This window comes from Streptomyces sp. NPDC001700 (assembly GCF_053596435.1).
The window spans coordinates 56,984-114,654 of sequence record NZ_JBSFGE010000018.1 but is presented as its reverse complement, the minus strand read 5'-3'; the positions used below and the strand labels follow the sequence as shown (position 1 = coordinate 114,654).

Genomic DNA, 57,671 nt, shown 5'->3' with positions numbered 1-57,671 from the left:
CATCGCCCAGCGGTCGGTGAGCGCGCCGAACACCGGCTGCGCCACCGAGGACAGCAGTGACGCGGCAAGCACGATCCCCGACACCGCGGCGTAGCCGTACGCGCGTTCGGCGACGAAGAACGGGACGAGCGACGCCACGGCTCCTTGGTAGATGTCCACGCAGCCATGGCCGATCGACAGCAGGATGATTGCTCTGTTCCTGGGCACATCGCCATGGTCGTCACCGCACACCCTGTCGTGCTTCCGATAAACTGCCAGGTGATGCCGGAAATCCGCCATGAGCCGGTGGCGCCGACCCGCACCCAGTGGCTGGCGCCCGGCGGCGCCATCGACGCCCACCGCCACGACGACCACCAGATCGTCTACGCGGGGCGGGGAGTGCTGGCCGTGACGACCGGCACCGGCACCTGGATCGCACCGGCCACGCGCGCCATCTGGGTACCGGCCGGTACCGTGCACGCCCACCAGGCCCACGGCGAACTCGCACTGCACCTGGTCGGGCTGGACGCGAGCGACAATCCGCTCGGCCTGGACGAGCCGACCGTCCTCGCGGTCGGCCCCCTCCTCCGCGAGCTGATCCTCGCCTACACCCGCACCCCGGACGACGGCAGCCCCGAACGGGGGCGGCTGCGGGCCGTATTGCTCGACCAGCTGCGGGCCTCACCCCAGCAGCCGCTGCACCTGCCGACCCCCACCGCCCCGCAGCTGAGGGCGGTGTGCGAGATCCTGCGCGCCGATCCGGCCGACCACCGCACCCTGGCCGCGCTGGGCAGGGAGGTCGGCGCCAGCGACCGCACCCTCTCCCGCCACTTCAAGGCCGACCTCGGCATGACCTTCCCGCAGTGGCGTACCCAACTGCGCCTGTACCACGCGTTGGTGCTGCTCGCCGAGCACATCCCGGTGACCACTGTGGCCCACCGCTGCGGCTGGTCGTCCGCCAGCGCGTTCATCGATGTGTTCCGCCGTACGTTCGGACACACTCCGGGCACCCATCGGCCGCCGCCTAACTCATGAGGATGCGGTTAGCTGGTGAGGATGACCAGTTGGCGTGTCGCCCGGGTCATCGCCACGTAGCGGTCGACCGCTCCCTCGATGCCCTCGCCGAACCGCTCCGGGTCCACGAGCACGACCAGATCGAATTCGAGCCCCTTCGACAGTTCCGGGGCCAGCGACCGGACCCGGGACGTGGCGCGGAAGGAGGGGTCACCGATGACGCAGGCGGTGCCGTCGGCGTGTGCGGCGAGCCAGGTGTCGAGGATCGCGCTCAGATCGGCCACTGAACCGTGGACGACGGGGACGCCACTGCCACGGATGGACGTCGGCACGTTGGCGTCCGGGAGCGCGGCCCGGATCACCGGCTCGGCCTCCGCCATGATCTCCTCCGGCGTGCGGTAGTTGACGCTCAGGGAGGCCAGGGTGACCCGGTCGAGCCCGGCCCGCTCCAGCCGTTCCCGCCACGACTCCGTGAACCCGTGCCGGGCCTGGGCCCGGTCCCCGACGATGGTGAAGCTCCGCGACGGGCAGCGCAGCAGCAGCATCTGCCACTCCGCGTCGGTCAACTCCTGCGCCTCGTCCACGACGATGTGCGCGAACGGACCGGCGAGCACGTCCGGGTCGGCGGTGGGCAGCGCGCTCTCGTCGATCAGGCGCTCCCGCAGATCCTGCCCGCGCAGCATCGTCACCGCGCCTTCGCCGTCGTCGTCGGCCGCGAGCACGTTGTCGATGACGTCGGCCATGCGCTGGCGTTCGGCGGCGACGGCGGCCTTGTGCCGACGCTGCCGCCGGGCCGCCTCCGGGTCGCCGAGCCGCTGCCGCGCCGCGTCCAGCAGCGGCAGGTCGGACACGGTCCAGGCCTGGGGGGCCTCCTTGCGCCGCAGCTTCCGTACGTCCTCGGGGCCGAGCCGGGGAGCACACATCCGCAGATAGGCGGGCACCGACCACAGGTCCCCGACGAGGTCGGCCGCTTCGATCAGCGGCCACGCCCGGTTGAGGGCCCCGACCAGTTCCTCGTCGTGGAGCAGCGACCTGCGGAAGAGGTCGGGCGAGACGTCTCCGTCGAGCTTGTCCAGCAGGATCGTGACCAGCTCCTCCCAGATCTGCTCGCGCGCCTCGTTGTGCGGTGTGCCCGGCTCCGGCGCGTCGAACGCCTCGGCCCAGTCGTCGGCGCTCAGCCAGATGTCGGCCCAGTCGGTCGAGACCGTCATGCCTTCGGCGGGCGGCTCCTCGTAGAACCGGACGGCCTTCTCGATCGCCGCCACCATGTCCGCCGACGACTTCAGACGGGCCACCTCCGGGTCGGCCTCGACCGCCGCCCCGGCCCCCTCGGCGACGAGATCCCGCAGCGTGCAGATCCGCACGCCCTCCTCCCCGAGGCTGGGCAGGACATCGGACACGTAGGCCAGGTAGGGCTGGTGCGGGCCGACGAACAGCACACCGCCCCGGCGGTGGCCGAGCCGGGGGTCGGAGTAGAGGAGGTAGGCGGCGCGGTGCAGGGCGACGACGGTCTTCCCCGTACCCGGGCCGCCGTCCACGACGAGGGCGCCGCGCGATCCCGCGCGGATGATGGCGTCCTGGTCGGCCTGGATGGTGCCGAGCACGTCGCGCATCCGCGGCGACCGGGTGTCGCCCAGGCTGGCGATGAACGCGGACTGGTCGTCGAGCGCGGCGTGCCCGGCGAACCCGTCCGCGGTGAACACCTCGTCCCAGTAGTCGCTGATCCGGCCGAGGGTCCATCGGTACCTGCGGCGGCTGGCCAGACCCATCGGGTGGGCGTGGGTGGCCCCGAAGAACGGCTCGGCCGCGGGGGAACGCCAGTCGAGCAGCAGTCGGCGGCCCGCGCTGTCCTTGAGGCCGAGCCGTCCGACGTACACGGGCTCGCCGCCGTCCGCGCCGACCATGTGTCCGAGGCACAGGTCCAGGCCGAAGCGGCGCAGTGCGCGCAGCCGGGCGGTCAGCCGGTAGATCTCCGCGTCCCGGTCCATCGCCTGCCTGCCGACGCCACCGGGTGCCTTGCGCGCGGCGTCGAGGTGGTCGGACAGCTCGGCGATCGACTGCTCCAGGCACTCCGCGATGGCCGCGAAGTGCCGCTCATCACCGGCGATCAGCGCCGGGTCGGCCTTGGGGGAAAGGCGGTCGGGAAGACCGAACGCGCTGGTGGGTCCGCTCGACCCCGTCTCCGACAACAACATACGCACGTCACGACTCCGTTTTCGCAGGTCCGTCCTGGCTCAGGCCGGAGATTCTGCGGCACGGTGGGGGCCTTGCCGCAAGGCCCCTGGTGCGCTATAGCTTAAGAGTGGCGGGGAGTGCGTGCGGTTGATCAGACGGTCCCGCAGCCCCCATGCCGCCCGATCGCTCATCCTTCCTCGCATTGGTCCTGCGCAGACACCCCCGAGTACGACAGAATTGAGCAGAGTGTCGTCACAAGGGGGGCTTGGTGCGGATCGACGTAGCGGTGAGTGGCGGCGAGGAGGAGCTGCGATCGCTCCACGACTGGCTGGGCCGGGACCCCGGGATACGCCGCACCGCCCGAGTGGAGCTGGTGCAAGCCCCGCCGTCGCCGGGCCAGATGGGCGTGCTCACCGATGTGCTGCAGCTGGTCACCGACAACGCCTGGAGCGCCGCGTCCTTCGTACTGGCGCTGTCCACCTGGCGGCAGACGCGACCGCAGGCCCATCGGATCACCGTGCGCCGCGGTGACCTCACGGTTTCCCTCGACGGTGGCGACGGGGAGGAGCTGCGGCGGCTGATGGACGTACTGCAGGGCCCGCCCGATCCCGGACCGGAGGGGGACGGGGAGGACGCGGAAGGGGAACGGGACCGGGATACGGACGCGGGGGACGGGCGATAGCCGTGGCCGTCCTGCCCGACCCGGCCACCACCCGCGCGGTACTCATCGGCACCAGCCGGTATGCCCAGCTGGAACAGATCCCGGCGGTGGCCGACAACCTGAGCGCGCTGGCCACGGCCTTATGCGCCCCGCATTCATGGGGGCTGGCACCCGAGCACTGCACGGTGGTCGCCGACCCCGCCACAGCGGTGGAAGTCCTGGACGCCGTGCGGACGGCGGCCGAGGAAGCCACGGACACACTGCTGGTGTACTTCGCCGGACACGGCCTCGTGGAGCCGCGCCGAGGCGAGCTGTTCCTCGGGCTGACCGGGTCGGTGCCGCACCGCTCCTACACCGGACTCCCCTACGGCACGCTGCGCGATGTCGTGCTCGACGGGCGGTCCGGCCGCCAAGTGATGCTGCTCGACTGCTGCTTCAGCGGGCGCGTGCTCGGCTTCATGAGCGCGCCGGGCACCGACGCGGTGATCGACCAGGTGGAAGTCGAGGGCACGTATCTGCTGGCCTCCGTCCCCGACACCAGCTTCGCCCTCGCCCCACCGGGTGAGCCGCATACGGCCTTCACCGGTGAGCTGCTGCGGCTGCTGCGCGACGGGGCGCCGGGCGGGCCGGAGCTGCTGGACCTGGACACGGTCTACGCACAGGTCTACACGGCGCTGCGGGCGAAGGGGCGCCCCCTGCCGCAGAAGCGCGACCGCAATACGGCGGGCGGGCTGGCCCTGGCCCGCAACGTGGCCTGGACACCGCCCGGTTACGGACCGCCACCGCCCCCGTACGACCACAAGCCGGAGCCCGCGCCCCAGCCGCCACCCGCCTGGTCGCCGACGCCTCCGCCGTCACCCGGCGGTGTCTCCCGCCCAGGCCTCCGCCGGACGGTCCGTTTCGGAGTGGCGGGGGCGCTCGCCGTTGCCCTGATCGCTGCGGGCATCCCGCTGGTGATGTCCTGGATGAAGGACTCCGACGCCTCAACGGACAAGTCCGGGCAGCCCACGTCCGGCTACAACTCCGCGCTGAAGGACAGGGTCAACGCGTCGAAGAAGCGTGGCGGCACGCTGAAATTCATCAGCGCCAACGACGCGGACTCCTGGGACCCGCAGAGCAGCTATTACGGCCCCGTCTGGAACTTCTCCCGCTACTACGCCCGCCAACTGGTCACCTACGCACCCGAATCCGGAAAGAAGGGGACCGAACTGGTCGGGGATCTCGCCGAGAAGCGGGCCGAGGTGACCGAAGGCGGCAAGACGTACACCTACACCCTGCGCGACGGCATTACCTGGGAGGACGGCACGGCGATCACCTCCGAGGACGTCAAATACGGCATCGAGCGGGTCTGGGCCCCGGACGTGATTGTCGGCGGCCCGATCTATCTACAGCAGGTGCTGGATCCCGAGCACACCTACAAGGGACCGTACAAGGACAAGGTGGGCCTGAAGGCCATTGAGACCCCGGACAGAAAGACCATCGTCTTCAAACTGCCCAAGCCCAATGGCGACTTCGAGCGGATGCTCGCGACGCCGACCGCCTCGCCCGTCAAGAGGGATAAGGACACCAAAGACAAGTATCGGAACCGTCCGTTTTCCTCCGGTCCCTACAAGTTCAAGTCCTACACACCGAACAAGTCGCTGGAACTGGAACGCAATACGCGGTGGAAGCAGTCGTCCGACCCGATCCGTACCGCCCTCCCCGACCGGATCACGGTGCAGATCAATAAGAATGAGCAGGCGAACGCGCAGGCCCTGCTCTCGGGAACATACCATCTCGACCTGGAATCCCACGGACTCACCGACGCTGCCCTCTCCAAAGCCCGGAGCAGATCCGAGCAGCTGGACAACCCGTCCACCGGAGTAGTCCTGTTCGCGGCCCTTCCGCGCTCCGTCAAGCCCCTGAACAACGTCCACTGCCGTAGGGCCGTCCTCTACGCGGCGGACAGGGCGAACATGCGCACCGCGGCGGGCGGCCCGCAGAGCGGCGATATCGCGCCCCATATGCTTCCGCCGACCATCGCGGGCTCTTCCCCCTCCTACGACCCGTACGAGACCCAGGAGGACAAGGGCAAGCCGAATACCACTGCGGCGAATCAGGAGTTGGCTGCGTGCGGACTGTGGGAGGGGTTCACCACCACGATCGCGGTGCGTGACCAACCCGTCGACGTGGATGTCGCCACAGCCCTCTCGGAATCGCTGAAGACGGTCGGTATCCGTACCCAGATCGAGCGGATGCCTCGCACCGACTTCTACGAGGCGACAGGCTCGCCCGCGACCGTGAAGAAGAAGGGCTACGGCATCGTCATCCGGAGATGGTCCGCCGACTTCCCGACCGGTCAGAGCGCTCTGCAGCCGCTCGCCGACAGCCGTCTCATCCAGCCTTCCCAAAATGTCAATGTCGCGGAGCTGGACGATCCCACGGTCGACGACCTCTTCGACTCGGCGATCGCGGAACAGGACCCGAAGAAGGCCGCGAGCGACTACGCACGGATCAACGAAAAGATCTCCGATGCCGCCGCGTATCTGCCCATCCTGTTCCAGCGGAGCGCGATCTGGCGCGACCCCCGGCTGACCAACGTCTACACCAGCGAGCCATGGGAAGGCCGCTACGACTACGCCTCGCTGGGTGTCGCCAAATAAGCCCCCCGCGCGGGCGGCCGGAACTCCTTATGCTGGCCGCATGATCAACCTACCGCTCTCCGCGCTGGAAGTCGCCATGGTCCAGACTGGTACGCGGGCCGTGGACACGTTACGTGACACCACCGCCTTCGCCCAGCGTCTCGACGCCCTCGGCTACCGGCGGCTCTGGTACGCCGAACACCACCACTCCCCCGCCATCGGCGCGTTCCCGCCGGTCGTCCTGACCGCGCACGCCGCCGCGTCGACGTCGGCCATCCGGCTGGGCTCCGGGGGTGTGCTCGCCCCCAACCACTCGCCCCTCATACTGGCCGAACAGTTCGGCACCCTGGCCGCGCTGCACCCCGACCGGATCGATCTGGGCATCGGCCGCGGTCCCGGTACGTTCGACGAGGCCACCGCCCGGGCGCTGCGGCACGGTGCCGGGCCGACGACGGACGACGCGTACCGGGACGACGTGGCGGCGACGCTGCGGTTCCTGGTGGACGAGGTGGCGCTCGGCACGCTGCCGGAACCGTGGCTGCTGGCCTCCAGCACCGCTGGTGCCGCGCTCGCCGCGGAACTCGGCCTGCCGCTCGCCTTCGCCCACCACATCCGCCCCGACAACACCCTTGCCGCGCTGGGCCATTACCGTGCCCACTTCGCCCCCTCCCAGTGGTGTGCGCGGCCCCGTGTGCTGGTGTGCGTGGAGACGGTCTGCGCCGAGACGCAGGAGGAGGCGGAACGGCTCGGCGGCCCGATGAACGTCGTCAAGGCCGGGCTCCTCAAGGGCCACAGCGAGGTCCCGTTCCCCTCCCCCACGGAGGCGGCCGCGCACCCCTTCACGGCGGACGAACGCCAGGCGCTGGCGGCCTTTCTCGCCCATCAGGCGCACGGCTCCCCGAGACCGTGATACGCCGCCTGACGGAGGTGGCGGAGGTGACCGGAGCGGACGAACTGATGCTGGTCACCCCCGTCTACGCCCTGACGGCCCGCCTGCGCTCGTACGAACTCGTCATGGGGCACGCCACCGCGCCGGGCTACTCCGCCCCGGGCTCGAAGTCCTCCACGAAGTAGCTGTCGTGCCGGACGCGGAACTGCTTGAGTTCCTCGGCACCGCGCTGTGACATCTCCGCCAGGCGCTCGAAGTACTCCTCTCGTGGCGCGCCCGGGGAAAAGAGCAGCAGCATGGACGTGGGCTCGTCGGACGCGTTCTTGAAGGCGTGCAGGCCTCCGACCGGTACGTACAGGAAGTCGCCCTCGCGGCCCGTGACCCACTTCTCGCCGTTGAACAGCTCCAGTTCGCCGGAGAGGACGTAGAACGACTCCGACATCGCCTTGTGGAAGTGGGTCGCGGGTCCACCGGCCCGTGGCCCCATCTCCACCTTGTACAGGCCGAATTCGCCACCGGTCGACGCGCCGGTGGCGAGGTAGTGCGTGGCCCCTCCGGGCGAGGAGAGGTCCGGCGGTGTGTCGGCCGGGCGGAACACCGCGTTCACTTCGCCCCTGGTGCCGTGGTAGCGGGGCTCCGGGTATGAGAAGTCTTCCGGGTACGACATGATGCGCTCCTCTCGGCTGGTCTCCACCGAATGGTGGCTCCTGCCTGGGAAAGGTGGCATCGGGCGCACGGATGATCTTGGGTCCGTCCCGGCTGAGGGCTGGGGACCTAGTACTTCCATGCTAGGCGGCCCCCCACAGGCCCGCCACGCGGCCGCTAGGTGGTGCGGCAGGAGCCGATGAAGTCGAGGAGGGTGTCGACGCGCTCGCTGCGCGGGGTGTCGACGGCTCGGTTGATGACCTTGATCAGGTGGTCGTAGGCGTCGGTGTGGTCGTAGGAGGCGGTGTCCGCGATTTTCAGGGCCCAGCGCCAGTAGCCGCGGATGGTGTCGGAGAGGGGCATCCGGAAGCCCGCGACGACCTCGCGGACCGGCTCGACCACGGCGTCGCCGTAGGCGCGCAGGTAGTACGTGACCACGTCGGCCATGAAGGTGAAGTGGCGGGCCTCGTCGCGGCTCAGCCGGGTCAGGACGTGGGCGAGCACCGGGTCGTCCACCACCGCGCGCAGCTGCTGGTAGTAGATCTGGGTGGCCTTCTCCTGGATGAGGGCGTACGCGAAGAACTGCACGGGGTGCTCGTACGGCAGCTCGAAACGGGCCTGGCCGGGGAGGATGAGCTGTGCGCGCACCGAGGCCGCGTCGCCCATGCCGGAGGCCTCCTGGTAGCGGGTGAGGGCGCGGGCGTGGGTGTCCTCCTCGGAGGCCCAGCGGATGGTGAAGTGGTACAGCTCGCGGTTGTGCGCGTAGACATCGGGCGGCACCGAGCCGTCGACGGGGAAGTGCTCGGTGTAGAGCGAGAAGTAGCCCGGCAGGTGGTCCTCGATGAGGGTGATGAACTCGACCGCGGAGCGCTGCCCTTCGGAGAGCCGGTTCGCGTCGGCGAGGTCCCAGTCCAGGCCGGATTCGACGCTCCACGGGCGGGCCTGGGCGGCGCCGGTGAAGTACTGGCCGACGGCGCGGGCGATATCCTCGGCGGGCAGTACGCGCGCGTCGGCGCAGGCGGTGCTGGTGGCGGGCATGGTGTCCTTCCTCGCGCAAGGTGCCGTCAGCGCGACTTGCGGCATACCAGGGCGTAGTGCTTGGTGGTGTATCCCCAGCCTGCGTTGGCGGTCTCCAGGTACCGCAACAGCTGTTCGGTCAGGCCCGCGCCGTGCTCCTCCAGGGCCGGGGAGGCGGCGCGTACGTTCGCCATCCAGCACTCGATGGTGCGGTGGTAGTCGGCGGTGAGGTCGTGCACCGCGCGGATGGACAGGCCCGCTCCCTCGGCGGCGGCGACGAGTTCGGACAGCGGGCGCAGATCGCCGGAGCCGAAGATGCCGTGGCGGATGAAGTCGGTGCCGGGGCGTTCGTCGAACGCGCGGCGGATGGCCTCGCTGCGGAAGCAGCTCTCGGAGAGGTAGAGCGTTCCGCCGCGCCGCAGTGCGCGGCGGATGGTGGCGAACACCTCGTCCAAGCCGTCCATGTGCACGACGGAACCGAGCAGGGTGACGGCGTCGAACCCGCCGGGCTCGGGCTCGTACCGCTCGAAGGACGTGGTCTCGGTGTGCACCAGGTCGCCGAGGCCACGGGCCGCGACCCGCTCGCGGATGTACGCGTGCTGGCGGGGCGCCGGGCTGATGCCCACCGTCCGGCAGCCGTACTCCTCCGCCATGAACAGCGGCAGGGCGCCCCAGCCGCAGCCCGCGTCCAGGATGCGTTCGCCACCGGTCAGCCCGAGCTGTTCGGCGACCCAGGCCAGCTTGCGCCGCTGGGCCCGCTCCAGGGTGTCGTCGTCGGAGGCGAACAGCGCGGAGGAGTACTTGCGCAGCGGGTCGAGGAACCGCGCGAAGATCTCGGGGTCGAGGTCGTAGTGCTGGTTGGTGGCGGCGCGCTGCTGAGTGGCGGCGCGCTGCTCGGTGGCGGCGACGGTCACGCCCGCTCCCGCGCGGTCGCCTTCTCGACCAGCGCCACGACCTCGCCGATGGTGTTGACGCCGAAGATCTCGTCGTCCTCCAGCTCGATGTCGAAGGTCTGCTCGATCTTGGCGATGATGCGCACGACCTTGATGGAGTCGGCGCCCTCGACGCCCCGCAGATCGGCGTCGGGGCTCAGCCCGTCCACGGGGCGGCCGAGGATCTCGGCGACGACCTCGGTCACCGTGCGGGTGATGTCGGCGGACGGGACGGCGGTGCTGCTGGTCATGTCATGCCTCCACGGCGTGCTGGTGCGGTTGGTAGTGCGCGGTGGCGGTGGCCACCGGGGCGCCGTGCTCGTCGAGCACGTCGGCGCGGGCGGTGATCAGTCCGTTGGTGGCCTCGGTGGCCTCGGCCGTGCACCGGTAGCGGTGGCCGACGGCGACGACGCCGAGGTAGCGCATCCGCATCGAGGTGGTCAGCGCCGGGCCCCCGAGCCGCAGGACGACGAGGTTGCCCATCGTCTCGTCGCAGATGAGGCCGAGGATCCCGCCGTGCACGACGCCCGGGTAGGACTCGTAGTGGTGGTCCAGTACGAAGGTGGTGCCGAGCCGGTGGTCCGCGGTCTGCTCGAAGGTGAGGGCCAGCCCCCGGGGGTTGGCCGGTGCCGGTGCGCAGCCGAAGCAGTGGTGGTCGGCGCGGCCTGCCCACGGCAGCCGTACGGCGTCGGCGTCGGCCTCCCGCGCGGGCGCGCTCATCGGCTCATCCCAGCGCCGTCGCGATGGCGCGCCGCACGGCGCGGTTGGAGGAGAGGTCGTGGCCGGTGAGCGAGGAGAAGGTACGGCGGATCTTCCCCTGGAGCGCGTCCAGTTCGCCCTGGTCGGCCACCGTGTCGAGGAAGAGTTCGAAGCCGGTGTCGATGGTCTCGGTGTCGCTGAGTTCGGCGAGTCCGGACTTGAACACCCCGACCGGGTGCTTGATGCGGTCGTCGGCGGTGTAGAAGTACAGCGTCTCCAGGACCGACGCCAGCTCCTGCGGATGCTGTTCGAGGCGCTTGGCCGCGAAGTGGCGGAACTCCTTGGCGTGTCCGGCCTCGTCGCGGCTGGCGCGCAGCAGCAGATCCTTCAGCGCGGGCTCTTCGACCCAGGCGGAGACGGCCCGGTAGACGTGGTTGACGGTCAGCTCGGAGATGATGTTGGTGGCGAGCGTCGCGGACGGGGTCGAGCCCGGGTCGTACGGCGCGCGCATCGCGGCCACCGCCCGGTTGTCCACGTGTTCGCCGACCGCCTGCAGCCACGAGGTGAAGGCGAAGTGGTGCTGGACCTCCTGGTAGCCCCAGATCACCGCGAACGCCGAGAAGTCGTAGTCGTCGGCGAACTCGTTGAGGAAGCCGTGCACCGCGGCGATGACATTGGATTCGCCCATCACGGCGGCCTTCACCAGGGTGATGTACTCCGGCTTGACCAGGGAGCGGTCCACGTCGCCGAGCGGCAGTTCCGCCAGCCGCCAATGGCTTTTGTCGTAGTGCCGGAAGACTCCGAGACTGTGCATCCGGTCCATGTCCGGCGCGTGAATGGTCATGAATTCGCCTTCGCGATGAGATGGTCCCGCATGCCGAGTCGCTGGAGTTTTCCGCTGGTGGTGCGGGGGATGGACCGTGCGGCCACGAGTTGGACATTCAGCTGGGGCAGACCGAGTACCGAGGTGCAGCGGGCGAGGATTTCGCCGGAGAGCCGGTCCCTTTCCGCCGCGTCGGTCAGCCGGGTTTCGGCGCACAGCACGATCTGTTCGTGTTCGCTGTCCTCGGTGAGCGCGAACGCGACACAGCGCCCCTTGTAGACGCCGGGCACCGTGCGGGCGACGGATTCGATGTCGAGCGGATAGATATTGGCCCCGCGGACGGTGATCATTTCCTTGGAGCGGCCGGTGAAGTACAGCTCGCCGTCGCGCCGGTAGCCGAGGTCGCCGGTGCGCAGCCAGCCGTCGGCGGTGAACGGGTCGTCCAGGCCGCCGAGGTAGCCGCTGGTCACGGAGGAGCCCCGGACCTGGATCTCGCCGACCCGGCCGTCCGGCAGCGCCCTCGCGGTATCCGTATCCGGGGACGCCGTATCCGTAGCAGGGGACGCCGTATCCGTATCCGGGGACACCACGCGGAAGCTCATCCCGGGCGCTGCCTGGCCGAGGGCCACGATGCCGCGTGCGCCGGGGGCGCCCTCGGCGCGCGGCACCGCCGTCCGGTCGTCGGCGAGGGCGGCGCGGTCGACCCAGTCGACCAACGGCCCCCGGTCCAGCGGCGGGAGGGTGATCAGCAGGGTGGCCTCGGCCATCCCGAAGGCCGGGGTCATCGCGGCGGGCCGGAACCCGGCCGGGGCGAAGTGGCCGAGGAAGTCCCGTACGGACGCGGCGGAGATGGACTCGGCGCCGTTGAACGCCACCCGCCAGCGCGACATGTCCAGGGACGCCACCTCCTCGGCCGGGACGGCCTCCACGAGGTGGTCGAAGCCGAAGTTCGGCATCGCGTTGATCGTGGAGGGCGTACGGAGGAACTCCTTCAGCCAGCGACCCGGGTTGCGGACGAAGGCGGTCGGGGACCAGACAGTGACCGGAAGCCCGTTGAACAGGCCGGTGAGCGTGCCGAACAGGCCCATGTCGTGGAAGAGCGGCAGCCAGCAACCCCAGCCGTCGCCGGGTCCGATGGCGATCGCCGAGGTGATCGAGTCGGCGCAGGAGAGCACATTGGCGTGGCTGAGGACGACGCCCTTCGGGGCGAAGGTGCTGCCCGAGGTGAATTGGATGACGGCCGGGTGTCCGGTGCCCGGCGGCGGCAGCGGGCCGGGGCCGCCCGTGGCGATGAGTTCGGCCGCGTCGTGGACGCGGGGGCCGGTGAGGTGGTCGGTCACGGCGCGCATCGCCGGGACCGTCACCACATGGCTCAGCCCGGCCGTGTCCATGATCCGCTGGGTGCGCCGCAGATAGCCCTCGATGTCGCGCAGGACGATCGGCAGCGGCAGCGGGCAGGCCGCGGCGCCGATCCGGGCCGAGGCGAGCACGCCTTGGAGGAACGCGGCCCCGTTCGGGCAGAGGACGCCGATCGTGTCGCCCTCGGTGGCGCCGTCGGCGAGCAGCGCTGCGGCCATACGCCGGGAGGAGTCGGCCAGCTCGGCGTAGGTCAGGCGTTCGTTCTCGCTGGGGAAGGAGAGGGTCTGGCCGGGGTTGCGGGCGGCGGCCTCGTCGAACGCCGCGGCCAGGCCGGGGAACCCGTCAAACGTCACTGCGATCACCTCGTGTCGTGGCGGGGTGCGTACCGGACCGCAGCACCCGCAGCAGCGTGGGCGGGGCGAGCAGCGCGGTCGGGGGGAGGGTGAGGTTGGCGACGCGCATGAAGGTGCGGGCGACCGCCGGGTCCCGGTGCGCGGCCACCTGGGCGCGGGCGGCGTACGCGCTGACGAGGCGGGAGCGCGGGGTGCGCGGCCCGACGACGCCGGGGTAGCGCAGATCGGAACCGGTGGACATCTGCCAGGCGATGTCCACCAAGGCGGCGACCTCGCGGTAGAAGCGGGCCGGGCCGAGCCCGTCGGCGCCGTCGGCGCGCAGCCGGTCGCGGAGGACGAGGGCCTGCTGCGCGGCGACGGTCATGCCCTGTGCGTAGAGCGGATTGAAGCTGCTGACGGAGTCGCCGAGGACGAGGAACCCGGCGGGCGGGGCGGCGATACGGTCGTACCGGCGGCGCAGCGAGCCACGGAAGCGGTGCGGCACCGGGTCGTCCAGCGGCTCCGCGTCCCGGACGATGTCGTGGACGTCGCTCACCGGGAGGGTGGCGGCGAACGCCTCGAACCCGGCGTGGTCGGTGGGCGGATGGTCGCCGAGCATCCCGGCGAGGGTGACGTGCCAGCGGTCGCCCTCCAGGGTGATCGCGCCGCCGCCGCGCCGGCCGGGCATGGTGGAGACGACGACGGCGAGGTCCCCGTCGAGATGGCCCGGGCGGCGGCGGTAGGTACGGGAGGCGTAGCCGAGGTCGACGTCGACGCGCTCTTCGGCGGGGCGTTCATGGCCGAGTGCGGCGAGCCAGTCGGGCGCCCGGGAGGCGCGTCCGGTGGCGTCCACGACCAGGTCGGCGCGGAGGATGTCGACCTGGTCGGGGTCGGGGAGCGCGGCGCTGTCTTCCGTGTCGGGAACCGCGTCGTCGGCGGTGGACGTGGCGGGCGGCGCGAGGCGGACGCCGGTGATCCGGCCGGGCTGCCGTCCCCCGTCCGCTCCCGCCTGACCGGTCGGGTCCTCGGCCACCAGGCCGGTCGCGGTGCGGCCGGTCAGCAGATGGACGCCGGGGAGGCGGACCGTCCGCTCCCGGATGGCGCCCTCCAGCATGGGCCTGCTGGCGAGCAGCGTGGTCAGCCCGGTGGAGGCGGGGTGCACCCGCAGTCCGGAGAGGTACCAGCGCGACTCGCGCAGCACCTCGGTGGTGGGCGCCCCGGCCGCCGCGAGCTGCCCGGTCAGCCCCGGGTACAGCTCCTCCAGGATCTGGCGGCCGCGCTCCATCAGCCCGTGCAGATGCCTGCTCTGCGGGGCGCCTCGGCGCCAGCCGGTGCCGGGGCTGTCGTCGCGTTCGATGAGCACGACGCGGTCGAAGGAGTCCGCGAGCACCCGGGCGGCCAGCAGCCCGGCGATGCTCGCGCCGATGACCACCGCACGGCGTTCCGACATGCTCGGCCCCTTTCTCGTCCTCAGTTCTGGGGTGGGGGGCGGAAACAAATCTCGCCGGATGGGGCGCGGAGAAGCAATGCGTTCGGGGGTTTGCCTATCGCGTCATTGGCAGGTGCCCGCAAAACTGTTTTGTCGGCGTGGATTCAGGGCGAATTCACCTGCCGCCACGAGTGTGGCGCGCATCGATCGGCCCGGCGTTTCACGTAACGCGACCTTGCGAGAACGCGACCATGCGAGAAGCCCGGGCCTTTGCGGCAACCGGCGGGAGATGACTCCTCAGTGGACACTGCGACCGACAGCGGCGAGACACCGGCCGAACCGTCCGCGACCGACGTCGCGATGGCCGGTCTCTTTCTGCCCACCCATCGCGCCGACCCCTATACCCACGCCCGGACACTGCGGGAAGCCGGTCCGGTGCACCGCACTCCGCTGGGTCTGCATCTGCTGACGCGCTACGCGGAGTGCGCCTCGGTGCTGCAGAGCAACGACTGGAGCCACGCCGACGAGGCGGGCCAGCTGCATCCGAGCGTATCGGCCGAGGACGCGGCGGAGGAGCTGCCGACCTCGTTCCTGTGGATGGACCCGCCGGACCACACCCGGCTGCGCACCCTGGTGTCCAAGGCGTTCACCCCGCGCACGGTGGCGGAGTTGCGCCCTCGGATCGAGCAGCTGGCCACCGAGCTGGTGGACGCGGCGCTGGAGGCCGGGGAGTTCGACCTGATCGACCTGATCGCGTATCCGCTGCCGCTCACGGTGGTGTGCGAGCTGGTCGGCGTACCGGCGGCGGACCACAAGGCGGCGCAGCTGTGGTCGCAGGACCTGGCGCGCGGCTTCGACCCGGATGTGCTGATGACCCCGGAGGCACACGCGGCGCGGTCGACCGCGTCGCGTGAGTTCATGCGCTACTTCCGCGAGCTGATCGACCGTCGCCGTGCCGAGCCCGCCGACGATCTGCTCAGCGCGCTGGCGGCGGTGGAGGATCGCGGGGACGTGCTGACCGAGACGGAGCTGCTGACCACCTGTGTCACCACGCTGGTGGCCGGTCATGAGACGACCGTCAACCTGGTCGGCAGCGGCCTGCTGGCCCTGATGCGCGACCCGGACCAGCTGGCGCGGCTGCGCGAGCACCCGGAGTATGTGCCGAGCGCGGTGGAGGAGTTGCTGCGGTACGAGCCTCCGGTGCAGCTGACCACCCGTTCCGCCAAGCGCCCGATGACCCTCGGCGGGCAGCGGATCGAGGAGGGCGAAGGTGTGGTCGTCCACATCGCCGCGGCCAACCGCGACCCGGAGGCGTACCGCGACCCGGAGCGGCTGGACGTGGCCCGCTTCCACGACCGCACCGCGCCGCCGCCCCGGCACCTCGGCTTCAGCCTCGGCATCCACTACTGCCTGGGCGCGCCGCTGGCGATGCTGGAGATGGAGATCCTGCTGCACGAGCTGATCCGCCGGGTGGGCACGATGGAGCTGCTGACGGACGAGCCGCCGTACAAGCCGAATCTGGTCGTACGAGGGCTCTCGGCGCTGCCGGTCCGGTTCGGGGCGTCGTCGTGACGGAGACGGCCAACGCCACCGGCGCGCTCCCCGCCGAGCTGGATGTCTTCCGGCCGGAGCTGCGCGCGAACCCCTTCGACGCGTACCGGCGGCTGCGGGAGACCGGGCGGGTGCACGACACCGGGTTCGGCATTCATCTGGTGCCCCGCTACGAGGACTGTTCGGCCGTGCTGGCCGACCCCGACTGGGGGCACGGCTACACGGCGGGCATCAATCCGTTCCGGCCCGGGGTGGACGTCTCCCAGCTGCCGGGGTCGTTTCTGCTGCTCGACCCGCCGGAGCACGGACGGCTGCGCTCGCTGGTCGCCAAGGCGTTCACCAGCCGGGCGGTGGCGACGCTGCGCGCGCGCATCACCCGGACCGTGGACGAGCTGCTGGACGTGGCGCTGGAGGCCGGTGAGGTCGACCTCGTGCAGGCGCTGGCGTATCCCGTTCCGCTGATCACGATCTGTGAGCTGCTGGGCGTGCCCGCCGCCGACCGGGAGCTGTTCGGCGCCTGGACCGGCGACATCAGCCGGGGGCTGGACCCGGACGCGGTGCTCGGCGCGGAGGAGAAGGCGGCGCGGCAGGTGGCGGTGCGCGCGTTCGACGGCTACTTCCACGCCCTCATCGAGGAGCGGCGCAAGGCCCCCGGTGAGGATCTGCTCAGCGAGCTGGTGGCCGTCGAGGAGAGCGGCAACCGGCTGACCGCGAAGGAGATCGCGGACATCGGTGTCCTGCTGCTGATCGCCGGACACGAGACGACGATGAACCTGATCGCGAGCGCGGCCCTGTCCCTGCACCGCGACCCGGCGCAGCGCGCGCTGCTGTGCGAGGACCCGGGGCTGGTGGCGGACGCGGTCGAGGAGTTCCTGCGCTACGACACCCCGGTGCCGTTCCCGACCCGGGTGGCCATGCGCGACACCACGCTGGCGGGGCAGGAGATGCCGCGCGGGACCGGGGTGGTGCTGCTGCTGGGGTCGGCCAACCGCGATCCGGAGGTGTTCGCCGATCCGGACACGCTGGACGTGCGGCGGTTCTCCGGGGGCGGCGCCCAGCGGCGTCAGCTCGCGTTCAGCCACGGACCGCACTTCTGTCTGGGCGCGCCGATGGCCCGGCTGGAGAGCGAGATCACCCTGCGGCGGCTGTGCGAACGCGCCCCTCATTTCACGGTGCTGACCGATGAGCCCGACTACCGGCCCAGCGTCTCGATGCGCGGACCGGCCCGGCTGCCGGTCCGGCTGGCCAAGTGACCCAAGGACCTTCAGGAGGCATTGCAGTGACATCCGCGACGCAGGAGCCCGCCACCTCGGTGGAGCGCCGTATCAGTGAGCTGACCGCGCTGCTGGACAAGGGCATCGCCGAGGGCATCGGGGTCGGTGACTCGCTCGGTGTGATGTGCGCCGAGCTGGGCGAGGGACGGGCCGTCTACACGCTCAAGCCGGGCCCCGCGCAGGCGAACGCCATGCTGACCGTGCACGGCGGGGTGCTGTCCACCCTGATGGACACCGCGATGGGCAGCTCCGTGTTCACCCGGCTGCCGGACGCCACGATCTACACCACCCTTGAACTCAAGGTGAACTTCGTCCGCCCGGTCGCCCTGGACGACGGCGAGCTGCGGTGCGAGGCGCGGACGGTGCATGTGGGGCGGCGCACCGCCACCGCCGAGGCGCGGGTGTACAACGCGCGGGACAAGCTGGTCGCGTACAGCAACTGCACCTGTCTGGTGCAGTCCTTCGGCTGAGGCGGGCAGGATGGCCGAGGCAGAGGTGACGGTGGTGTGGGCCGACTTCGGCGGGGTGCTGACCCCGCCGGTCGGCGGCGCGCTGCGGCAGGTGGCCGACGCGGCAGGAATCCCGGTGCACGAGCTGCTGGCCGGAATTCGACGGTTGGCCGCCCGGGAAGGTACGGACCTGCTGGAGCCGCTGGAGCGGGGGCTGATCTCGCAGCGGGAGTGGGGCCGACGGCTCGCCGCCGAGCTGGCTCCGGCGTATGTGCCCCGGGTCGATCTGGGCGACTTCGGCGACTACTGGTACGCGGACCGACCGCTCAACCGGGACCTCCACGACGCGCTGGTGGCGCTGCGCGAACGGGGGTTCCGGCTGGGCATGCTGACCAACAGCGTGCGCGAGTGGGAGGTCCACCGCCAGGCGATGCTGCCTGATCAGACGGTGTTCGAGCGGGTGATCAAGTCGCATGAGACGGGGCTGCGGAAACCGGAGCCGGAGATCTACCGGCTCGCCGAGGAGGCGTTCGGCGCCACCCCGCCGGAGTGTCTGCTGATCGACGACACGGAGGTGAACTGCTCCGCCGCCGAGGCGCGCGGCTGGCGGGCCATCCGGCACCGGGACAACGGGAGCACACTGGCGGCGCTGGGCGCGCTGCTCGGCGACGGGGAGCGCTGAGGCGGTCAAGCCCATGCCAGGTCGCCCGGATACTGCCAAGTACGGTTCACCGCAGGTTCGTCCGGGACCATCAGCATGTCGACCACACCTTGCGTGCGGAGGCCGCGATGGAATTCAGACACCTAGTGTCTTTCCTGGCTATTACTGAAGAGTTGCATTTCGGGCGTGCGGCAGCGAAGCTGCACCTCACCCAACCCTCGCTCAGCCAGCAGCTGCAGCGACTGGAGAAGTCCCTGGGCGTCGAACTGGTCGCCCGGACGTCGCACGAGGTGCGGCTGACCGAGGCGGGCCGGGCGTTCGAGGTGCAGGCCCGGACGATCGTCGCCCAGGTCGACAAGGCGACCCACACGGCCCGGGAGGCGGCGGCGGGTCGGACCGGCTCGATCAACATCGGCTACAACTTCCCGGCCGGTCAGCATGTCCTGCCCACCACCTTGGCCAAGATGAGCGCCGAGTTCCCCGATGTCACGGTCGGTCTGTGCGAAAAGCGGACCGGTCCGCAGCTGCGCGCCCTGGCGGCGGGCGAACTGGACGTGGCACTGGTGTACGGGCACCCGGTCACCTCCGAGTTCCGCTACCGGCGGCTGTTGCAGGTGCCGCTGGTGGCGGTGGTCGGCCAGGGCCACCGCTGGGCCGGGCGGCCGGGGGTGCCGTTCGCCGAGGTGGCGCACCACGCGTGCATCCTCTTCGCCCGCGACCAGTGTCCGGCGATGTACGACGCGATCCTGGCGGCGGCGCAGCGCTGCGGGATCACCCTCAACGTCGCGCACACCCTCAACGATCCGGGCGCGACCGCCATCGTGGTGTCCATCAAACCGCTGGTGGGTTTCGCCTCGATGTCGCGCGGGCTGTCGGTGGGTTCGGGCACCGGCGGTATCCGTCCAGCGGTGGTCCAGCTCTACGACCCGGTGCCGTTGATCGATCTGTGCGCGGTGTGGCGCGCCTCGGACGACAACCCGCTGGTCGAGGGGTTCCTGGACTCCGTCGAGGCGGTCCGCCCGTTCGACGCCCCGGGGCTGGTCCGCGGCGAACCCAAGCTGCTGCGATAGGAAAACCCAACTGCCCGTTCAGAAAATACGCGTTGCCGAGCCCCGACGGGCCATCGAGAATTATTTCACGTGACGACAATTTCGCATTCCAGGAATGGTCTCGACCTCCCCGACGAACACGGCCTGTTCCACGTTCTGGACAGCGCCGCCGCCACCGACCCGGATCGTATCGCGTTGGCGCGGAAGACCGAAACCGGATGGCAGGACATCAGTATCCGGGAATTCACCGAGCAGGTGAATTCGGTGGCCCGGGCACTGCTCGCCCAGGGCGTGCGTTTCGGTGACCGCGTCGCGATACTCGGCCGTAACCGCTACGAGTGGGTGCTGGCCGACTTCGCCGTCCTCAGCATCGGCGCGGTCACCGTCCCGGTCTACCCCACCGCCTCCGGGCACCAGATACGCCACGTACTCACCGACTCGGGCGCGACCTGGTCGTTCGCCGAGACCCCCGAGGACCGGGAGCGGCTGGAGGCGGCCGGGGCCGAGGGGGTGTGGCTGCTGGCCGAGGTGGACCAGTGGAAGGTCACCGGGCGCGAGGAGGAGCTGCGGGAGCGCCGCCGCCAGGTCACCGCGGACGACCTGGCGACGATCGTCTACACCAGCGGCACCACCGGTCTCCCCAAGGGCTGCATGCTGACCCACCGCAACATGTACGCCTCCTCGGCCAACACCGTGGAACAGACCGGCTGGCTGTTCCGGCGCGCGGAGGAGGACCCGGCGGCCGGGCAGGCGGCCACGCTGCTCGCCCTGCCGCTGTCCCATGTCTTCGGCCGCACCCTGATGCTGTCCTGCCTGTGCGGCGGCACCCGGACCGCCCTGGTGCCCGGGATCCCGGAGCTGCTGGCCGAACTCCCGGCGTTTCAACCGACGTTCCTCGCCCTGGTGCCGTACGCGCTGGAGAAGATCCGTAAGCGCAGCCGCGCCCTGGTCGACCCCGTGGCCGAGGAGACCGCCATCGCGATGGGCCTGGCGGAGGCCTGCGGGGAGGGCGTCGACCCCGCGCTGGCCATGACGTACCAGGCCCTGGACCAGGACGTGTACGAGCGGCTGCGGGAGAGCTTCGGCGGCCGCTTCCGGTATGTGATCGCGGGCGGGGCGTCGCTGGACGAGACCACCGCGGCCTTCTACGCCGGGGTCGGCGTCACCATCCTCAACTGCTACGGGCTGACCGAGGCGGCGACCGCCGTCACCGTCAACGCGCCGGAGACCAACCGCATGGGCACGGTCGGACGGCCGATCCCGGGCACCACCGTGGGCATCGCCGAGGACGGCGAGGTGCTGGTGCGGGGCGCCAATGTGTCGCCCGGCTACTGGCCGAAGGACCGGAAGCGGACGGGCGCCCCGGCCGCCGGTCCCGGTGAGCGGCCGTGGCTGCGCACCGGCGACCTGGGCCGCCTGGACGACGACGGCCATCTGATCATCACCGGGCGGGCCAAGGAGATCCTGGTGACCAGCGGCGGCAAGAACGTCTCCCCCACCCCGCTGGAGGACCGGATCCGGCTGCACCCGCTGGTGAGCAACTGCATGGTCATCGGTGAGGGCCGCAGTTACGTCACCGCGCTGATCACCGTGGACGGGGCGGCGCTGGCGAAGTGGAGCGCCGACCGGGAGCCCGCGCCCGACGGCGCCGGGTGGACCGGGCACCCCGCGCTGCTCGCCGAGGTTGAGACGGCCGTGGCCGACGCCAACTCGCTGGTGTCCCGGGCCGAGTCGATCCGCCGCTTCCGGGTGGTCGAAGGCGACTTCACCGTGGAGGCGGGGCTGCTGACGCCGTCGATGAAACTGCGCCGTGCGGCCATCGAGAAAGCCTTCGCCGACGATGTCGACGCGCTCTACCGAGCGGTACACCAGGGCTGAACCGACCGCCGGGTGAACCGCGCCGCAACAACGACCCACGCGCTGCTTCGCATTCATTTCCCGGGCGTTTCACATTCTTTTCCAAGGCCCGTCTTCATTGCTCCGGCTAATCGAATGATGGGTTCCCGCTGTTGACGTTGACCGCAATTTCCGGCGGTCGACAGAATCGCTTGTGTCGACATCACCACTGGAGCGATCTCATATGTATGACGTCATTGTTGTGGGCGCGCGCTGTGCCGGTTCGCCGCTGGCCATGCTGCTCGCCCGGCAGGGTCACCGGGTCCTGGTGCTGGACCGGTCCACGTTCCCCAGCGACACCGTCTCCACCCACTACATCCACCAGGCGGGGCTGTCCCGGCTCCAGGCGTGGGGGCTGCTCGACCGCGTCGTCGCCAGCGGGGTTCCGCCGATCCGCAAGCTCAACTTCGAGTACACCGGCATCGACATCGCCGGGTTCGCCGACCCGATCGACGGCATCGACGCCGTGTACTGCCCGCGCCGCACGGTGCTGGACGCCATCCTCGTCGACGCCGCCCGGGAGGCGGGCGCCGAGGTGATCGAGGGCTTCACGGTCACCGATGTGCTGGTCGACGGCGACCAGGTGGTGGGCGTCAAGGGCCGTGAGGGCGAGGGCCCGGAGCGGGAGTTCCGCGCGTCCGTCACGGTCGGCGCCGACGGCCGCAACTCGGTGGTGGCGGACAAGGTGGGCGCCGAGATCTACCGCCGCGTCCCGGCCGCCTGCTTCGTCTACTACTCGTACTACGACGGCCTGGACTGGGGCATGCACCACCGCACCGCCTTCGGCCAGCAGCAGATCGGCACCTGGCCCACCAACGACGGGCAGAACCTGCTGGCCGTCATGCGCAGGAACGACCGGTTCGGCGCGTTCCGGCGCGATGTGGAAGACAGCTTCCAGGAGGTGTACGACCAGGTCGCCCCCGAGCTGGGCGAGGAGCTGCGGGACAGCGGCGTGCGCACCGAGAACTTCCGGCCGATGCGCTACCCGGACAACTACTACCGCACCTCGTACGGCCCGGGCTGGGCCCTGGTCGGCGACGCCGGGTACCACAAGGACCCCTTCACCGGCTGGGGCATCACCGACGCCTTCAAGTACGGCGAACTCCTCGCCGAGCAGCTGCACCTCGGGCTGTCCGGGCAGCAGCCGATGGACGCCGCGCTGGCCGAGTACGTCAAGCTGCGCGACGAGCAGAGCAACGGCACCTTCGAGCTGACCTGCAGCCTGGCCGAGCTGTCCCTGACCCCGTACTACGAGTCGGTGTTCCGCGCGGCCAGCCAGAGCCCCTCGTACACCGCGAAGTTCTTCGGCCTCATCGCGGGCGGCATCCACGGCGACGAGTTCTTCGCGCCGCAGGCCCTCGAAGCCCTCTACGAGGAAGTCGGCTTCCCGCAGGACAAGCGCCTGCTCACCCAGGCCTGACCACACCCCCACCCCGGCCGGACCGCCGGCCGGAATGACCGAGAGGACATCCCCGTGCCGACGATCCGGCTCACCGTGCTCGGCGACAGCTTTGTGGAGGGCAGGGGCGACCCCACGCCCGGTGACGGCTTCCGCGGCTGGGTCTCCCGGTTCGCGGGCGGACTGAACCTGCCGCGGAAGACCGTGCTGAACCTCGGTACGCACGGCGCCACCACCCAGGCGGTGGTGGACGGCCAGCTGCGCCGCGCCCTGGTCAACAAGGCCCCGCTGACCGGGGTCATCGTCGGGGTCAACGACCTCATCGGCGACTACGACCGGCTGCGCTTCCGGCGCAACCTGCACACCATCTTCCATTCGCTGGCGGGCGCGGACACCACCGTCCTGACCGCAAGCTACCCCGACATCCCCGGAAACCTGCCGCTCCCCGACCGCTTCCGCGCCCAGATGCGCGAGCGCTTCGCCGAGGCCAACGCGGCGCTGTACGACATCACGCGCGCCACCGGCACGCTCTGCCTGGACATCGGCAGGCTGCCCGAGTGGCGCAACCCCGCGTTCTGGTCCGAGGACGGTCTGCACCCCAGCCCGCTCGGCCACCAGCGGTTCGCCGACTCCATGGCCGAACTGTTCTCCCGCACCACCGGCATGACCGCCTTGAACGCCGCCTGACCGCGGCCGTACTCAGTGTTCTCGAGAGGAAAGACATGAGCGAGGAGTTGGCCGACCGCAGGCTGGCCCGCACCCCGATCGCCATCGTCGGCACATCGGGGCTGTTCCCGATGGCCCGCAACCACCGCGAGTACTGGCAGAACGTCGTGGACGGGACCGACTGCACCCAGGAGGTGCCCGAGTCCCGCTGGCGTCTCGACGACTACTACGACGCCGACCCGGACGCCCCGGACAAGACCTACTCGCGGCGCGGCGCGTTCCTGCCCGATGTGGACTTCAACCCGCTGGAGTTCGGTCTGCCGCCCAACCAGCTCGAAGTCACCAGCACCATGCAGACCCTCAGCCTCGGCGTGGCGCGCGACCTGCTCCTCGACGCGGGCGCCCCCGAGTCGGGCTGGTACGACGCCTCCCGCACCGGCGTGGTGCTGGGCACCACGGGCCCGGTGCCGCTGATGCACCCGCTGGCCGCCCGGCTCTCCACCCCCGTGCTCAAGGAGGTGGTGCGCAGCTGCGGGCTGACCGCGCGGGACGCCTCCGAGATCGCCGAGAAGTACGTCAAGGCGTTCGCGCCCTGGCAGGAGAACTCGTTCCCCGGTCTGCTGGCGAACGTGGTCGCGGGCCGGGTGGCCAACCGGCTGGGCCTCGGCGGCATGAACACCACGGTCGACGCCGCGTGCGCCGCCTCGCTGTCCGCGATCCGGCTGGCGGTGGCGGAACTCGTCGACGGCCGCGCCGACATGATGCTGACCGGCGGTGTGGACACCGAGAACACCATCTTCATCTACATGTGCTTCTCCAAGGTCGGGGCGCTGTCGAAGACGGACACCATCAGCCCGTTCTCCGACGCGGCGGACGGCACCCTGCTCGGCGAGGGCATCGGCATGGTCGCCCTGCGCCGCCTGGACGACGCGCTGCGCGACGGCAACCGGATCTACGCGGTGATCCGTGGCATCGGCTCCTCCAGCGACGGCCGCTCCAAGAGCATCTACGCCCCGCGCGCCGAGGGCCAGCGCGTCGCGCTGGACCGCGCGTACGCCGACGCGGAGATCTCCCCCGCCACGGTCGAGCTGTTCGAGGCACACGCCACCGGGACCTCCGTCGGCGACCGCACCGAACTCAACGCCCTGGGCGACCTGCTGCGCGACGCCTCCGACGAACCGCACTTCGCGGCGCTCGGCAGTGTGAAGTCGCAGATCGGCCACACCAAGGGCGCGGCCGGTACGGCCAGCCTGATGAAGCTCGCGTTCGCGCTGCACAACAAGGTACTGCCGAGCACCATCAACGTGGACGCGCCGAACGCCGCCATCGACTTCGCCGACGCCCCCTTCTACGTCAACGTCAAGACCCGGCCGTGGATCCTCGACCCGCACCGGCCGCTGCGGCGGGCCGGGGTGTCCGCGATGGGCTTCGGCGGCACCAACTTCCACATCGTGCTGGAGGAGCGGGCGTCGGAGCCGACCGAGCGGCGCGTCCCCCACCGCACCGCCCAGGCGCACCTGTGGCACGCGCCCGACCCGGCGGCCCTCCTGGACCTGCTGCGGTCCGGCGCGCCCGCCTCGGACGCGGGTGACATCCCCGACGGCCACGCCCGGGTCGGCTTCGCCGCCTCGGACGACGAAACCGCCGCCGACCTGCGCGAACTCGCCGTCCAGCAGCTGGCGGCCGACCAGGCGGCGGAGGAGTGGACGCATCCGCGCGGGGTGTACTTCCGCCGCCGGGCCGCCGAGGACCTCAAGGTCGGCGCGCTGTTCGCCGGACAGGGCAGCCAGTACCTCGACATGGGCCTGGACGCGGCGCTGAACGTCCCCGTCGTCGCCGCCGCCTTCGACGAGGCCAACGGACACTTCCTGGGCGCCGACACCCGGCTCGGCAAGGTCGTCTTCCCGCCGCCGGTGTTCGCCCCCGAGCAGCGCCAGGAGCAGGAGGCCGCGCTGCGCCGCACCGAGCACGCGCAGCCCGCGATCGGCGCCCTGTCGGTCGGCCAGTTCCGCTACCTCGGTGAACTCGGGCTGTCCTGCGCGGCGCTGGCCGGGCACAGCTTCGGCGAGCTGACCGCGCTGTGGGCCGCCGGTTCGCTGTCCGACGAGGACTACTTCACGCTCGCCCGCGCCCGCGGCGAGGCCATGGCCCCCACCGATGACGGCGACACCGGCACGATGGCGGCCGTGCAGGCCGGTGAGGAGCGGGTCACCGAACTCCTCGCGGACTTCCCCGACGTGGTGATCTGCAACCTCAACGCCCCCGACCAGGTGGTCGTCGGCGGCCCGACCGAGGACGTCGAGCGGCTCACCGAGGTGTGCGCCGAGCAGGAGATCAACGCACGGCTGCTGCCGGTCTCCGCGGCCTTCCACACCCGCTACGTGGACCACGCGGTGGAGGCGTTCCGCCCGGCGGTCGAGGCCGCCCGGATCGCCGAGCCCACCGTGCCGGTGCACGCCAACACCCCCGGCGCCGCGTACGGGGCCGACGCCGACGCCAACGCGCGGACCCTGGTGCGCCAGCTCCTGGAGCCGGTGGACTTCGTGGCCGCGCTGCGGTCGATGCGCGAGTCCGGGGTCACCGTGTTCGTCGAGTTCGGGCCCAAGCAGGTGCTCACCCAGCTGGTGCGCCGCACCCTCGGCGACGACGTCCACGCCATCCCCACCGACGGCGGCCCGCTCGGCGACAGCGACACCGCGCTGAAGCAGGCCGCGGTGCGGCTCGCGGTGCTCGGCGTCCCGCTGTCCGGCGTCAACCGGTACGCCGAACCGGCCGCCCGGGCCGCCGAGCCCGGCGGCATGACCATCCCGCTGTCGGCGCCCGAGTACGTACCCGAGGCGCGGGCCGCCGCGTACCAGGAGGCGCTGGACAACGGCTACCAGGTGCGGCCCGAGCCGGTCGCGGCAGTTGCTCCGACTTCCGCCGCCCCGGCCGCCGCGCCCGCGCCCGTAGCCGCGCCCGCTCCGGTTTCCGCTCCCGTTCCCGCCCCCGCTCCCGCCCACCAGTTCAGCGCCCCCGTGGAGGACCCCGTGCGCAGCCCAGTGGAACAACACCTCGCCCTGCACAGCCAGTACCTGGAGAGCCAGTTGCAGGTGGCCGACCAGGTCGCGGACGCCCTGCGGCAGCCCGCGCAGCCGCACACCTCCGAGGCCATCAACGCCGTCGCACAGCAGAGCGTCGCCATCGGCCGCGCCCACGCCCGGGCGAGCGAGATCCTGGCCACCCTGGCGGAGCTGGACGCGGGCTTCCCCAACGGCGCCTACGCCGCCACGACCCGGTCCCTCACGCCGAGCACGGCCGACACGGACTTCCCCGAGCTGGTCGGCGCGCCCGTACGGCCCGAGATCGCCGTCCCGGCGCCCGCCCCGGCCGCCGCCACCGCGCCCGCTCCGGTGGCGGTCCCCGAGCCCACTCCGGCTCCGGCCCCGGCTCCTGCCCCGGTGGCCACGGCCCCGGCTCCGGCTCCCGCGCCCGTCGAGCCCTCGGCGAACGGCAGCGCCGCCACCGACGACGCCGCCCCCGACGACGTCCGCACCGTGCTGGTCGGCGTCATCGCGGAGAAGACCGGCTACCCCGCGAACATGATCGACCCCACCATGGACCTCGAAGCCGACCTCGGCGTCGACTCCATCAAGCGCGTCCAGGTGCTCGGCTCCATCCAGGAGCGGATGCCGAACCTCCCGGAGATCCGGCTGGAACAGCTCGGAGAGTTGCGAACAGTCGATCAGATCGCCGACTACCTGGCCTCCGGAGAGGGTGATGTCGACCCAAAAGGCCGTGACGCCGGGGCGAGCGCGCCCCGGCAGGCCGTCGAACTCGTGGGGCTGCCCACGGTCGACGTGATCGAGCGGCCGTACCCGGCGGAGCCGGTGGCGGTCCTCCTGGACGAGGGCGGCGCCGACGGCGACGCGCTCGCCACCGCACTGGAGGATGACGGCTGGACGGTCCGCAGGACGTCGCCGCGTGACGACGCGGCGCACACCGGCCACGTCGATCTGTACGTCACGCTGGTGGACGCCGCCGAGGACTGGCCGGACGCCGAGCAGCGGCTGACCGAGACGATCCTGACCGCAGGACGAGCCGCCGACAGGCTCGACCCGTCCGGCGCACGGGCCGGGTTCGTCACCGTCACCCGGCTCGACGGCGGCCTCGGTCTGCACGGCCGCCGTGGCCCGGTCGCGTCCCTGGTGGGCGGCGTCGGCGGGGTCGTCAAGACCCTGGCGGCCGAGCGGCCCGCCCTGTTCTGCCGCGCGCTGGACATCGAACCGGCGCTGTCCGCCGCCGAGTTCACCGCCTCGGTGCTCACCGAGATCCGCGACGCGGCCCGCGACACCCTCGAAGTGGCCGTCGACGAACACGGCGCGCGCTGGACCGTGGTGCCCGGCGGCCACGGCGAGGCCCACCGGGTCACCACCGTGGACCTGGACGGCGACCTGCCCGCCACCGCCCTGACCGACGCGGACCTGCTGCTGGTCACCGGTGGCGCCCGGGGCGTGACCGCCGAGTGCGTCCGCGCGCTCGCCGACCACGCGCCCGCCCGCTTCCTGCTGCTCGGCCGCACCGAGCTGGAGCCGGAGCCGCAGTGGGCGGCCGGGGTCGCCGATGCCGACCTCCAGCCCGCCGTGATCGCCGGTCTCGCCTCGGACGGGGGCCGCCCCACCCCGCGCGAGGTGCGCCGAGTACAGAGCGGTCTGCTCGCCCAGCGCGAGATCCGCGCCACGCTGGCCGCGCTGGGCGACCGCGGGGAGTACATCGCCGTCGACACCACCGACCGGGCCGCCGTCCAAGCGGCGCTGGCCGGACACCGCGACCGGGTCACCGGCGTGGTGCACGGCGCCGGGGTGCTCGCCGACGCGCTGCTGCCGGACAAGACGCCCGAGCAGATCGCCCGGGTCCTCGCGCCCAAGCTCGACGGACTGCGCCATGTGCTCGACGCGCTGGGCGGCGCCGCGCTGCGCCACCTGGTGCTGTTCACCTCGGTGGCCGGGCTGCTCGGCAACCCGGGCCAGGCCGACTACGCGGCGGCGAACGAGGCCCTGTGCCGGTTCGCGGCCGGATGGCGGTACGCCCACCCCGAGGCGCGGGTCACCGCGATCGACTGGGGCGCCTGGGACGCCGGGATGGTCACCCCCGAACTGCGGGAGCTGTTCACCGCCCGGGGCATCCCGCTGCTCGACCCCCGGGTCGGCGCGCGGGCGTTCGTCGGCGAGTTCGCCGGGCCGCCCAGCTCCGAGGTGTGCGTCCTGGTCGGCGAGAACACCGCGCTCGGCGGCCGCCGGTCGGACCTGCCCCCGGCGTTCTCCGCCCACCGGGACATCACCGGCGTCGACGCCGACGAGGTCATCCAGGCACACCGGATCGGCGAACACCCCGTGCTGCCCGCCACGTTCGGCCTCGGCTGGCTGGTCGGCGTCGCGGAGCGGGCCCACCCGGGCCTGCGGGTGGTGCGCGCCCTGGACTTCCAGGTGCACAAGGGCATCGTCTTCGACGGCACACCGCACGACGGGTTCCGGGTCCAGGCCGAGTCCGAGCCGGGCGACGGCGACGAGGTGCTCGTCCGGGCCGCGGTGCGCAGCCTCACGCCCGCCGGGGCGCTCGTCTCGCACTACGCCGGTACGTTCGTCCTCGCGCCCGAGCCGGTGGAGGCGCCCGTGATCGACGTACCGCCGGTCACCGAGGGGCCCGAGGACGGTCTCGACATCTACCGCGAGGCCACCCAGTTCCACGCGCCGCGCCTGCAGGGCATGCGCCGCGTGCTCGACCGGTCGGCGGACCGCATGGTGCTGCTGTGCCGCCTCGCCGACGCGGATGTGGCCGGTGGCGCGTACGCCGGGCGGCTGCACAGCCCGGTGCTCGCGGACGTCCTGCTCCAGGGCCCGCCGGTGCTGGGCAAGGAGCTGCTCGGCGGGGCCTGTCTGCCGCTGGGCATCGGGCGGGCCGAGTGGTTCGCGCCGCTGCCCGACGACGAGCCGTATCTCCTGGTGCTGGACGACGCGCGCCAGGCGGCGGGCGGGGTCACCGTGACCGCCACCGCCGCCACCGCGGACGGTCGGGTGCTGTGCCGCTTCGCCGATGTCACCGTCGTGTCCACCCCGGACATGACGGACAAGTTCCGTGAGTCGGTACGGCAGTGGCACCAGCCGGCCGACCAGGAGGAGACGACCGCGTCATGACCGAAGTCCTGGAGTTCGAGGGCGAGCCGTTCGACGCGGTCGCCTGGACCACTCCCCCGCCTGCCCCGATTGCAGCCAACCCCGAACCGACCGCACCCCCTGCTCCGGCCGCTCCGGCTGGTGGGGCGACGCAGCCCGTCTCCACCCTCGTCGAGCTGCGTACCGCCCTGGTCAGCGCCCACTCGGGCGCGCTCCGGGCGCAGGCGGCGCTGCAGCGCCGTCTGCTGGGGCTGCCGGGCCGGACCGCCGTGGCGGCCGGTCCGGCCCCGGCGGCCGCCGAGGGCGCGTTCAAGCCGCTGGCCCGCTCGGTGGCGACCCGGCTGGGCGCCACCGAACTGCGGCGGCTGGCCACCGGCGACATCGCCAGGGTGTTCGGCGCCGGTTACGACCAGGAGGACCGCAACCCCGATGTGCGCCTCGCGGCCGGTGCCGACCTGGCGCTGGCCGAGGTGACCGCCCTGGAGCTGCGCGGCGGCGCCGAAGGCCACGGCCGGGTGGTGGCGCGTACGGTGCCGGGGTCCGACCCCATCGAGGCGACCGTGCAGGTCGCTCAGGTGTTCGCCCTGTTCACCGGGTTGCATCTGTGCTTCGCCGACGCGCGGTTCGTCCGTGTCGCTCCGGAGCACACCCAGGTCGAGTCCGGCTCGGATGCGGACACCGCGCTCGATGTCGAGGTGGAGTGGATCGACCTGGTGCCCCGGCCCGCGCTGCGGGTGCGTGCCCGTAGTGGCGGCGCCGTGGTGGCCGGGGTCGAGGTGGCCGTCCACGAGAAGCCCGGTGTACCGGTCGGACCCGAGCGCGGCGGCTTCCCCGCCCGGTGGCTCGGCCGCAAGAGCGAGCGGGGCGAGCGGGTGCTGCTGAGCGAGTTCCAGCTCGCCCATCTCGCCCGGGGCGACCAAGGCCTCGCGCTGGGCCCGGAGTTCGCCCACTACACCGGGATCAAGGCGACCCGTATCCCCACCGGCGGGCTGCTGCTCGTCGACCGGGTCGTCGACATCCAGGGCGAGCGCGGGCGGCTCGACCACGCCACGTACCAGACCGAGTACGACTCCCCCGCCGACTCCTGGTACTACGCGGACACCGCCAACGCGTCCATGCCCAACTGCGTCTACATGGAGACTTCTCTCCAGTCGGCGCTGCTCATCGGCTACCACCTCGGCGCCACGCTGAGCAGGCCGCATGAGACGCAGTGCCTGCGCAACCTCGGCGGCACGGCCACCGTGCTGCACGAGGTCGACCTGCGCGACACCACCATCCGGCAGGAGTCCGCGCTGGAGTCCACCACGCCGATGCCCGGTTCGACGCTGCAGAGCTTCACCTACACCCTCGCCGCGAACGGGGTGCCCTTCTACTCCGGGGAGACCCTGTTCGGCTACTTCAGCGAGGAGGCGCTGCGCAACCAGACCGGGCTCGACGCGGGCCGGAATGTGCCCACCTGGCGGGACGAGAACCCCGCCGCCGAGGGCCGCACCATCGACGTGGCCGCCCGGCGCGCCGACCCGGCCGCGCCGCTGTGCTCCCGCGACAAGCTCGCGCTGCTCGACGAGCTGACCGTGGTGGACGGCGGTGGCCGGTACGGCAAGGGCTATCTCCACTCGGTCCGCGACATCGATCCGGACGACTGGTTCTTCGTCCGCCACTTCCACCTCGACCCGGTGATCCCCGGTTCGCTCGGGGTCGAGACCGTCCTCCAGGCGATGCAGGAGTGGCTGCTCGACTCCGGTCTCGGCGACGGCCTGCGCGACCCCGGTTTCGTGCTGCCGGTCGGCGTGCCGTTCACCTGGAAGTACCGGGGCCAGTTCCTGCCCACCGACGGCACCACGACGCTGGAGGTCCACATCAAGGAGATCCAGCGCAAGTCCGGGCGGCTGCGGGTCACCGCGGACGCCAGCATGTGGAAGCCGGGGCTGCGCATCTACGAACTCACCGACATCGCCATCGAACTGCGTGAGCAGGGAGCCGCACCGTGGTGACACCGACCGACCGGGCGGCGGGTGTCGCCCGGCAGCCCGAGGCGATCTACCGCGAGCTGAATCTGCTGGACCGGCCGTGCTTCGTCGTACGGGACGAGCTGGGCGTCGGGGTCACCACCGACGCCGGACTCGCCCGCCGGGCGCAGGTGCTGGCCGCCGTGCCGTCCCTGCCGCCCACCGCGCTGGGCGACCCGGCGTTCCGGGCCGCCCACGGCGTCGGCCACGCCTACCACGGCGGTGCGATGGCCAATGGCATCGCGTCGGCGGACATGGTCATCGCCCTGGCCCGGGCCGGTTTCCTGGGCTCGTTCGGCGCGGCCGGGGTGCTCACGGACACGGTGGACACGGCGATCCGCCGTATCACCACCGAGGCCCCTGGCGCGCCGTTCGCCGTCAATCTGATCCACAGCCCGAACGAACTGGCCATGGAGCGGGCCGTGGTGGAGCTGTGCCTGCGCCACCAGGTGCGCTGCGTCGAGGCGTCGGCGTTCCTGGACCTCACCCCGCAGGTGGTGCACTACCGGGCCGCCGGGCTGTCCCGGGACGCCGAGGGCCGGATCGCGGTGGCCAACCGCGTCATCGCGAAGGTGTCCCGGGCCGAGGTGGCCGAGCGTTTCCTGCGCCCGGCGCCCGAGGCGATGCTGCGCTCCCTGGTGGAGTCCGGCGCGATCAGCGCCGAACAGGCCGAGCTGGCGCGGCAGGTGCCGATGGCGGACGACATCACGGCCGAGGCGGACTCGGGCGGCCACACCGACCGGCGCCCGCTGGTCGTGCTGCTGCCCGAGCTGATCGCGGTGCGCGACCGGATCCAGCGCGAGCTGGGGTACGCGCGCCCGGTGCGGGTCGGCGCGGCGGGTGGCATCGGCACCCCGGCCGCGGCGGCTGCCGCGTTCTCGCTGGGCGCCGCGTACGTCGTCACGGGCTCGGTCAACCAGGCGTGTGTGGAGAGCGACCAGTCGCCCGGGGCGAAGGAGCTGCTCGCCTCCGCCGGGGTGGCGGACTGTGTGATGGCTCCGTCGGCCGACATGTTCGAGATGGGTGTCGACGTGCAGGTGCTCCAGCGCGGCACGATGTTCCCGGGCCGGGCGCGGCGGCTGTACGAGGTGTACCGGACGCACGACTCGATCGAGTCCCTCGGGGACGATGTGCGGGCCGAACTGGAGAAGCGCGTCTTCCAGCGCCCGCTGGAGGACGTGTGGGAGGACTGCACCCGGTTCTTCGCCGAGCGCGACCCGGAGCAGATCGAGCGCGCGCGGGACAACCCCAAGCGCCGGATGGCCCTGGTGTTCCGCTGGTATCTGGGGCTGTCCTCGGGGTGGTCCATCCGAGGGGTGCCCGAGCGGGCGACCGACTACCAGATCTGGTGCGGCCCGGCGATGGGCGCGTTCAACCAGTGGGTCGCGGGCACCCATCTCGCGGCGCCCGCGAACCGAGGTGTCGCGGAGGTGGCCACGCACCTCATGCGCGGCGCGGCCTTCGCGGCCCGGGCGGGCCAGCTGCGGCTGGCGGGGGTGCGGCTGCCCGCGCACTGCGCCACGTACCTCCCGGTGCCGCTCACCGGCTGAGCCCTCCGCAACACGGAGCGGGCCGGGACTTCGTACCTCGAAGTCCCGGCCCGCTTCGCGTCGTTGTGCTCCTTGGGGTGCTCCTCGGGCTGCTACTTGAGCCCGGAGCGGACGAACGCGTTGACGATGTTGCGCTGGAGCACCAGGTACAGCGCGAACACCGGCAGGCAGGCGAGGCCCGAGACGGCCATCAGCGGCCCCCAGTCGGTGCCCTCGGTGCCCATGAAGCTGCGCAGCCCCAGCTGGAGGACGGCGTTGCTGCGCTGCATCACCATGGCGGGCCAGAAGTACTCGTTCCACGCGTTGACGAACAGCACGACGGCGAGCGCCGACAGCGCGGAGCGCATATTGGGCACCACGACGGTCCACAGCGTCGTCCAGGACGAGCGCCCGTCCATCGCGGAGGCCTCCAGCAGCTCCCGGGGGAAGCTCTCCAGGTGCTGGCGCAGCAGCAGCACACCGAGCGCCGAGCAGAGGGTCGGGACGACGACGCCCATGATGGTGTTGAGCAGCCCGAGCTGCATCAGCAGCACGTAGTTGGGCAGCATGGTGACCTGGAAGGGCACCAGCCAGGTGCCGACGAACGCGATGTACAGCAGCCGCTTCAGCGGGAAGTTCCACGCGGCGAAGGCGTACGCGGCGAGCAGCCCGGTGAGCAGCTGGCCGACGGCGATCAGCCCGGCCATCGCCAGCGTGTTGAACAGCAGATGCACCACGTCGACCTGGCGGGCCGCGTCCGTGTAGTTCTGCGCCGACAGCGGCCAGGGCAGCGGGGAGAGCGAGTAGACGTCGCCGGGGCGGCGCAGGGACGTGGCGTACAGCCAGTAGATCGGGAAGACGCAGAGCGCGCTGAGCACCGCGAGCACCCCATGGGCGCGCACGGTGCGCAGGCGGCCGCGGTCGCCGACGGCCATTTCGGACACGATGGATGAACTCCTCGGCTATTCAGCTCAGTTGTCGGGCTCAGTTGTCGTGGAAGGCCAGGCGCTCGGACAGCCACACCAGTGCGGCGGCGACCAGTCCGAAGCCGGCGAAGAGCAGCATCCCGGCCGCCGCGCCCATGCCCGCGTCGTAGCTGCGGAATCCGTAGTCCCACAGCAGGTAGTAGACGTTGGTGGTGGAGTCGGCCGGGCCGCCCTGGGTGAGCGAGTCGATCAGCGGAAACGTCCACTGCGCCGACAGCAGCACGGTCATCAGCATCAGGAAGACCAGCGTCGGGGAGAGCAGCGGCAGGGTGATCCAGCGGGTGATCTGTCCACGGGACGCGCCGTCGAGGGCAGCCGCGTCCGCGTAGTCGCCGTTGATGCCGGACAGCGCGGCGGCCACCACGAGGACGGCGAAGCCGAGCACATGCCAGCCGGTGATCAGGATGATGGCGATCTGGGCGTAGCCGCTCTCCTGCAGCCAGTTGACCGAGGTGCCGGTCGCCTGGTTGACCACGCCGCCGCGCGGGTCGAGCAGCCATCCCCAGACCGCGGCTCCGGCCACCGGGGCGACCAGCATGGGCGAGAACACCAGGGCCTGGTAGACGGCCCGGGACCGGCCGCCGAGCCGCCGGGTGAGCAGCCCGACGACCACCGGGATGACGATCGAGAACGGCAGCAGGCCGAGGATCACCTCGACGGTGCGCCACAGCGCGTCGCCGAGTTCCGGGGAGTCCATCATCCGCCGGTAGTTGTCGAGCCCGACCGGTTCCATGGGCGTGGTGGGCAGCAGGTTCCAGGAGTAGAACGACAGCTGGGCGGTCTGCGCCAGCGGCCGGTACACCCAGATGCCCAGCAGGATCAGGGCCGGGGCGAGATACAGATACGGCGCTGCCGCGCGCCGGATCGCGCGCGGCAGCGAGGGCCGCGCCGCCTTGATGGCCTTGCCCATCGGCCGGGGCGGCGCGGCGACCTCCACGAACATCTCTCACTCACTCCATCTCGGGTGCCAGGTCGGGTGCCGGTTCGGGTGCCGGGTCTGTGTCGGGCGTCAGGTCCTGGATGAAGCGCACCATCGCGTCGCGCTCGCTGTCGTACACATCGGGGCCTCGCTCCACCGGCAGCGCGGTGGCCACCAGGGATCCGCCGATGAGGTCGATCCGGGTGAATCCGGCGCCCTCGGCGCCGCGCAGCCTGCCGCTCGGGGACATCGCGTCCACCCGGTACGCCAGCGCGGGCGACACCCACACCGGGACGGTGCCGAGCACACCGGAGCTGATGTGATGCGCGTGTCCGGTGACGATCAGACGGACATCGCTTCCGGCGACGACGGCGCTCAGCCGGCCGGCGCCGCGCAGCCGCAGCAGATGGACGGTGGGCACCGGGGACGGCAGCGGCGGGTGGTGCAGGACCAGCACCGTGCCGAGCGGCGCGGGCCGGGCCAATTCCGCGCTCAGCCAGCCCAGTTGGGCGTCGGACAGATGGCCGTCGTGGCGTCCGGGCACGCTGCTGTCCAGCACCACGATCCGCAGGTCTCCCACCCAGTGCACCCGGTCCGCGGACTGTCCGGCGGGCAGCAGCTCGGCCCGGAACGCGGTGCGCTCGTCGTGGTTGCCCGGCACGTACACCACCTCGGCGCCGATCCGGGTCGCGAACGGGGTGATCACACCGCGCAGCCGCCGGTACGCCTCGGGGGCGCCGCTGTCCGTCAGGTCGCCGGTCAGCAGCAGCGCGGCCACCCGGGCCCCGGAGGCCGCCACCAGCTCGATGGCGGCCTCCAGGTTCGCGAGGGTGTCGACCTGGCCGTGCATCAGCTCACCCTCGGGAAGAATGTGGGTGTCGCTGAACTGCACCAGGGTCAGTTCGGGGGCTGTCATATGCCGACCGGTCATTTCTTCGGCAGCAGCTTGGTGGCCTGCTTCTGGGCGGCCTCCAGCGTGGACTTCGGGTCGGCGCCCTGGTAGACGGCCTTCTCCACCGCGTCCAGCATCTCGTTGCGCGCCTGGATGTAGTTCTTGCCGGGGAAGGACTGCCACGGCTCCATGCGGGCGAGCTGGTCCAGGTTGGGCTTGATCAGCGGGTTCTGCTGCGCCCAGGTCTTCAGGCCCTTCGGGTCGTCGACCAGGCCGGTGCGCAGCGGCAGGTAGCCGATCTTGCTGGAGATCATGGTGTACGCCTGGTCGCTGGTGAGGAACTTGATCAGCTCCCAGGCGGCGCGCTGCTTGGCCTGGTCCTTGGCGTAGACGAAGAGCGCGGAGCCGGAGTTGGTGGGGACGACGGGCTTCTTTCCGAAGCCGGGCGAGGTGGTGGCCCGCAGGTCCCACTTGTCCTTGGAGCCCTTCATGAAGAGCCCCTGGACCGCGCTGGTCTCCAGGATCATCCCCATGTCGCCGCGCGCGAACTCGGTGTACGCCTGCTCCTGGCTGAGCCCCGGCGTGGCCCCGGACTTCACCATGGCCTGGGCCTGCTTGACCGCCTCGATGGCGGGCGGCTGGTCGAAGGTCAGCTGGGAGCGGTCCTCCGAGATCACCCGGCCGCCGTTGGAGCGGACCATGGACTGGAAGCACCAGTCGGTGGCGATTTTGGTCAGGCAGTCGCTGTAGTGGCCGTCCTTGCCGGTCTTCTTCTTGATGGCCAGGGCGTCCTTGGCCACCTCGTCCCACGTCGTCGGGGGCTTGGCGGGGTCGAGACCGGCCTTCTTGAACAGGTCGGCGTTGTAGTAGAGGACCGGGGTGGAGAACACGAACGGGACGCCGTAGGTCTTGCCGGACCAGTCGCCGAGGGTCTGGGCCCGGGTGGCGTACGGGTGGGTGCCGCCGAAGTTCTTCCGTACCGCGTCCTTGCCCACCAGGTCGTCCAGCGGCTGGGCGCCGAGTCCGTTGACGGCGTAGTCGAGGTCGCCGAAGCCGAGCTGGGCCACGTCCGGCGGGTTTCCGGAGGCGGTCTCGTTCTGGACGCTGGAGACGGCGTCGGCGGCCGGGTTGGGGCTGTTCCCTTGCGGCTTCTGTGCGGTCACCTTGATATTCGGGTGAGCCTGTTCGAATTTCTTGATAAGTGCGGTGAACGTGTCCGTCCACGGGCCCGCCTGGCCGAAGTTGTAGCTCTCGAAGGTGATCGACACCTTCTGGTCGGCCGCGAGCTCGGGCACCGGAGAGGAACCGGACTTCTTGTCCTCGGCGGCACCGAGCCCGCCGCACGCCGAGGTGCCGAACAGGATCGCCGCGGCGCCCAGGGCGGCGCCGAAACGGAAACGAGGGGATCTCACGGAAATGCTCCTAGTGAAGCGTCGGGGCATGCTGGTACGGGGAATTCGGCGCGGGCGACGCGGCGAATGAGTCGGATGCCGGGTCGGCCACCGGGTCGGGGGTCCAGGTCAGCCTGCGGCCGCCCGCCCGGTCGAAGAGGTGGATGTGGTGCGGCGCCACGCCGAGTCCCAGCGGGTCGCCGGTGGCCACGCCCAGCGGTCGTGGTCCGCGCAAGCTGACCTCGGCGGAGCCGACGGCGCAGTGGGCGACCTCGTCGCTGCCCAGGTTCTCCACCGCCCGGACCCGTGCGCGCAGCATCGGCATCGCGGCCGGGGCGAGGTGCTCGGGCCGCACGCCCAGCACCACATCGCGCGGGGGCAGCTCACCGGCGATGCCCAGGGGGACGTCGATGTCCTCGGCCACCGCCCGCAGTTCGCCGTCCCGGCTGACGATCCGGGCGTCCAGGAGGTTCATCGGCGGCGCGCCGAGGAAGCCCGCGACGAAGACCGAGGCCGGTTCGTCGTAGACCTCGGAAGGCGTGCCCACCTGCTCCAGGCGGCCCGCGTTCAGCAGCGCGATCCGGGTCGCCATGGTCATGGCCTCGACCTGGTCGTGGGTGACGTACACGAAGGTCGAACCGAGCCTGCGGTGCAGGCTGGTCAGTTCGGCGCGGGTGGAGGACCGCAGCTTGGCGTCGAGGTTGGACAGCGGCTCGTCCATCAGGAACGCGCCGGGGTCGCGCACCAGCGCCCGGCCGAGCGCCACCCGCTGGCGCTGGCCGCCGGACAGCTCGCGCGGGCGGCGCTCCAGCAGTTCGCCGAGGTCGAGCACCTCGGCGACCTCCGCCACCTTGCTCCGCGTCTCGGACCGCGACCGGCGGCGGGCGCGCAGCGGGAAGCCGATGTTCCGGGCCACGCTCAGATGCGGGTAGAGGGCGTAGCTCTGGAAGACCATGGCGAGGTCGCGGTCGCGCGGCGGGGTGTGGGTGATGTCGGTGTCGTCGAGGCGGATGCGGCCCGCGGTGGGCGGGGTGAGTCCCGCGATCATCCGCAGCAGGGTCGACTTGCCGCAGCCGCTCGGTCCGAGCAGGACCAGGAACTCGCCGTGCCCGACATCCAGACTGACCCCGTCGACGGCGACGGTCCGGCCGAAGCTTTTGGTCACGCCCTCGATGCCCAATCGGCTCACGAGTCAATTCCTTTCCCGCCGGGTTATGGTGCGGAAGAACAACAACAGCCACAGATGTATTCGAGGTAAACCAGCCCTGACGATATAAGTTCGTCGGCCGGTGATTGATTTCTTCAATCAGCCGAGTGGAGCAGGGAATTGACAAGAAAGCGGACAAGGCCCGCGGGTCAGCATGGAACCCATGCGCTCTCGGCCCCTCCTGGCATTCATTTGTACCGCCACTTTTCTGGTCTATCTCGACACCAGCATCACTCCGGTCGCCCTGCCCGATATCCGGGCGGACTGGGCGGTGGCACCACAGCCGGGCAATGGCTGCTCGACGCCTACACGCTGGCGTTCGCGTGTCTGCTGCTGACGGCGGGCTCGCTGGGTGACCGGCTGGGCCGCCGGACCGTCCTGGCCCTGGGCATCGCCGGGTTCACCGCGGCGTCGGCGGGCTGTGCGCTCGCCCCGGACACCGGCACGCTGATCGCCGCGCGGGCCGCGCAGGGTGTGTTCGCGGCGGCGATCGTGCCGTTGTCCCTGGCGGTGACCTCGGGGCTGTTCGACGACGCGCGGCAGCGGGCCCGGGCCATCGGGATCTGGGGCGGCACCAGCGGTGTGGCGCTGGCCCTCGGACCGCTGCTGGGCGGGCTGCTGGTGGAGGCCGCCGGGTGGCGCAGCATGTTCTGGATCAACATCCCCATCGGACTGGTCGCCCTGATCGGGCTGCTCGCCACCATGCCGCCCGCCCCGCCGTCCGGTGCCGCGCGGCGGGTCGACGTCCTCGGCCAGCTGCTGTTCACCGGCGGCGGGGCCGCGCTCACCTTCGTGGCCATCGAGGGGCGCGCCCTCGGCTGGCTGTCCGCTCCGGTCCTCGGACTGTGCGCGGTGGCGGTGGTGGCGCTCGGGCTGTTCGGCTGGTGGGAGTCGCGGACACCGGAGCCGATGCTGCCGCCCGCGCTGCTGCGCATCCCGACCGTGGCGATCGCCTGCACCGTCAACTTCCTGGGCCTGCTGGGGCTGTACGCGGTGCTGTTCCTGCTCACCACCCATCTGCAGGGTGCGCTCGGGCTGTCGGCTCTCCAGACCGGGCTGCGTTTCGTGACCCTGTTCGGCTGTCTGGCGGTGGCGGCGGTCGTCGCCTCGTCGGTGGTGGCACGCTGGGGCACCCGCCGCACGATGGTGACCGGGCTGGTGTGCGTGGCGGCCGGGCTGGCGGGGCTGACCCTGGTGGAGACCGGTGTCGGCTATCCCGGTTACGCGTGGGCGCTGGTGCTGCTCGGGGCGGGTGTGCCGCTGTCGAGCGGGGTGGTGGCGATCCAGGCCATGATGGGCGACGTACCGCCTCGGCTGGCCGGGACCGCGTCGGGCACCGTGAACACCTTCCGGCAGTTCGGCGCCGTCCTCGGGGTCGCGCTGGCAGGGCTCCTGTCCCCGGAGCGCGGTGGCACGGTCCACTCGATGCATCTGACCTTCCTGGCCACGGCGGTGGCCGCGGCCCTGGCCGCCGTGCTGACGGCGGTGGTGCTGCCCGCCGGATCAGCGGCGCGGCGGCCAGTCGAAACCGACGGGGTTGGGGACCGGGACGGCGCCCTCGGCCATGATCAGGTCGGCGAACGGGCGCACACACGCGACTAGTTCCTCGGTTCGCGCCTGCCCCAGCACCCGGTAGGGGCGCGCCGCCAGGCGGTCGGTGTCCGTCTCGATCCGCTCGCGGACGAGGGCACCGGCCGCCGTGAGCGTTCCGTCCCCGTACAGCCAGCCCCGGTGGGCGAGTTCGTCCAGCGCCCCGGACCACTGGCCTTCCGTCCACTTGTGGTACTTCTCGGCGTCGGACCGTGGCGAGCGGCCGGACGCGGCGGCCAGCACATGCGCCGCACACGGCTCGATCTCCTGCCCGGCCAGCACCACGGCATGGCCGTCGCCCCGGTATTCGCGCAGCGTGGTGAGCGCCTGCCACAGCGCCAGATGCGGTGCGTCGGGCACCGGCAGCGCGGCGTTGGCCGCACCCAGCGGGCGCCCGCCCGCGCCGTGCACGACGGTGGCGGCGGCCGTGGCGAGTTCGGCCGCCCGGGCCAGCCCGGGGGCGTCCAGCACCGGCCCGGCCAGTCGGCGCAGCGCCGCGTCCATGGCGGCCAGCCGGGCCCGGAGGAAGTCGTGCGGGGTGGCGTGGTCCCACAGCGCGGGCATGGAGCGGGCCACCATCACGGGCGCCAGGTGGTAGAACACCGAGGTCGCGGCGGCGGCGCCGATGGCGCCCAGCGGTGCGGCCCGGCAGCCGAAGTACCACATCCACCGGCCGGGCAGCCCGAGCGGCGCGGTGGCGGCCTGGGTCTCCGGCGCGTAGTAGAGGACGGCGTGCACCGGTTCGGCGGTGTGCCAGGCGTACCGGACCAGGTTCATTTCCACGCTCGCCTGCTTTTCGTGTCGGCCATGGCCCGTACGATCCGGTCGAGGATGTGCGGTGAGGTGGCCAGATTGAGGCGGGCGTGGCCCGCGCCGGACGCGCCGAAGAGGCGGCCCGCGCTGAGCGCGACCCTGGCCCCGCGCAGCCAGAACTCCGCTGGTTCTGCGGGCAGTTGGAGGGCGCGGAAGTCCAGCCAGGCCAGATACGTGCCCTCCGGGAGGCGGTAGCGGACGGCGGGCAGCCACTCGCCCAGCAGGTCCGCGAGCAGCCGCCGGTTGGTGTCCAGGGTACGGACCACCTCGGCCAGCCACGGGCCGCCGTGGCGGTAGGCGGCGGCCCCGGCGACGATGCCGAGCGGGCTCACGCCCCCGGTCGCCGCCACCGGCAGCGCGGACCAGCGGGCGCGGTCGCGCTCCGAGGTGACGATGGCCTGGGCGCACATGAGCCCGGGGATGTTCCACCCCTTGGAGGCGGACACCAGGGTGACGGTGTGGTGTGCCGCGGTGTCCGACAGCGACGCGTACGGCACATGGCGGTGGCCGGGGAACACCAGCGGGGAGTGGATCTCGTCGGCGACAACCCGGCCGCCGTGCCGGTCGACCACGGCGGCGATGTCACGCAGTTCGCGCGCGGTGGCGACCGTGCCCAGCGGGTTGTGCGGATTGCAGAGCAGCAGGGTGCGGCCGCCCTCCGCGAACGCCCGGTCCACGGCGTCCGGGTCGAGCGTGGGCCGCCCGTCCACGGCGCTCATGGGCACCTCGCTGAGCGGCCGCCGGGAGCCGCGTACGACGTCGGCCAGCGGCGGGTAGGCGGGCACCGGGAGGATCACCGGGCTGCCGGGCGCGGAGTGCGCCTCGAGGGCGACCCGTACGCCGTGCACCACGTCGGGCAGCGGGAACACCTGGCCGGGGTCGACCGGCCACCGGTGGGTACGGCCCAGCCAGTCGGCGCACGCGGTCTTCAGCTCCTGGCGGGAGCGGTCGTCCGGGTAACCGAACGCACCGTGGCGCACCGCCGCGTCGACGGCGTCGCGGACGGGTGGCGCCGTCCCGTAGTCCATCTCCGCGACCCACGCGGGGAGTACGTCCGGTGGGTGGCGGGTCCACTTCAGCCCGCCGGTCGTGACCGGAAGACCGGAAGGTGCCTGATGCGTCGCGGTCATCGCCCGGCCACCGGCTCGGGCCGGTACTCCCGGCCACGGGTGACCACCAGCACCGGTTCGGCCAGCACCGACAGATCCCGCAGCGGGTCGCCGGGCACGGCGATCAGGTCGGCGTCGCGGCCCGGGGTGAGGCTGCCGGTCGATCCGGCCACGCCAAGGGCGGCCGCCGCGTCGCTGGTGGCGGCCCGTATCGCCTCGGCGGGGGTGAAGCCGTAACCGGCCATGGTGGCCAGGGCGGTGGCGTACGCGGAGTGCGGGGTGTCGCGGATACCGGCGTCGGTTCCGGCGATGAACCGCACCCCTCGGCGGCGCATCTCGCCCACCACCTGGCGGCGCCGCGCGGCGTACGCCTCGTCGCGGGCCAGCAGCGGGTTGAACGTGCCGCACACCGGGATGCCCGCCTCGGCGATGGCGTCGGCGAGGGCGGGGTCGAAGCCGTCGAAGCCGCGCTCGGTCTGCCAGGTGCAGTGTTCGATGGTGTCCATGCCGTGGGCGACGGCGGCGCGGATGCCCTCGACGCCGTGCGCGTGCGCGGACACCGGCATCCCGAGCAGGTGTGCCTCGGACACGGCGGCGGCCAGTTCGGCGTCGGTGAACTGGGGCAGCCAGGGCTTGGAGTGGGGCGTGGTGTGGCCTCCGGTCACCATGATCTTCAGCAGATCGGCGCCCCACAGGGCCTGCTCCCCGACCATCCGGCGGATGTCGTCGACGCCCTCGCACCCTCCGCCGAGATACCAGCAGTGGCCGCTGGGCGAGGTGAGCGGCCGGGTGGCGGTGAGCAGCCGGGGGCCCTGGCCCACACCGTCGTTGATCTCATCGCGCAGGACGATGTCCAGGAAGCCGTAGCCACCCAGGTCGCGGGCGGTGGTGACACCGGCGGCGAGCAGCGCGCGGGCGTTGCTCCGCATGGTCTCCAGCAGCTCGGGGCCACTGGCCCGCCGAAGCGCCGGTACCGGGTCGGGGCCGCCGTCCATGGTGAGGTGCACATGCGCGTCGATCAGCCCCGGCAGCAGGGTGCCGTCGGGGAAGTCCACGTGTTCCAGGGCCGTGGGCAGTTCGCTGATCCGGCCGACCGCCCGGATCACCCCGCCGCCCACCAGCACCCCGCCGTCGTGCAGGGTCCCGCCGTCGCCGGTCACGACGCGGGCGGCCGTGTAGAGCTTCATCGCGGAGACTGTCCGTCCCGGAGCCACCCGGCGACCCGGGGCCCGATGACCGGACTGTCCTTGATCCACTGGAAGTGGTCGCGGTGGCGGACGGCCGACGACGCGTCGATGTGCCAGCGGGTGACGTCGGCCGTCGCGACCCGGCCGCACAGGAAGTCCACGTTGGACTTCGGGCCCAGCGGGTCCTCGTCCAGGGAGATCGCCAGCACCGGCAGCTTCAGCGCGGCCAGCTTGCGGTCGTAGTCGTACGTCCGGTTCCGGGGCCGGTAGCGGCTGGTCAGCGAGTGGCGGGACCAGTCGGCCATCACCCGGCCCCGCATGGCGCCGGGGATGAGCACCCCGCCGGGCCACCGCCCGGTGAGCCGGGCGACCAGGCCGATCCACTGGATCTTCCACAGTGCCTCGAACCAGCGCCTGGGCTCGAACGCCTTCCAGTACACGCTGCCGGTGCCGATGACGGTGACGCTGGAGATCCGGTGCGGCGCGGTGGCGGAGTACAGCAGCGCCACCTGGCCGCCGAGGCTGTGCCCGAACAGATGCAGCGGCGCCTGCGGAAAGCGCGTGGCCACGGCGTCGACGATCGCGGGCATGTCGACCTCGAGCAGCTCCCGGTAGCCGAAGTTCGGCGCGTCGCCCAGCTTCGGGGTGGACTCGCCCTGGGCCCGCAGATCGACCGTGGCCACCGAGCATCCGGCGGCCGCCAGGGCCTTGGCCATCGGCAGATAGAACTTGGCCTTCATCGCCATCGCGGGCAGCATCAGCACCACGGGGGCGGCCGGGTCCTGATGCGGCAGCAGCCGGACGACGAAGCCCGCGCCGTCCGTTGTGGTCAGCCGCAGCTCTTCGAGCGTGCCGAACTCCGAGGGCCGCTCGTCGCGCTTGCTCGGCGTCGTCATCAGCGCTCCTGGTCCGCGCCGGTGGCCACGTCCACGACGTAGTCGAAGGTGGCCTTGGCGACGAGCACACCGGCGTCGTCGTACATCAGCGCCTTGCCGTCCACGTCCATCCGCAGCTCGCCCTCGGCCGCCAGCACCTCGCGGATCGCCCGCTCGTCGATCATCCCGATGGCCCGGATCCGGCCGATGGCGGGCTTGCGGAAGGCGGTCCTGCTGTCGCGCAGTACGAAGCGGCGGATGGTGTGCAGCCGGGTGGCGGCGGCGCCGAGGAAGGCGGCGGCACCGGCGATGTCGGCGGCGAGGAACAGGGCGCCCGCGTGCACGGTGCCCATGTGGTTCTTCACGTGTTCCTCGCCGGGAACCTCCACGACGGCGCGCTCCGGGCCGATTTCGGTGACCCGCACCCCGGCGTGGTTGCCGAACGGTACGAGGGTCGTGCAGACGCGCCGGATCTCGTCGTAGTCCGGGTCGGCCGGGTCGATGTGGCCGAACGCCTCGGAGTAGGCGCCGCCGGGCTGGGTCTTCACGTCGGTGGTCACGCTCGTCATCCCCTGAATGATCGGGTCATGCTTGTCATGGTTGACGCGGGTCAGTTGGCGCGGGTCACTGGAAGGTGCGCAGCACCCGGCGGCCGATGGACCAGCGCAGCACCTCGGACGCCCCTTCGTAGATCCGCACCGCCCGGGCCTCCACCAGGAAGCGGGCCACCAAGTGGTCCTCGCACACCCCGAGCCCGCCGTGCAGCTGCACCGCCCGGTCGAAGACCCGCCAGACCGCCTCGGCCACGAACGTCTTGGCGACGGACGCGGCGTGGCGGGCGTCCGAGCTGAGCGGGCCCTGCTCGTCGAGGACGGCGGCGGTGGAGTGGATCAGGGCCCGGGACGCGGTGATGTCGATCTCGTTGTCCGCGACCAGCCCTTGCGCCATGCCGTGCTCGGAGATCGGCACACCGAAGGCGGAGCGGCCCCCGATGTGGCGCGCGGACAGTTCATGGGCGCGGGTGGCCAGGCCCAGCCAGTTCATGCACAGGGTGAGCCGGGAGGGCGCCAGCCGGGCCTGGGCGTGGTCCAGGCCCCGGCCGACCTGGCCGAGCACCGCGCTGTCGGGGACCACGCAGTCCTCGAACGCCACCTCGCTGTGGCCGCCGGGGTTGCTGTGGTCCAGGGTCGGCATCCGGCGGCCGACCTTCATCCCGGGGTTGTCCTGGTCGACCAGGAAAAGGGTGACACCGTCGTCGGTATTGGCCACGCAGATGGTGAACGCGGCGCCCTCGGCCCCGGTGGTGAAGTGCTTCCTGCCGTTGATCACCCAGCCGTCGTCGGTCTCCTCGGCGACCGTCATCAGCATGCGCGGATCGGATCCGGCGCCGGGGGCGGGCTCCGTCATGGCGATGGCCGAGCGGACCTCGCCCGCGGCCAGCGGGGCGAGGTAGCGGCGGGTCTGCTCCGGGTCGCACGCGTGCGCCAGGAGGTGGATGTTGCCGTCGTCGGGCGCCGAGCAGTTGACGGCGAGCGGGCCGATCAGGCTGGTGCCCGCGGCCTCCATCACCACCGCCGCCCCGCGCATGTCCAGACCAAGACCGCCGTGTTCGACGGCGGACATCGGGCCGAAGACGCCCGCCTCCTTGGCCGCCTTCTGCAGCTCCAGGCGCAGGGCGTCGTCCATCGGGCGGCCGTCCACCACCACCTCCCGCTCGACGGGGAGGACGCGGTCGTCAATGAAGGCGCGGGTACGGGCGGCGAGTTCCTGTGGGCTGGGCACCGCGGACTCCTCCTCGGCTCGTGGCGAGCGTCAACCGGCATGTCGCGACCATTCCGCCAGAACGCCGCGCGCGGGGCCCGTGTCATTGCCAGAACCAATCGGCCGAATGGAGACCGGTGCCGTGTTCTTCTGACGTGCTCTCCTTCGGAGAGACTGCCGGTGCCCGCCGATACCGCTCCGATACGAGGAGGACGAATACCGTGGCGACTTTGGCTGACTGGACGGCCCTGGAGGTCGCGGCCGTCCGCGACGAGGCGGCGGAAGTGCGCTCATTCGAACTGGTCGATCCGGACGGCGGGCTTCTGCCGGAATGGGAACCGGGCGCGCATATCGACGTACTCGCCCCGGACGCCGCTACGGTCGATTCCGCCGATCCCGAATCGGTACGCCAGTATTCACTGTGCGGAAATCCCGGCGACCGCCGCCGTTACCGGATCGCGGTATTGCGCGAGGAGAACGGCCGTGGTGTCTCGCGCTTTCTGCACGACCGTATCGAGTCCGGTTCCCGGCTGCTGGTGGGCGCCCCGCGCAACAATTTCCCGCTCGTCGCCTCCCCCCGCTATCTGTTCATCGCGGGCGGCATCGGCATCACGCCGCTGCTGCCGATGCTCCGCGCGGCGGCCGCCCGGGGCGCGGAGTGGGGGCTGTACTACGGAGGGCGGCGGCGGGATCGCATGGCGTTCGTCGCAGAACTCGACGGTCATGGCGGCCAGGTGCGGGCGCTGCCCGAGGACGAACACGGGCTGCTGCCGCTGGCCGGAATCCTGGACACCGCGCGGCCGGACACCGCCGTCTACTGCTGCGGTCCCGAGCCGCTGCTCGCCGCCGTCGAACGGCTGTGGGGCGAGCGGCGTACGGGCACCCTGCACATCGAACGCTTCCAGCCCCGCCCCCAGGAGCCCTCCGCCGTCCCCGACCGGGAGTTCGAGGTCCGCCTCGCCACCACGGGCACGACCGTCCGGGTCGGCGCCGGGCAGTCCATCATGGACGCCCTCGGCTCGGCGGGAGTCGACGTCCCGTCGTCCTGCCGCGAGGGGACCTGCGCCAGCTGTGAGACCACCGTGCTCGACGGCGAGGTCGAGCACCGCGACTCGGTGCTGACCGAGGACGAGCGGGTCAACGGCACCACGATGATGCTCTGTGTGTCACGGGCCGCGTCCCCGCAATTGGTGCTCGACCTCTGACGCGATAGCGAACGGCCATGGACCGGTTGTCCAGTCCAATCATGGACGGGTGATGACGCGTCGTCCGGCACACTCGACCGGAATCGGGGAATCGAGTAGATCGGACATCACATGCAGCTCACCGTTCTTGGATGCCGGGCCGGAATGCCCGCGGACGGACAGCCGAGTTCCGGCTATCTGGTGGAAACCGCGGGCGCGCGACTGCTGCTCGACTGCGGGCCGGGTACGGCCGTCGCCTTGAGCGCGGTCGCACCGCCGACCTCCCTGGACGCCGTGGTCATCACGCATTTCCACTCCGATCACTGCTACGACCTGCTGCCGATCGGTAAATCGCTGCTGAACGGACTGCTCCAAGTGCAGGGCGGCCCGCCGCGCCTCACGGACGAAATCAGCCCCGTTCCGCTGTATGTCCCGACCGGCGCACGGGAATTGTTCGCCACCTGGGGATCGCTGTTTCCGGTGACCACGCTCCCGCTGCTGGACCGGGCCTTCGAGGTGGCGTTCGACGTGCGCGAGTACACCCCCGGGGAAAGCTTCCAGGTCGGCGACTGCACCGTCACCCCCCGGGAGTTGCGGCACGTCCTGCCGAACTGCGGGGTGCGGGTGGAGGCCCCATCCGGCTCCCTCGCGTACACCGGGGACACTGGCGTCACCCAGGCGTTGACCGAACTGGCCGCCGGGGTGGACCTCCTGCTCGCCGAGGCGACCCTCGCCGAGCCCGACCACAGCGACCACGGCCACCTCTCCGGTACGGACGCGGGCCGCGCGGCGCACGCGGCGGGCGTCGGCGAGCTGGTGCTCACCCACTTCGCCTCGAACGAGCCGGAGTGGCTCGCCCACCTCGCCAAGACCGCCGCGAACGAGTTCCCCGGCCCCGTCCGGCAGGCCTCCCCCGGCCTGAAAGTCGCGGTGCGGAAAGCCGGATAGTCCTCAGCTCTCCTTGATCTTGGAGCTGAGCGCCTCAAGGGCGTGTGCGTAGCCGCGCCACCCCATCCCCGAGGCATAGACGGCCGCGGACTCGGCGAAGATGTCCTGGCGTGTCTTTCCGTCCACGGCGGCGAAGGGAGAGATATGCACCACGGCGAAGGGCAGGCCGGTGTCGTTGAGGGCGTCCAGCAGTGAGTAGCCGTAGGGCGTGAGGCCGGCGGGGTTCACGACGATGAGGTCAAGGCTGTCCTGGCGCACATGGAGCCAGTCGACGAGTGAACCCTCGTGGTTGGACTGGAAGTGCTGAACGGCGACACCGATCCTGGCCGCGGTGTCATCGATGTCGCGTTCGATGTCGGCCAGGGTGGCGTGCCCGTATTTGTCGGGGCGTCGTTTGCCGAGCCGGTTCAGGTTCGGGCCGTGGAGTACTGCAGCTCGCATGGTGAGGTTCTCCGTCGTCGGGGGGATGTGGTCGGGCGTGGGTCGCCGCTCGCCTAGCGCGGCCAGTTCGCCGCGCTGAGCAGACGCGCGGTCGACTGCATCGCGCGCTCGGCGACCCAGGCCACGGGCAAGGTCTCCAGCGCGTCCGAAACGGGTTCGACCGTCACGGGCGGAGGCGTGCCGCCACCGGCGGCGAGGGCCGCGCGGAGGAAGTCGGCCAGCGGGAGCACGCCGTCGCCCGGGAACGTCCTCAGGTGGCGGGATTCCTCGGCCAGGCTCTTGCCCGGCCTGGGAACGAGATCGGACAGCTGGAGGCCCGCGGTGAGGGCGAGAACATCCGGCGTGAGTGCGGTGATGTCCGCACCCGAGCGGAAGAAGTGCACGACGTCGACCACGAGCTTCGCCCGCGGGGAGTCGGCGGCGCGTACGAGGTCCACGGCGGTGGGCAGGTCGCGGACGGTGCTGTAGGGCATGAACTCGAAGGCGACGTCGGCGGTGGTGACCCGCTCGCACAACGTGGCGAACTCCCGTTTCGCATCCTCCACCGTTCCCGAGAACGCGGCGACATGGACCCGGTCCGGGTTCAGTATCTCGATCAGGTCGATGACGAGTGCGTTGAGGTGTCGGGTCATACCGCGTTCGCCGAGGCGGATCAGTTCGAGTTCCGCGACCCGCAGCTCGCGCTCGCGGAGGGCTTCGGCCATGGTCTCGGGTGGGATGCCGCGTTCCAGGCACGCCACGCACTGCGCCACCGAGATACCGATCGCGGGGAATCCGCTGCGCCGCGCCGCGTCCAGGGAGGCTTCGAATTCCCGTCCGCGGAAGGTCATGGCGCCCAGGGCCAGTTGGTCGTGTGTCATGGTGCGGAGGTGCCTTTCACCGGTGGGTGAGCTGTGCCGGGCGGGCCGCGCCGAGGTCCACGGGCCCGCCGGTCCGGGCGGATTCGTAGATCGCGAGGACGATCTCCAGGGCCTTCCTGGCCTCACGCCCGGTGACGAGCGGCTCGCGGCGGTCGGCGACGGCGTCGATGAAGTCGTCGATCTGCAGGGCGTGGTAGGGCGTGAGCCCCTCGTGGATCGTGGTGAGGGACGGGTCGGAGTCGATCTCGGTGGAGTGGACGGGCCGGTAGCTCTCCTCTCCGGCGACGGTCCAGATGTCGTTGAACGCCGGTTCGCCCTCGGGGAATTCGGTGATGCTGACGGTGGCGCCGTTGTCCCCGGTGACCAGCACCTGTGTACCGAGTCCGGGGGCGAGGGTCGTACCGGCCTGGATGACGCCGAGGGCGCCGTTCGCGAATTCGAGGGTGGCCACGGCGGTGTCCTCGACCTCGATGTGCTCGCCGTGCTTGAGCGTGGCGATGTTCCCGCTCACGCGGACGACCGGTGACCCCACGCACCACTGCAGGAGGTCGATGTAGTGGATGGCCTGGTTGATGAGTACGCCGCCACCGTCGGCCTCCCACGTTCCCCGCCACGGATCGGAGGTGAAGTAGGCGGCATCACGCCCGAGGCGCAGGGCGACACTCGCGAAGACGGGGGTACCGATACGGCCGTTCCGTATGGCCGCATGGGCGCGTTGCGAGGCTTCCCAGAAGCGTCGCTGGAAGAGCCCTCCGAAGGTCACACCGGCGGATTCCGCCGCGTCGATCATGTTGTCCGCCTCGGCGAGCGAGATGGAGATCGGCTTCTCGCACAGCACGTTGAGGCCGTGACGGGCCGCGGCGACGACGGTGGCTTCGTGGGAGGGGTGGGGGGTGCAGACGGTGACGGTGTCGACGCCTGAGCGCATGAGGTCGGTGGCGTTGTCGTAGGTATGGGGGATGCCGAACCTGGTGGCGAACTCCGCGGCCCGTGTGCCGTCGATGTCGCAGCAGGCGTGCAGCTCGACGCGGTCGTTGGCGAGCAGCGCCTTCGCGTGATTCAGCGCGATCTTGCCGCATCCGATGATTCCCACGCGGACTGTCCGGGTCATGGTTGTCTCGGTCCTTGTCTTCGGGTGACGGACGGCTCTATCGGGTGACGGACGGCCGCTGGGGCTGCGGCTGTGGCGGCGCGGCTGTGGCGGCGGATGGCTTGCCCAGCTCGGACATCGGGGTCCGGTAGGTCTCCCTGCCGGTCGCACACGAGGCGGCGGCGACCCCCATGGCGAAGGCGACGAGGAGGGCCACCGGGATCCAGCCGCCAGGGCCGTCGCCGAGAATCGCGTAGGCGATGGTGGGTGCGAAGCCCGCGAAGCCGATGCCGACCTGGGTGCCGATCGCCGTTCCGGAGTAGCGAACGGGGGTGCTGAACCACTCCCCGTACATCGAGGGCCAGGTGGCGTTCAGGCAGCTATAGCAGCACGAGGTGACGAGGAACGCGGCACAGAAGATGTACACGAGGTTCGCCGTGGACAGCGCGTGGAGATACAGGAACATGGTCGCGGTGAAGCCGAGTGCTCCGCCGATGAACACCGGCTTGCGGCCGATCCGGTCCGCCAGCAGCGCGAAGAGTGGTTGCAGCACCAGGGCGAGGGCGTTGGCGAAGATGGCCACCCACAGCATGGTGGTCCGCGACAGCCCGATGCCGTCCCCGGTGGCGTAGGCGAGGGCGAAGACGGAGAAGATGCTGCCGCCGACGGAATTGAACTGGCACAGGGCCACGCGCAGCACATCCCAGGGCTGCGACCGCAGAACGGCGACCGCCGGCAGTCGCGCGGTGCGGTCGCCGTCCTTCTTCTCCGTGAATTCCTGGGGCTCCTCCAGGCGCCGCCGCACCCAGTAGGCCACCACGACCACCACGGCACTGGACCAGAACGGGATGCGCCAGCCCCAGGCGAAGAGCTGCTGGTCCGGAAGCGTGGAGACCGCCAGGAACATCAGGCTCGCGAGGATGAATCCGGCCTGGGTCCCGGTGAGAGTCCAGCTGGTGTAGAAGGCACGGCGGGTCGGTGGCGCGTGTTCCAGGGTGAGCGAATTGGCACCGGCCTGCTCGCCACCGGCGGAGAATCCCTGGGCGAGCCGGAGCAGCACCAGCAGGACAGGGGCGAGTATGCCGACGCTGCTGTAGGACGGCAGACACCCGATGAGGAAGGTGGACACCCCCATGAGAAGGAGGGTGAAGAGCATGACTTTCTTGCGCCCGACACGGTCCCCGAAGTGGCCGAGGACCACGCCTCCAACGGGGCGCGCGACGTAGCCGACACCGAAGGTGGCGAGCGAGGCCAGAGTGCCGATGGCTCCCTGGGCACTGGTGAAGAACACGTCGTTGAAGATCAGCGCCGCGGCGGACCCATAGACGTAGAAGTCGTAGTACTCGAGCATGCTGCCGAGGAAGCTGGCACGGGCGGCGCGGCGGGCCTTGGCCTCGTTCCACGTGGCCTCGTCGAGGGAAACGGAAGGGGTCGTCAGGGGCATGGCTGGGCCTTTCCGGGTGCGTGTGCCCCCAGCGCGGCTCCGTCGGAGGGGGCGGCACCGACTTTGTACCACCTGGACCAAAGTTTCGTTAACCCCCTGGACCAAAAGACGGCACACACGCGCGGGGCCCGCCACGCGCCACGGCGCGGCGGGCCCCTGTTCTGCGGAGCTTCGGGTCTAGCGGGAGGCGGCGAAGGCGCGGATCACCACATCGCCGATCATTTGGCGGAAGTGAGCGCGCGCCTCGGGCCCGTCGAGGGCGTAGTCGTACAGGGCATCGAACGTGTACTGGTTCGTGATGTGGAACAGCGAAAAACTGTTGATGAGGACCTGGACGTCGATGGGCTCGGCGTCCTCGCGGATGCTTCCCTGTTCGCGGCCGCGGCGCAGGATGTCGGCGACGATGTCGAGCATCGGGGCCCAGAGCGTTCGCAGCTCTCCGGAGCGGCGGATGTAGGCCCCGTGCAGCATGTTCTCGCCGACCACGAGGCGGACGTACTCGCGATGCGTGTCGTGGTGATCGAACGTCTTCTCCGCGAGCCGCCGCAGGGCCGCGACGGGATCGAGGTCCGCGGGCCCCACCTCCCGCAGCAGCGTCTCGGCCATCTGCCGGTACGACCGTTCCAGCACGGCCGTGTACAGGCCTTCCTTGCTGGTGAAGTAGTAGTAGATCATCCGCTTGGTCGTGGCGGTCTTTGCCGCGATCTCGTTCACACTCGCGGCTCCGAGACCGCGCTCCGCGAACTCCGCCGTGGCCACGGCGAGGATGTCTGCCTTCACCTGCTCAGGATTACGTCGGCCCCGGGCCCGGTTCTGCCCGCCCGGTTCGGTGACAGCCATCCCGCTCCTCGCCATCCGTTCGCTCACTCTGCGCGCCCACGCGACCGGGCTCGAGCCTACCCCCCGGCCGTCACGATGAGCGCCGAGCACTCGGAGGGTGCGGGTCTTCTCCAGGTCAGGCGGAGCCGACCATGGGTGAGGTGGCGAGCGAGCCGGTCACCACCTCGGCGGCGGCGATACCGGAGACCCGGGTGGCACCGAAGGTGACCAGATCGGCGGGGTCGTTGCCACCGCCCGGCGGGAAGCCCATCTCCACGACGACGGCGTCCGGGCGGCGGCGCAGCAGGCTCGCCACGGCGTCGGACACCCAGCGGTGGCGGGCCGCGTCGCGCACCACGACGATGAGGACCCGGCCGGTGGCCGGGGCCAGTACCTGGTGTTCCAGCGCCAGGCCCGCGTGGTCGACGTCGGCCTCGGTCAGGCGGACCGATGTGGTCGTGGGCCGGAGCCCGCGCAGCGGCGCGGCGAGTCCCCAGGGTGTGTGGCCGTCCACGGCGAGGCTCATCGCCGGGGAGAACTCCGCCACATGGACATCGCGGGAGACCGGCAGCACATCGGGTGCGCCCGGGCGGCGGCGCACCCGGATGGCCCGGCGCGCGGCGGCCAGGCCGATGTCGGAGCGGGTGTCATCGGGCCGGACGGATCGCGCCCGCTCGCCGGACCAGGTGGCGAACCGCCGTACCCGCGCGGCCGCTTCGGTCAGCCGCTCCTCCGTCAGCTCACCCTGGTCCACGGCACGTACGACGGCGTCGACCAGGCCTTCGGCGACGTCCTGACCGGCGTTCTCGCCACCCACACACACCGCGTCGGCCCCCGCGGCCAGTGCCTTGACGGTGGCTCCGCCGATGCCGTAGCGGTCGGCGACCGCGCCCATCTCGATGGCGTCCGTGACCACCAGGCCGGTGAAGCCGAGTTCGTCGCGCAGCAGATCCACCAGGACCCGGCGGCTGAGCGTGGCGGGGAGCACGGGGTCGTACGCCGGTACCAGCAGATGCGCCGTCATCACGGCGCGGACACCGGCCTCCATCGCGGCGATGAACGGGGGCAGCGCGGCCCGGGCGATCTCCTGCGCACCGGCGGCCACCGTGGGCAGCCCGTGGTGGGAGTCGACGGCCGTGTCGCCGTGGCCGGGGAAGTGTTTCGCGCAGGCGGCGACCCCCGCGGACTGCAGACCGCGGATCCAGGCGGCGGTGTGCCGGGAGACGACATCGGTGCGCGCGCCGAAGGAGCGCACACCGATGACCGGGTTGAGGGCGTTGGAGTTGACGTCGGCGCTCGGCGCGTAGTTCAACGAGACCCCGGCCGCGTGCAGTTCACGGCCGACGTCATGGGCCACGCGCTCGGTCAGGGCGACGTCGTCCACCGTGCCGAGCGCCAGGTTTCCCGGGCGCGTGGCGCCGGACAGCGCCTCGATGCGGGTGACGTCCCCCGCCTCTTCATCGATGGCGATGGCCAGGTCCGGGTTCTCCGCGCGGAGTCGCGCGGTGAGCGCGGCGACCTGCTCGCCGTCCACGATGTTCCGCCCGAACAGCACGACCGATTCAAGGCCCTCGCCGATCCCGCGCCGCACCCAGTCCGGAGCGGTGGTCCCCACGAAGCCCGGTTGCAGTACGGCATGGGCCAGCCGCGTCACTTCCGGATTGCTGCTCGCTCGCATGGCAGGGCCTCCGAGGCGTGATGACGCACGCCGCTGCGAACTCGACAGCTCGACAAGCTCGACGGCGCGATACAGATCACCAGGATGTTGGCCTAGACCATTCAGAGTGTCAAGGTGTCATTCCCCCGGCGGCGACGGCCAGCCCGCCCGCACCCGTTCCGGATGGCCCTCCGGTTCCGGCTCCGGACCCGCCGTCCGCCGCCAGTGCTCGGCCACCTGCCCCGCCGTGGCGAACCAGACGTCCTCGTGCCCGCGTATGTGGTCCAGCAGCTCCGCGAGCATCAGCGCCCGCCCCGGCTTGCCGATGGACTGCGGGTCCAGCGTCAGGACCCAGCACAGGCCGTGGTCCCGGTAGGCGTCGAAGGAGTCCTTCCAGTCCGCCAGGACATCCCGGTAGGCCGCGATACGGGATTCGCCGGGCGGGAACGCCACGGGCGCGCCGTTGTAGAGGAAGTAGGGGGCGTCGGCGTACTCCCACTGCCACGGCACCTCCATCACGGTCGTGGGCCGCCCGCCGGACCACAGGAGGTGGGGGCGGTCGTCGCCGTGGGTGGACGAGGACCAGCGGAAGCCCAGCTCGCCGAGGAGCGCGCCATGCCCGTCGCCCAATACCCCGGGCGCGGCGCGCAGTCCGGTCGGCCGGGCACCGGTCACCGCCTCCAGCGCGGCGGCCGTGCGCGCCCAGGTGTCCCGTACGTCCCCGTCCGGTGTCCGGCCGGGAACCGGGGGCGCGGCGGCCGCGATCTCATGCCCGGCGTCGGCGATCCGCCGCACCGCCTGGGGGTGGTGGGTGGCGGTGTGTTCGGGAACGAACCAGGTGGCGGGCAGGGTGTGGGTGTCCAGCAGGTCCAGCAGCCGTGGCACGCCACGGCGTATGCCGTACGTCCCCAGGGACAGCGTCTTGGGCCGCTGCCGGGCGGACGGGTGGAGCCGCAGCCAGAACAGCTCGGCGTCGAGGGTGAAGGTCAGCACCACCGCGCAGCGCGCGCCCTCCGGCCACGAGGGGCGCGGTTGCCGCCACCGGGGGCCGATGGCGGGTGCGGGCTTGTCCGTCGCCATGTCACACCACACTCCGTGTGCGCCACCAGTCGGCGATCTGGGCACCGGTGGCGAACCAGACGTCGTCGTGTTGCCCGATGTGGTCCAGCAGGCGTTCCAGGGCGCGCACCCGCTGGGGCTTGCCGATGACCTGGGGGTGCAGCATCAGCACGTAGCACAGGCCCCATCGGTGGTAACCGTCGAACTCACGGCGCCAGTTGTCGAAGGTGGCGCGGGTGCTCGCGACGCGGTCCAGACTCCGGGGCTCGGGCGGGGAGTCGTGGTAGACGAACTGCTGGTAGTCGTCCAGCTCCCAGTGCGCGGGTATCTCGATCAGGTCGGTGAGGTGGCCGTCGATCTCCCAGCGGTAGGGGCGGTCGTCGCCGCGCATGGAGCTGGAGTACGAGAACCCCAGCTCGGCCAGGAGCGACGGAGTGTCGGCGGCGATGTCGCCACTCGGGCTGCGGAACCCCACGGCGCGCCCGCCGGTGGTGCGTTCCAGCAGGTCCTGGCCGCGCGCGATGATGTCGCGCTGGGCAGCGCGTGGGTGGTCGTAGAACGTCTCGTGCAGCCAGCCGTGGTGGCCGATCTCGTGGCCGGACGCGGCGATGTCCTTCGCCACCGCGGGCCACTGTTCGACGATCTTGCCCGGGATGAAGAAGGTGGCGGGCAGGGAGCGGTCTTCCAGCAGGTCCAGGAGGCGGGGCGTGGCCCGCCAGGGCCCGTACGCGCCGATGGAGAAGCCCCGCGTGTCATCGCACCGCCCGGTGGCGCGGTCGTCCAGCCACAGGGTGGGGCCGTCCACATCGAAGCTGAGCATGACGGCGCAGCGCGCCCCGCCCGGCCAGACGGGCGGCGGCTCAGGAAGCGGCGGCGGCTCATCAAGCATGCGCGGGTCCTTCCCGTGAGACGGCGAGGTCAGCTCTTGCGCTGCCGGGGCTCCGGCCGGTCGAGCAGCTGGCCGCGCAGGACGGTGAGCTGGTGGGAGGCCTCGACGGCCCGGGGCTCGTCCAGGGAGGCGAGGGCCAGCAGGAGGGTGTCCATCACGACGATGCCCGGCAAGGACTCGGCGGTGATGCCGGTGGGGGTGTGCGGGGCGTTGATCACCACATCGGCGTGGCGGGCGAGGGGCCCCTTGGGGACGTCGGTCACCAGCAGGACACTGGCGCCGACCGCCCGCGCCCGCTCGATGAGCACGGTGAACTCCCGCAGCCGGCGGCCGGGGTGGAGGATCACCACCGCGTCGCCACGGCCGAGGTCGAGCAGTTCGTCGGCCATCGTGAAGCCGGTGGAGCCGATGAAACGCGCCCGGCGCCCGGCCCGGCGCAGCTTCAGTACCACGTGCCGGGCGGCGAGTTCGGAGGCGCCGACCCCGTACGCGACCACTTCGCGCGCGTCGGCCAGCATCCGGACGGCCTGCTCGAAGACCTCCGTCTCCAGCAGGCGGCGGCACTGGTCGAGCCGTTCCACGGCCTCGTCGAAGACTCGGTCCTTGATCTGCTCCAGGTCGTGGCCGACATGGGCGATGCGCTGTTTGAGCCGCTCCTCGGGTGCGGTGGCGGAGGTGAAGCCGGAGGCCAGCTCCCGCTTGAGGGCGGGCAGGCCCGCGTAGCCGAGGCGCTGGAGCGCGCGGACGACGGTGGCGTTGCTGGTGCCGCTCGCCGCGCCCAGCTCCTGCGCGCTCGCGAAGAGAAGGTTCTCCGGCGGGGTGCTCACCAGGTACTGGGCCACCTCGCGCTCGGAGGCGGGCAGCTCCCCCCACATGTCACGCACCGCGGTGTGCAGGCGTGTCACTCCCGTAACGTCTGCCGATTCGCTCATTACAGCTATTGACTTCCCTGTAGTGGTCATTACCATCTGGTCTCATCATTCCAGAAATTCCTGGATTCTGAAACGAACATTACAGCCCTTGCGGCCTCCCGCCCGGTTCCCGTCTCAGCACAACAGGAGCGCCATGACAGCCGGCACCATCCCGATCATCGAGATCTCAGGCCCGCCCGCCGAGCGCGGCCGCCAGTACGGTGAGGCGGCGCGGACACGGCTCGGCGCGGCGCTCACCTACTACGAGGAGGCCTTCGGCGAATCGTCGGGGCTCACCTGGGACCAGGTCACCGCCCGCGCCGAACGCTGGCTGGAGCCGGTGCGCACCTACGCGCCGGACCTGGTCGCGGAGATGGGCGGGATCGCCGAGGGCGCGGGGGTCGGACTCCTGGATATCCTGGCGCTGAA

Annotated in this window: 48 protein-coding genes and 1 pseudogene (2 of these 49 running past the window's edge); 19 read left to right on the top strand and 30 right to left on the bottom strand. The window is 71.4% G+C overall.

What is annotated here, in order from left to right; all coding sequences use genetic code 11:
• A protein-coding gene (locus ACWC5C_RS29445) for an MFS transporter (protein ID WP_450880242.1) crosses the window boundary here: on the bottom strand, window positions 1–207 show its 5' end (the start). 942 nt of this gene lie to the left of the window's left edge; 207 of the gene's 1,149 nt are visible here — the first part of the coding sequence; it begins with the start codon at window positions 205–207; its stop codon lies beyond the left edge, outside the window.
• 54 nt (window positions 208–261) lie between these two features.
• On the opposite strand from ACWC5C_RS29445, the gene ACWC5C_RS29440 reads away from it, so the two are divergent.
• Window positions 262–1,014 carry an AraC family transcriptional regulator gene (locus ACWC5C_RS29440; protein ID WP_450880240.1) on the top strand — a complete coding sequence of 251 codons (753 nt, stop codon included), beginning with the start codon at window positions 262–264 and terminating at the stop codon, window positions 1,012–1,014.
• A gap of 8 nt (window positions 1,015–1,022) precedes the next feature.
• Here the strand turns inward: ACWC5C_RS29440 and helR are convergent, their stop codons facing one another.
• Window positions 1,023–3,188: an RNA polymerase recycling motor ATPase HelR gene (gene helR / locus ACWC5C_RS29435; protein WP_450880310.1), complete on the bottom strand. Its 2,166-nt coding sequence runs from the start codon at window positions 3,186–3,188 to the stop codon at window positions 1,023–1,025.
• Between the two features lie 248 nt (window positions 3,189–3,436).
• Here helR and ACWC5C_RS29430 point away from each other — a divergent pair, with 248 nt between their 5' ends.
• From ACWC5C_RS29430 to ACWC5C_RS29420, 3 genes and pseudogenes are all read left to right on the top strand, one after another.
• Entirely contained in the window at window positions 3,437–3,850 is a 414-nt protein-coding gene (locus ACWC5C_RS29430; protein ID WP_450880238.1) for an effector-associated constant component EACC1, read from the top strand.
• Between the two features lie 2 nt (window positions 3,851–3,852).
• Complete coding sequence (locus tag ACWC5C_RS29425) at window positions 3,853–6,471, top strand: caspase, EACC1-associated type (RefSeq protein ID WP_450880236.1); 2,619 nt, start codon at window positions 3,853–3,855, stop codon at window positions 6,469–6,471.
• Between the two features lie 40 nt (window positions 6,472–6,511).
• Window positions 6,512–7,524, top strand: a pseudogene (locus tag ACWC5C_RS29420) (MsnO8 family LLM class oxidoreductase).
• Here ACWC5C_RS29420 and ACWC5C_RS29415 read toward each other — a convergent pair.
• From ACWC5C_RS29415 to ACWC5C_RS29380, 8 genes are all read right to left on the bottom strand, one after another.
• Entirely contained in the window at window positions 7,488–8,006 is a 519-nt protein-coding gene (locus tag ACWC5C_RS29415) for a cupin domain-containing protein (RefSeq protein WP_450880234.1), read from the bottom strand. The pseudogene ACWC5C_RS29420 and the gene ACWC5C_RS29415 overlap by 37 nt on opposite strands.
• A gap of 155 nt (window positions 8,007–8,161) precedes the next feature.
• Window positions 8,162–9,022 (bottom strand): acyl-ACP desaturase, encoded by an 861-nt coding sequence (locus ACWC5C_RS29410; RefSeq protein WP_450880232.1) that lies wholly within the window; start codon window positions 9,020–9,022, stop codon window positions 8,162–8,164.
• Between the two features lie 26 nt (window positions 9,023–9,048).
• Window positions 9,049–9,915 (bottom strand): SAM-dependent methyltransferase, encoded by an 867-nt coding sequence (locus ACWC5C_RS29405; protein WP_450880231.1) that lies wholly within the window; start codon window positions 9,913–9,915, stop codon window positions 9,049–9,051.
• The gene (locus tag ACWC5C_RS29400; protein WP_385437383.1) at window positions 9,912–10,184 is read right to left on the bottom strand and encodes an acyl carrier protein; all 273 of its coding nucleotides are present in this window, start codon (window positions 10,182–10,184) and stop codon (window positions 9,912–9,914) included. The genes ACWC5C_RS29405 and ACWC5C_RS29400 overlap by 4 nt, the downstream gene beginning before the upstream one ends.
• A gap of 1 nt (window position 10,185) precedes the next feature.
• Window positions 10,186–10,653 carry a PaaI family thioesterase gene (locus ACWC5C_RS29395; RefSeq protein ID WP_450880229.1) on the bottom strand — a complete coding sequence of 156 codons (468 nt, stop codon included), beginning with the start codon at window positions 10,651–10,653 and terminating at the stop codon, window positions 10,186–10,188.
• 4 nt (window positions 10,654–10,657) lie between these two features.
• Window positions 10,658–11,476 carry a ferritin-like domain-containing protein gene (locus tag ACWC5C_RS29390; RefSeq protein ID WP_450880227.1) on the bottom strand — a complete coding sequence of 273 codons (819 nt, stop codon included), beginning with the start codon at window positions 11,474–11,476 and terminating at the stop codon, window positions 10,658–10,660.
• The gene (locus tag ACWC5C_RS29385) at window positions 11,473–13,167 is read right to left on the bottom strand and encodes an AMP-binding protein (RefSeq protein WP_450880225.1); all 1,695 of its coding nucleotides are present in this window, start codon (window positions 13,165–13,167) and stop codon (window positions 11,473–11,475) included. Before ACWC5C_RS29385 ends, ACWC5C_RS29390 begins: the two co-directional genes overlap by 4 nt.
• A complete protein-coding gene (locus ACWC5C_RS29380; RefSeq protein ID WP_450880223.1) occupies window positions 13,157–14,596 on the bottom strand; it encodes an NAD(P)/FAD-dependent oxidoreductase in 1,440 nt (479 codons plus the stop codon). Before ACWC5C_RS29380 ends, ACWC5C_RS29385 begins: the two co-directional genes overlap by 11 nt.
• Before the next feature lie 279 nt (window positions 14,597–14,875).
• Here ACWC5C_RS29380 and ACWC5C_RS29375 point away from each other — a divergent pair, with 279 nt between their 5' ends.
• From ACWC5C_RS29375 to ACWC5C_RS29325, 11 genes are all read left to right on the top strand, one after another.
• A complete protein-coding gene (locus ACWC5C_RS29375) occupies window positions 14,876–16,147 on the top strand; it encodes a cytochrome P450 (protein ID WP_450880221.1) in 1,272 nt (423 codons plus the stop codon).
• Window positions 16,144–17,379: a cytochrome P450 gene (locus ACWC5C_RS29370; RefSeq protein WP_450880220.1), complete on the top strand. Its 1,236-nt coding sequence runs from the start codon at window positions 16,144–16,146 to the stop codon at window positions 17,377–17,379. The genes ACWC5C_RS29375 and ACWC5C_RS29370 overlap by 4 nt, the downstream gene beginning before the upstream one ends.
• Before the next feature lie 26 nt (window positions 17,380–17,405).
• Complete coding sequence (locus tag ACWC5C_RS29365) at window positions 17,406–17,870, top strand: PaaI family thioesterase (RefSeq protein ID WP_450880218.1); 465 nt, start codon at window positions 17,406–17,408, stop codon at window positions 17,868–17,870.
• A gap of 10 nt (window positions 17,871–17,880) precedes the next feature.
• Window positions 17,881–18,531, top strand: coding sequence for an HAD family hydrolase (locus ACWC5C_RS29360; protein ID WP_450880216.1), 651 nt, complete (start codon window positions 17,881–17,883; stop codon window positions 18,529–18,531).
• Between the two features lie 107 nt (window positions 18,532–18,638).
• Complete coding sequence (locus tag ACWC5C_RS29355; RefSeq protein WP_450880214.1) at window positions 18,639–19,580, top strand: LysR substrate-binding domain-containing protein; 942 nt, start codon at window positions 18,639–18,641, stop codon at window positions 19,578–19,580.
• Window positions 19,581–19,649: 69 nt separating this feature from the next.
• Complete coding sequence (locus ACWC5C_RS29350) at window positions 19,650–21,437, top strand: AMP-dependent synthetase/ligase (protein ID WP_450880212.1); 1,788 nt, start codon at window positions 19,650–19,652, stop codon at window positions 21,435–21,437.
• Window positions 21,438–21,639: 202 nt separating this feature from the next.
• On the top strand, window positions 21,640–22,875 hold the full coding sequence (locus tag ACWC5C_RS29345; protein WP_450880210.1) for an NAD(P)/FAD-dependent oxidoreductase: 1,236 nt from the start codon (window positions 21,640–21,642) through the stop codon (window positions 22,873–22,875).
• 54 nt (window positions 22,876–22,929) lie between these two features.
• Window positions 22,930–23,541 (top strand): SGNH/GDSL hydrolase family protein, encoded by a 612-nt coding sequence (locus ACWC5C_RS29340; RefSeq protein ID WP_450880208.1) that lies wholly within the window; start codon window positions 22,930–22,932, stop codon window positions 23,539–23,541.
• Between the two features lie 35 nt (window positions 23,542–23,576).
• Window positions 23,577–29,693 carry an SDR family NAD(P)-dependent oxidoreductase gene (locus tag ACWC5C_RS29335; RefSeq protein ID WP_450880206.1) on the top strand — a complete coding sequence of 2,039 codons (6,117 nt, stop codon included), beginning with the start codon at window positions 23,577–23,579 and terminating at the stop codon, window positions 29,691–29,693.
• Window positions 29,690–31,666: a beta-hydroxydecanoyl-ACP dehydratase gene (locus ACWC5C_RS29330; protein WP_450880204.1), complete on the top strand. Its 1,977-nt coding sequence runs from the start codon at window positions 29,690–29,692 to the stop codon at window positions 31,664–31,666. The genes ACWC5C_RS29335 and ACWC5C_RS29330 overlap by 4 nt, the downstream gene beginning before the upstream one ends.
• On the top strand, window positions 31,660–33,231 hold the full coding sequence (locus ACWC5C_RS29325) for a PfaD family polyunsaturated fatty acid/polyketide biosynthesis protein (protein WP_450880202.1): 1,572 nt from the start codon (window positions 31,660–31,662) through the stop codon (window positions 33,229–33,231). Before ACWC5C_RS29330 ends, ACWC5C_RS29325 begins: the two co-directional genes overlap by 7 nt.
• A 92-nt stretch (window positions 33,232–33,323) precedes the next feature.
• On the opposite strand, the gene ACWC5C_RS29320 is transcribed toward ACWC5C_RS29325, so the two are convergent.
• The 5 genes from ACWC5C_RS29320 to ACWC5C_RS29300 are packed head-to-tail and all read right to left on the bottom strand — an operon-like array spanning window position 33,324 to window position 38,587.
• The gene (locus ACWC5C_RS29320; RefSeq protein ID WP_450880308.1) at window positions 33,324–34,145 is read right to left on the bottom strand and encodes a carbohydrate ABC transporter permease; all 822 of its coding nucleotides are present in this window, start codon (window positions 34,143–34,145) and stop codon (window positions 33,324–33,326) included.
• Window positions 34,146–34,194: 49 nt separating this feature from the next.
• Complete coding sequence (locus ACWC5C_RS29315; protein WP_450880200.1) at window positions 34,195–35,139, bottom strand: carbohydrate ABC transporter permease; 945 nt, start codon at window positions 35,137–35,139, stop codon at window positions 34,195–34,197.
• A gap of 7 nt (window positions 35,140–35,146) precedes the next feature.
• Window positions 35,147–36,031, bottom strand: a complete 885-nt coding sequence (locus ACWC5C_RS29310; protein WP_450880198.1) for a metallophosphoesterase — start codon at window positions 36,029–36,031, stop codon at window positions 35,147–35,149.
• A gap of 11 nt (window positions 36,032–36,042) precedes the next feature.
• Window positions 36,043–37,419, bottom strand: a complete 1,377-nt coding sequence (locus ACWC5C_RS29305) for an ABC transporter substrate-binding protein (RefSeq protein ID WP_450880196.1) — start codon at window positions 37,417–37,419, stop codon at window positions 36,043–36,045.
• A gap of 10 nt (window positions 37,420–37,429) precedes the next feature.
• Entirely contained in the window at window positions 37,430–38,587 is a 1,158-nt protein-coding gene (locus ACWC5C_RS29300) for an ABC transporter ATP-binding protein (RefSeq protein ID WP_450880194.1), read from the bottom strand.
• A gap of 210 nt (window positions 38,588–38,797) precedes the next feature.
• Between ACWC5C_RS29300 and ACWC5C_RS29295 the strand changes: the two genes are divergently transcribed.
• The gene (locus ACWC5C_RS29295; RefSeq protein WP_450880192.1) at window positions 38,798–40,207 is read left to right on the top strand and encodes an MFS transporter; all 1,410 of its coding nucleotides are present in this window, start codon (window positions 38,798–38,800) and stop codon (window positions 40,205–40,207) included.
• Here the strand turns inward: ACWC5C_RS29295 and ACWC5C_RS29290 are convergent.
• The 6 genes from ACWC5C_RS29290 to ACWC5C_RS29265 are packed head-to-tail and all read right to left on the bottom strand — an operon-like array spanning window position 40,109 to window position 45,961.
• Window positions 40,109–40,972 (bottom strand): SCO6745 family protein, encoded by an 864-nt coding sequence (locus ACWC5C_RS29290; RefSeq protein ID WP_450880306.1) that lies wholly within the window; start codon window positions 40,970–40,972, stop codon window positions 40,109–40,111. The two genes, ACWC5C_RS29295 and ACWC5C_RS29290, sit on opposite strands and share 99 nt — an antisense overlap.
• On the bottom strand, window positions 40,969–42,138 hold the full coding sequence (locus tag ACWC5C_RS29285) for a MalY/PatB family protein (protein ID WP_450880190.1): 1,170 nt from the start codon (window positions 42,136–42,138) through the stop codon (window positions 40,969–40,971). Before ACWC5C_RS29285 ends, ACWC5C_RS29290 begins: the two co-directional genes overlap by 4 nt.
• Window positions 42,135–43,304: an amidohydrolase family protein gene (locus ACWC5C_RS29280; protein ID WP_450880188.1), complete on the bottom strand. Its 1,170-nt coding sequence runs from the start codon at window positions 43,302–43,304 to the stop codon at window positions 42,135–42,137. The genes ACWC5C_RS29285 and ACWC5C_RS29280 overlap by 4 nt, the downstream gene beginning before the upstream one ends.
• Window positions 43,301–44,200, bottom strand: coding sequence for an alpha/beta hydrolase family protein (locus ACWC5C_RS29275; protein WP_450880186.1), 900 nt, complete (start codon window positions 44,198–44,200; stop codon window positions 43,301–43,303). Before ACWC5C_RS29275 ends, ACWC5C_RS29280 begins: the two co-directional genes overlap by 4 nt.
• On the bottom strand, window positions 44,200–44,748 hold the full coding sequence (locus tag ACWC5C_RS29270) for a DUF4442 domain-containing protein (protein WP_450880184.1): 549 nt from the start codon (window positions 44,746–44,748) through the stop codon (window positions 44,200–44,202). The genes ACWC5C_RS29275 and ACWC5C_RS29270 overlap by 1 nt, the downstream gene beginning before the upstream one ends.
• 55 nt (window positions 44,749–44,803) lie before the next feature.
• Complete coding sequence (locus tag ACWC5C_RS29265) at window positions 44,804–45,961, bottom strand: acyl-CoA dehydrogenase family protein (protein WP_450880182.1); 1,158 nt, start codon at window positions 45,959–45,961, stop codon at window positions 44,804–44,806.
• A 200-nt stretch (window positions 45,962–46,161) separates the two neighbouring features.
• Between ACWC5C_RS29265 and ACWC5C_RS29260 the strand changes: the two genes are divergently transcribed.
• On the top strand, window positions 46,162–47,145 hold the full coding sequence (locus ACWC5C_RS29260) for a PDR/VanB family oxidoreductase (protein WP_450880180.1): 984 nt from the start codon (window positions 46,162–46,164) through the stop codon (window positions 47,143–47,145).
• A 144-nt stretch (window positions 47,146–47,289) separates the two neighbouring features.
• The gene (locus tag ACWC5C_RS29255) at window positions 47,290–48,072 is read left to right on the top strand and encodes an MBL fold metallo-hydrolase (protein ID WP_450880178.1); all 783 of its coding nucleotides are present in this window, start codon (window positions 47,290–47,292) and stop codon (window positions 48,070–48,072) included.
• 3 nt (window positions 48,073–48,075) lie between these two features.
• Here ACWC5C_RS29255 and ACWC5C_RS29250 read toward each other — a convergent pair whose 3' ends face one another.
• From ACWC5C_RS29250 to ACWC5C_RS29210, 9 genes are all read right to left on the bottom strand, one after another.
• Complete coding sequence (locus ACWC5C_RS29250) at window positions 48,076–48,513, bottom strand: type II 3-dehydroquinate dehydratase (RefSeq protein ID WP_450880176.1); 438 nt, start codon at window positions 48,511–48,513, stop codon at window positions 48,076–48,078.
• Between the two features lie 53 nt (window positions 48,514–48,566).
• On the bottom strand, window positions 48,567–49,373 hold the full coding sequence (locus tag ACWC5C_RS29245) for a sugar phosphate isomerase/epimerase family protein (protein WP_450880174.1): 807 nt from the start codon (window positions 49,371–49,373) through the stop codon (window positions 48,567–48,569).
• Window positions 49,374–49,389: 16 nt separating this feature from the next.
• Window positions 49,390–50,484: a Gfo/Idh/MocA family protein gene (locus ACWC5C_RS29240; RefSeq protein WP_450880172.1), complete on the bottom strand. Its 1,095-nt coding sequence runs from the start codon at window positions 50,482–50,484 to the stop codon at window positions 49,390–49,392.
• A 37-nt stretch (window positions 50,485–50,521) separates the two neighbouring features.
• On the bottom strand, window positions 50,522–51,907 hold the full coding sequence (locus tag ACWC5C_RS29235; protein ID WP_450880170.1) for an MFS transporter: 1,386 nt from the start codon (window positions 51,905–51,907) through the stop codon (window positions 50,522–50,524).
• 177 nt (window positions 51,908–52,084) lie between these two features.
• Window positions 52,085–52,747, bottom strand: coding sequence for a TetR/AcrR family transcriptional regulator (locus ACWC5C_RS29230; protein WP_450880168.1), 663 nt, complete (start codon window positions 52,745–52,747; stop codon window positions 52,085–52,087).
• Between the two features lie 115 nt (window positions 52,748–52,862).
• Window positions 52,863–54,404 carry a glycoside hydrolase family 3 protein gene (locus ACWC5C_RS29225; RefSeq protein ID WP_450880166.1) on the bottom strand — a complete coding sequence of 514 codons (1,542 nt, stop codon included), beginning with the start codon at window positions 54,402–54,404 and terminating at the stop codon, window positions 52,863–52,865.
• Window positions 54,405–54,521: 117 nt separating this feature from the next.
• Window positions 54,522–55,463, bottom strand: a complete 942-nt coding sequence (locus ACWC5C_RS29220; RefSeq protein ID WP_450880164.1) for a polysaccharide deacetylase family protein — start codon at window positions 55,461–55,463, stop codon at window positions 54,522–54,524.
• 1 nt (window position 55,464) lies between these two features.
• The gene (locus ACWC5C_RS29215) at window positions 55,465–56,331 is read right to left on the bottom strand and encodes a polysaccharide deacetylase family protein (RefSeq protein WP_450880162.1); all 867 of its coding nucleotides are present in this window, start codon (window positions 56,329–56,331) and stop codon (window positions 55,465–55,467) included.
• 29 nt (window positions 56,332–56,360) lie between these two features.
• Window positions 56,361–57,263 carry a MurR/RpiR family transcriptional regulator gene (locus ACWC5C_RS29210; protein WP_450880160.1) on the bottom strand — a complete coding sequence of 301 codons (903 nt, stop codon included), beginning with the start codon at window positions 57,261–57,263 and terminating at the stop codon, window positions 56,361–56,363.
• Window positions 57,264–57,396: 133 nt separating this feature from the next.
• Between ACWC5C_RS29210 and ACWC5C_RS29205 the strand changes: the two genes are divergently transcribed.
• On the top strand, window positions 57,397–57,671 hold the beginning of the coding sequence (locus ACWC5C_RS29205) for a C45 family autoproteolytic acyltransferase/hydolase (protein ID WP_450880158.1). 901 nt of this gene lie beyond the right edge of the window; only the first 275 of its 1,176 coding nucleotides appear in the window; the start codon lies at window positions 57,397–57,399; its stop codon lies off the right edge, out of view.

Bases quoted from the DNA above. Each gene is read 5' to 3' on its own strand.
- ACWC5C_RS29440 (WP_450880240.1), top strand. From the start codon at position 262: ATGCCGGAAATCCGCCATGAGCCGGTGGCGCCGACCCGCACCCAGTGG.
- helR (WP_450880310.1), bottom strand. From the start codon at position 3,188: ATGTTGTTGTCGGAGACGGGGTCGAGCGGACCCACCAGCGCGTTCGGT.
- ACWC5C_RS29415 (WP_450880234.1), bottom strand. From the start codon at position 8,006: ATGTCGTACCCGGAAGACTTCTCATACCCGGAGCCCCGCTACCACGGC.
- ACWC5C_RS29410 (WP_450880232.1), bottom strand. From the start codon at position 9,022: ATGCCCGCCACCAGCACCGCCTGCGCCGACGCGCGCGTACTGCCCGCC.
- ACWC5C_RS29400 (WP_385437383.1), bottom strand. From the start codon at position 10,184: ATGACCAGCAGCACCGCCGTCCCGTCCGCCGACATCACCCGCACGGTG.
- ACWC5C_RS29395 (WP_450880229.1), bottom strand. From the start codon at position 10,653: ATGAGCGCGCCCGCGCGGGAGGCCGACGCCGACGCCGTACGGCTGCCG.
- ACWC5C_RS29390 (WP_450880227.1), bottom strand. From the start codon at position 11,476: ATGACCATTCACGCGCCGGACATGGACCGGATGCACAGTCTCGGAGTC.
- ACWC5C_RS29380 (WP_450880223.1), bottom strand. From the start codon at position 14,596: ATGTCGGAACGCCGTGCGGTGGTCATCGGCGCGAGCATCGCCGGGCTG.
- ACWC5C_RS29360 (WP_450880216.1), top strand. From the start codon at position 17,881: ATGGCCGAGGCAGAGGTGACGGTGGTGTGGGCCGACTTCGGCGGGGTG.
- ACWC5C_RS29355 (WP_450880214.1), top strand. From the start codon at position 18,639: ATGGAATTCAGACACCTAGTGTCTTTCCTGGCTATTACTGAAGAGTTG.
- ACWC5C_RS29345 (WP_450880210.1), top strand. From the start codon at position 21,640: ATGTATGACGTCATTGTTGTGGGCGCGCGCTGTGCCGGTTCGCCGCTG.
- ACWC5C_RS29335 (WP_450880206.1), top strand. From the start codon at position 23,577: ATGAGCGAGGAGTTGGCCGACCGCAGGCTGGCCCGCACCCCGATCGCC.
- ACWC5C_RS29330 (WP_450880204.1), top strand. From the start codon at position 29,690: ATGACCGAAGTCCTGGAGTTCGAGGGCGAGCCGTTCGACGCGGTCGCC.
- ACWC5C_RS29320 (WP_450880308.1), bottom strand. From the start codon at position 34,145: ATGGCCGTCGGCGACCGCGGCCGCCTGCGCACCGTGCGCGCCCATGGG.
- ACWC5C_RS29315 (WP_450880200.1), bottom strand. From the start codon at position 35,139: ATGTTCGTGGAGGTCGCCGCGCCGCCCCGGCCGATGGGCAAGGCCATC.
- ACWC5C_RS29310 (WP_450880198.1), bottom strand. From the start codon at position 36,031: ATGACAGCCCCCGAACTGACCCTGGTGCAGTTCAGCGACACCCACATT.
- ACWC5C_RS29290 (WP_450880306.1), bottom strand. From the start codon at position 40,972: ATGAACCTGGTCCGGTACGCCTGGCACACCGCCGAACCGGTGCACGCC.
- ACWC5C_RS29285 (WP_450880190.1), bottom strand. From the start codon at position 42,138: ATGACCGCGACGCATCAGGCACCTTCCGGTCTTCCGGTCACGACCGGC.
- ACWC5C_RS29280 (WP_450880188.1), bottom strand. From the start codon at position 43,304: ATGAAGCTCTACACGGCCGCCCGCGTCGTGACCGGCGACGGCGGGACC.
- ACWC5C_RS29275 (WP_450880186.1), bottom strand. From the start codon at position 44,200: ATGACGACGCCGAGCAAGCGCGACGAGCGGCCCTCGGAGTTCGGCACG.
- ACWC5C_RS29270 (WP_450880184.1), bottom strand. From the start codon at position 44,748: ATGACGAGCGTGACCACCGACGTGAAGACCCAGCCCGGCGGCGCCTAC.
- ACWC5C_RS29255 (WP_450880178.1), top strand. From the start codon at position 47,290: ATGCCCGCGGACGGACAGCCGAGTTCCGGCTATCTGGTGGAAACCGCG.
- ACWC5C_RS29250 (WP_450880176.1), bottom strand. From the start codon at position 48,513: ATGCGAGCTGCAGTACTCCACGGCCCGAACCTGAACCGGCTCGGCAAA.
- ACWC5C_RS29245 (WP_450880174.1), bottom strand. From the start codon at position 49,373: ATGACACACGACCAACTGGCCCTGGGCGCCATGACCTTCCGCGGACGG.
- ACWC5C_RS29240 (WP_450880172.1), bottom strand. From the start codon at position 50,484: ATGACCCGGACAGTCCGCGTGGGAATCATCGGATGCGGCAAGATCGCG.
- ACWC5C_RS29235 (WP_450880170.1), bottom strand. From the start codon at position 51,907: ATGCCCCTGACGACCCCTTCCGTTTCCCTCGACGAGGCCACGTGGAAC.
- ACWC5C_RS29230 (WP_450880168.1), bottom strand. From the start codon at position 52,747: ATGGCTGTCACCGAACCGGGCGGGCAGAACCGGGCCCGGGGCCGACGT.
- ACWC5C_RS29225 (WP_450880166.1), bottom strand. From the start codon at position 54,404: ATGCGAGCGAGCAGCAATCCGGAAGTGACGCGGCTGGCCCATGCCGTA.
- ACWC5C_RS29220 (WP_450880164.1), bottom strand. From the start codon at position 55,463: ATGGCGACGGACAAGCCCGCACCCGCCATCGGCCCCCGGTGGCGGCAA.
- ACWC5C_RS29215 (WP_450880162.1), bottom strand. From the start codon at position 56,331: ATGCTTGATGAGCCGCCGCCGCTTCCTGAGCCGCCGCCCGTCTGGCCG.
- ACWC5C_RS29210 (WP_450880160.1), bottom strand. From the start codon at position 57,263: ATGAGCGAATCGGCAGACGTTACGGGAGTGACACGCCTGCACACCGCG.